We start from the raw sequence: 51,583 nt of genomic DNA on the forward strand, positions 1-51,583 counted from the left end.
CGACGAACCAGGGGCCGTCCTCGTCGTCGCCGTTGACGACCCTGATGTGCCCGCCGGTCGGCGGGAACGTGAAGTCGTCGACCGTGCTCGCCTGGGGGTGGACGATTTCGAGATGGGAAACAACCACTATGAACTCACTCCTTGTGTGTGATCCACCGCGTTAAGTGATGTCAGCAGGAGCGGTGTGCCGGACCGCTGTGAACGGGTGCAGAGTCGATAAGGGACTCTGGCGAGTGGTAGGTAGGAGAGTGCTCCGCGCGGGGCCCGGACCGGGACCCACGGGGGTCTTAGATCGCGCGGAACGGGCAGTGCGCGTTGACCGAGCAGGACCGGCAGGTCGTACCCGACGGGTTCGGCGGGAAGTTGCCGGCCTTGATGTTCGCGTCGAGCTTGGCGAACTGGTTCCCCAGGTAGTCAGGGGTGCACTGTTCCCCGCTCCGCCCGGCGAGGTGGCGGATGCGTCCCGGCTTGCCCTTCTTGCCGACCCAGTAGTCCCCGAGGTCGATCGCGGTGCCGTACACCTCGTTGGTCACGACGGCGTACACGCAGAGCTGATGCGAGCCCGCGGGCGGGTTCGAGATCTTGTTGTCGCGCACGATGATGCCGTGCTTGGGGTGCGAGAGAATCATGTCGACGATCGCGACAACGCGGACGCCGCCGAGGTCGACCTCAAGACGGTGCTCGATCGCGGGTTCGCCTTCGGGCGTGGTCCACGGCTGCTGATCGGGGTTGAGCCCGTAGTAGTCGATGTAGTAACCGACCTGGGCGAGGCCGAGGGCGAGCCGACGCGGGATGTCGTCCTCGGCTTTGATGCCACCGGACCAGGCCCAGTAGTCGAGGTTCGGGACGCGCTCCAGCTCGGCGTTAATCTCTGCCTTGTAGACCTCGGTGAACTTCTCCTCGACCGCCGTGCGGCTGGCGGTGCGCCCTGAGCGCTCCCAGAATTCAGCCGCGGCATGGAGGGCGGTGCCGTGGGGCCGCCAGGCGTCGGGGCGCTCCTCGATGTCATCGCGCATCCGGGTCAGGTAGTAGGCGTACGGGCAGCGCTCGTAGGCAGACAACTGACTGTAGGAGCGGTGCTCTCCGGTCGTCCTCGTTGGGGCAGTGAGGGTCTTGGGCGGGGGATCGATCATCGTCATGGTGCGTACTCCAGTGAGGACACGTCAGTCGAATCGCTGCGGCTGCGCACCGTGGCAGTAATCCCCGCAAGCAGTCGTCGCCAGATGGGTAGCTAGGCGACTCCGACAAGTGAACAGCTATTTGAGCACGAGCGTCCACCGCTCGCATCGCCGTTACGGTCGCACGGGCATGGTTACCGTGAACATGACTCGGATATGCAACCTTGTAAACGTGTAGGTGAGGCGGGCGCTACCAGCGGGGCTAATGAGCAATTTGGACAGTCTCGGAAGCATGTGAACGTCTTTCGTGATGATGATCACACATCACGCCTCGTTGAGAACATGACTACCAAGAGCCACACAAGACTCGTTATGTCACAGTCGCATGACCCTCACTCGGCGTGGGCATTTTGCGCACAATGCTGCGTACTCATACCTTCCCACCTGGAAACTCAAAACGTGCGTTTTGAGTTTCGATGGCAGGCAACCGCTGTCGTCGTCATCACTGGAACCCACCATGCAATCACAGAGTGTCGTACACTTCTGTCGGGTAGCTGACAGTTTGAAGACCGACTATGCCGTTACCGACCCAAGGACAACCGCATGACGATCCCCTACACCCTCCCTGTCGATGACGAACTCGTTCACGCGATCGACAAGCACGCGAGCAAGATCGACGTTCGGAACACCCTCCGCGCCGATCAGAACCGGGCCGCGCTCGCAGCGGCCGTTGACCTCTGCGCCCGGCACAGCCAGCAACCAAGCGGCGAAGACGCCGAGATCGCGGTTGAGTTCCGCGGCACCGCCGCCACGGCCCGCTCATGGCTGTGTGAGTACGCCGCGCGCGCCACCGGGGCTCGACTGCTCAAACTGGAGGCGGACCCGCTCCTCGCCCCGGTCCACGCCTCCGTCCCGGTCATGATCACCGGGCCCCGGCGAGCCGTTCACGCCTGCCACGTCCTCGCGGATTTGCTCGACAGGATCGCCTGGCAGGCCATTGCGACCACCCCGACCAGTAGGGAAGCGCTCTGGGCGGTCAACGAGCTGTATGCGAACCTGCTTCCCTTCGATCCTCCTCCCGTCCAGCTCGGCATGGACGAAGCGCGGTAGGAACGAAGAAGCCCCAGCCGAAGCCGGGGATCATCAGGACAGCCAGCGCGTCACTCCTCCTCGGTCTCCCAGGTCGGCAGATCGAACTCGCCGTCCCGGACGCCTTCCACGAACGCCTTCCACTCGTCCGGCGTGTAGATCAGGATGTCGCCCTCGGGGTCCGCCGCCATCCGAAGCGCCACAAGCCCATTAGAGGCGTAGCCGACCTCCAGGGCTGCCGGAGTGCCGTCCTCGTGCGTCGTGCGCTCCCAGCGCGCCGTGGCAGTGTCGAACTCGCCCTTGAGTGGGTGCTCTCGCTTTGTCATGGACACGAGCCTAGGCCGGGCAGTTCGCGCGGACCTCAAGATGCGTTGTTCCCCCTGCGGACCCGCCAGGGCACGAGTATGAGCACCGACGCCACCAGTCCACCGCAGACAGCCACCATCACCGCTACCGCCCACGCGGTGGGCATGAGCTGGTTGAGAACGGCCCAGGCGGCGAACAGGCCGAGTACGTTCACGCAGAGAGTCAGGGCGGACCAGAAGGTCTCGAATCGCTTCATACGCCGAAGCTAGGCCCGGCCGGGGTCGCCGAGGGTGAGGCTCGCCGTCATGATGACAGGGTCAGGTCCATTTCCCAAGGCCCGCAAGGTGTCGCTAGCCTGGGGATTGTGGGGCCGCGGGCTCTTCTGCTACAGTTGCATTCTTCATTGTGTCGCTTGTCGTTCTTGATCCACATCCAAGTAGGCAAGTGACACATCCTGACGTTAGGATGGATGTAATGCCTCGTAAAACTACCCAGGCATCTCCGGTGAGCACTCGTCTCGCCGATCACGCCGCACTCATTGGCGGCTTCGATTCCCTCGAAATCCTCTCCGACCTGGGCGGATTGAGTGTCGAGGAAACTCAGGACATCACCGCCATCTACGCCCGTCGCTCTCCGACCCGCAAGGACCGCGACGAGGTCTCGATCGACAACCAACTCACGAACGGCCTCGAATGGTGCGTCCAGCACGGCCGGACTCGGGTTGTGCTCTACATCGACCAGGACCGGTCCGCCTCGAACCCCGCCAAGCCACGCGAGGCGTTCAAGCGTCTCATGGCCGACATCGAAGAAGGAAAGCTCAAGGAGGTCGTCTGTCGCTCTGACGAGCGCTTCCTGCGCTCCCCGATCGAGCGGGAGCTGTCCATCAACCTCCTTGTGGGCGCTGAAATGCCTGTCTGCTACACGCACGACGCATACAACGACCTGACCACCTCGGGCGGTCGGATGCAGGCGCGCATCAAGGCCGCGGTCAACCGCCAAGAGGTCGAGCGGCTCGCCGAGCGGCGCAACCTTTCCGAGCTGGAGCGGGTCAAGCGCGGCATGGCCGCCACGACCCCGGCCCCGTTCGGCCTCGCGCACACCAAAGACCGCTCCACCTACGTCCACGTCACCGAAGAGGCGAAGGTCATCAACGAGGCCGTGGACTACCTGATCGACATCGAAGGCTCGACGCTCGCCGAAGTCGCCCGCCGCTGGAACGGTGCTGGGATCACCAACCGCCAGGGCCGCCCGTGGCGCTGGCGCGCGGTCAAGGACGCGCTCCTGAACCCGGCGATGGTCGGCCGAAGGGCCTACCAGCGCCACACCTACCTCTACGACACCAAGACGAAGCCGGTCGAGTCGTGGAAGGCCGAGACCACGCCGGGGAACTGGGAACCGGTGATCGACCCCGGCCGGTACGAGACGCTCAAGTTGATGCTGACGGCGACGCGGCAGGCGGTTGGCAACGCCGCCCGTCACCTCGGAGCGGGTGTTTACGAGTGCGGTGTGGGTGCGGAGCACAAGCCGCTGCGTTCGCGCGTGGGCACGCAGAAGGGCGAGAAGATCCGCTACTACGGGTGCCACGGCGACAGGTGCGAAAAGGTTCACACGCACGTCAAAGCCGATGTGGTGGACGAGTACGTTGTCGCACAATTGAAGGTGTACCTGCGGGACCCCGCCCAGTTCGACGCGTTCAACGCCGCGAACGCGGACCAGACCGCGAAGGCCGTAGCCGAACCAGCCCATGCCGCCGCCGCCCGCCAGCGCGGCGTCCTCGAAGCACGCCGGGCTGAACTGGCCGAAGCCTACGCTGTAGGCAAGATCAGCCTGTCCATCCTGGTCGATGCCGAAGAGCGCATCACCAAGGAACTGGCCGACATCGCCACCACCGACCTCCCCGTCTCCAGCATCGAACGAGAAGAGATCCCCTGGACCGTGATCGAAGAACAATGGGATGACCTGGAGATCAGCGCTAAAAAGAAGGCCCTCAAGCGCGTCTTCCCCACCATCCGCGTGTTCCCAGCCCTCGCGCAGTCGCAGGGACGCGGGAAGTTCTACACGCCCCCGGTCGAGCACTGGGTGCACCTCTACGACCACATGGGCCGCCTGCTCCCCATCCTGGACGGCGACGAGGACTTGAACGAGACGCGCCTGGCACAGATCACGCACGCCGCCAAATGCGGTGTGGAGATCCCCGGCGCTGCCGCGATGCTCGCGGGCCTCCAGGCCGACACAGACACTCCTGAGGCGCTGGCCGTGGCATGATGACTGTTCCGCTCGCCCTTGGGGTTTGAGCACACGAAAGCCCCCGCCGCATTTGGGGATCTGCGGCGGGGGCTTTGTGGTGCCCGGGGTCAGGCAGTGGCGGGCTCAGTGACCACGCTGGCGGTGCCGGTCGGGCCGACACCGGAGGTCGCCACGGAGGTGAGGACCGAGGCGAGGGTGGCGAGGCCGACGATGGAGGCGGTTGCGGCCCAGTCGATATCGGTCAGGCCCAGGCCCGCGGTGGCGGTGACGAGGGCGAGGCCGGTCTGGGCGGCGGTGCGGACGGCGCGCTCGGCGGCGTCGCGCCAGAACTCGGGGGTAAACAAGGGGTGTGTCCTCCTTGGAGGGTTGAGGGCTACTTGGGGGTTAGAGGCGCTGGAGCAGCCGCCCGGAGAGGCAGGTGGCGCGGGAGGTGCCGTAGGCGGTCATGCCCGTGGTCGAGGACTGCCAGAAGCAGCGGATCGCGGTTGTTCCGGCGGTCATGGCGACGTACGCCGAGCAGGCGAGGAACGTGGTCATGCCGCCGCCGACACGGACCATCTGGTCTCCGGCGACGCGGGTGCCTTGCGACGAGGCGTCGCCGACGTAGAGGGTGGCGGATGCTGGGTTCGAGGAGGCGGGGCTGTGCGACAGGGAGAGCTGGTACTTCCATTCCCAGATGCCCGTGTAGGGGACGGTGATGTAGGTGGCGGGCAGAGTGACGGAGAAGTTGGACAGGCTGGTGAGGAGGTTGTTCCAGGTCACGAACCCGGAGGTGTTGAGGACCGTGTTGGAGCCGAGGTAGAGGTGGATCATCGGCGCGTCGGTGACCCAGTCGGCGTGGTTGGAGAGGGTGTTCATCTTGGCAGCGCTCACGCGCTCGCCCGCGCTGAATGTGGGCTTGGTGGGGATGGCGGAGACCATGAGGGGTGGGTTCTCCTCTTACTTGGTGAGGATGGTGTTGAGCCCGAGCTGCTCGTCCGCGTGGTCGAGAATCCAGTCCCCGGCCTCGGGTGCGCCGGTAGCGGTGTAGCGGACGGCGGCAAGGTACATGTTCGCGGCCATGAGGGTGCCGGTTGCGCCGATGACCAGGGAGGCGGTGTCGGTGGCGGCGCGGACCTGGTTGCCGGAGTAGTCGCGGGCGTGGACGATGCACGGCGGGTACTGGACGATGGTGGGCAGGGTGAGCGTCGCGGCGTACCAGGGCTCGACGCAGACGAAGGAGTAGCGGGCGAGGACAAAGCCGTAGGCGCTCGCGACGTTGGCTTGAAGGCTGAGGGCCCCGACGCCGGTCCCGTTGGTGTATTCGGCGGCGGTGCGGTGGACGATGATGCCGGGCGTGTAGGTGTCCCAGCCGGTGACCTCAGCGTCGTGGGCGTCCTCGATCGCGGCGGCCCAGTCTTCGGCGGCGTCGGCGATCTGCTCGAAGTCGGCTACGAAGTCGCGTTTCCAGGACGCGGGGCGGGGGATGGTCCGGTCACTCACCTGACGTCTCCTCGGTGGGGATCTCATCGAGGGCGGTGAGCATCTCGGTTTCGGCGGCGCTCGTGGCACCGGAGACGGGCTCGAACTCGGCCGAGATCAACAGCGCGTCGCCCGCGGCGAACGGCGCGTTGGGGACGGCGATGCCGTTGATCTGCGTGTCGAACGTGGTGGGGGCTGCCGAGATCGGGGTGAGGGCCCCTGCGGCGGACTGGTGGAAGGCGGTGGCGATGGTGAACCCGTTCCACGTCAATCCGCCCGGTGGGCACAGCCGGAGGCGGGCGTACCCGGTCCCGGTCGGGAGGGCCTCGGTGAAAGTCACCTGGGCGCTGATATGGGCGAGGAGGTGATGGGACCGCCAGCGGCACAGTGAGTCGGTGGCGGTGGTGATGCCGGTCGTGGTGTCGTCGTCCCACAGCAGCAGGGGCGGGATGTCGGTCCAGGGTTCGGCGGGGAGGCCGAGGGCTTCGACGGCGACGAGCGCGGTTTCCACATCCGCCGCGAGGTTGGTCATGTCGGTGTGCGGTGCGAAGAGGTCGCTTCGGGTGGGGTGGCGGATCTGGAAGCGCGGCGTGCTCGCGACCATCAGGCGGCCCACCCGTCTACGACGGCGCGGCGGCCGGTGAACCGGACCAGGGCCACGGTGTTCGATCCGATCGCGGGAATGTGCGCGGGGACGGTGGCGGTGATGGTCTCGCCTTCGGGGGCGGTCAGGTCGACGTACCCGCCGGAGGGGGAGGCGGCGATCGGGAAGCGGTAGGTGAACTCCCGCAGGGGCCGCGGCTGGGGCCGTGACCGGCGCGGGAGCGGGGCGGGGCGTCTACGCGCCATATTCGGGCACCTCGTACTGTTCGGGGTCGATCGATTCGAGTTCCAGGGCCATGTCCCCCAGGCCGAGCGGGAGGGACACGGCGTTGATGACGTACCGGGGCGGCTTGCTCGAAGCACCGGGGAGGGAGACGACGTTCCCGGCCTCGATCCACCAGTACGGCGGGGCCGATACGGTCAGGCGCTTGGCGGGGCTGGTGTAGTCCGGGAGCATCTCGTCGATGGCGGCCTCCGCCTGGGCTCGCGTGTCGAGCAGGTCGGAGCTGTAGAAGACGGGCTTCGCGCCGAACCTCGCGCCATAGGGCGTGTTCCCGAAGGTGACGGGCCGCCAGGAGTACCAGAAGTTCTCCGCGCTCTCCCCGGGCTGGATGACCAGGGCGTTGTACTGGTCCTCGCGGGCGAACTTGACCGCGTCGACCCGGAACGCCGCGGGGTCGGACAGGACGTAATCGGCGCGGGTCCGGTTGGCGGCCTTGCGGTAGTAGACGGCCGGGTCGCACCGGATCGTGAGGACGCCGTTCTTGTCGAACCACGTTTGGGTCTTGATGCGGTCGTTGAGCAGCTCGAACAGCTCAATGCGCTCGCGGTCCTCGGTGATCGGCACCCGGATCGAGGAGGCCGGGATCGGACCCCATGTGGTGTCGGTGGCGATGGTCGCGTGGAGGGTGCCGGCCGGGGTGATGCCGAGGATGCCGAGGAGGCGGCGGATCGCCTCGAAGTACGTCCAGCCCTTGCGCATCGTGTAGGGGTACTTGTAGCGGTCGTCCACGGCAAGCGTGAGTTCGTCGGCGAGCTGGGCGGCGACGGCGGGGGCGCCGGGGCTCCACTCGGTGGTGATCGCCCTGAACCGGCCGAGCGGCACCGTGTGGACGGTGCCGCCTTGGCGGACGGTGACTTGGAGGTCGGCGGTCCATCCTGAGTCGAGCCCGGCGGCGAGGGCCTTCGGGGTGAGGGTCTGGAAGAGCACGTCCGCGGTGCGGACGACGGCGGCGGGCCGGGTGAGGGTGAGGGTCCCCGAGACCGGGACGCCGGCGGTGACGACGGTCCCGAGGTTGCGGATGGTCGCCGAGCACTCCAGGTCGAGCTGCGTCCCGCGAATCCAGGAGGTGAGGTCAGGAGTAGCCAACGGGCACTCCGCTCTCGCCCTCGGGCAGGGGCGGGCCGCCGTGGGAGACGGCGGCCATCTGCGCGTGGGTGTAGGTGCCCACGTCCGCGTCGGCTTCCATCTCGGCATAGGAGGCCCAACCGCCGCCCAGGACGGTCTGGTAGGTCGCGGTGACCTCGGCGAACACGCGGGTCGTCGCGTGAACCGGGGACATCGACCACGTCCACTCGAACATGCCTTGATCGGGTGGGCCGATGGCGGTGCGACCGACGTTCTCCAGGAGATACCAGGGGGCGACCATGAGGGGCTCGTCGACCACACCGGGCCACTGGATACACAAGGGGTTGTCCCTGATCAGATCCCTGATCCTGCCTGCCTCCTCGAATGTCCAGGTGTAGAACGAGAACTCCACCGCGCCGGGGCGGCGGACTCCGGCCTGCCCGTAACCGAGACCCTGTGTGGCCGAGGAGAGGCCGTAGAAGACGTTGACCTCGGCGTTGAAGCTGAATTGGGGCGCGGACTTGAGCAGTAGCCCGATCGGCTTGCCAGCGAACTGCTTGGACTTGACCCAGACGTACTGGCCGTGGCCGTGGACGGCGGGTTTGGAGCGGACGACGTTCGTTCCGGCGGTGGCCCGGTAGTAGACCGGGACGCCCAGGGGCGGGGTGAAATCGATGATCGTGGCCCCGGCCTCGTCCACGGTGTAGTCCCCGAGCCTGGACATCACGGAGGTGTGCGGGCCGTATGCGGAGAGGTCGGCGAACGAGACCAGTTCGACCTGCGGCGTGTCGGGGTAGGGATTGACGAGGTGGACGACGTTCGCGCGCCGACTGGGGTCGGTGGCGACGGTGATCTCCAGGGACATCTAGCGGGCTCCAGCGGCGGCGAAGGCGGCGTCCCGCTCGTCGAGGACGCGAATCTCGGTGCGGACCAGGTCGGTGAGTTCGGTGTCGCCCAGGTAGACGCGGACGCCGATGTTCGGCACGGAGACGGACGTGTCCATCTCGAACGTGGCGAGCGAATCGGCCGCGCCCGCGAGGGTGGCGGCGTCGAACGTCGAGGCCGACGCGGCAGTGTCCGCAATGGAGTAGGAGGCGGCGAGCGGACTCAGGGCCGAGGACACGGCGGAGGCGTCCGCCTCCAGCCCGACCGACCCGGTAAGATCGGAGGCGGAGAACGGGTTGATGTCGATGTTGGACACCTGATCCGAGACCCACGAGGAGACCGAGCCCCAAGCGGCGGACAGGCCGTCGATGACCCAGTCGACCAGTTCGCGGCCTATGTCCTTAAAGGCCGATCCGGCGTCTTTCCAGGCGTCGAGCAGCTCGGGGACCAGCTCCATGAAGGCGTCGACCGCCTCGGGCAGCGCATCGATGAGCGCCGATGCGATCTCGGGGATCATCGTGACGACATTTCGGACAATTTGTGGGATAGCGCCCAAAATTGCCACGATGAGCTGCGGGACGAGCAGCAGGAAGCCGATGATGATCTGCGGCAGCATTGGAACAAGTGTGCTAATAATCTGAGGGATCATCGAGACCACTGATTCCACAATGGACGGTATGGCGGCGATCGTCGACTCGATGAGCATTGGCACACTCGTTAGGAAAGCGCTTACCAACGTTGGGATCGCCTCAAGGATCGAAATCACCAAAACCGGAAATAGCGACACGAAACCGGACACGATAACGGGAATCGCATTCACGATCGCGGTCAGCAGCGGCGGGACGAGCTGGACGACGGCGGCGACGAGACTCGTTGCGGCCGTGCCGATTCCGGCGACGATCTGGGGGAAGACGCCCATGAAGGCATCGACGAGCAGGGGGACGTTCGTGGCGAGGTAGCTCGCGAGCTGGCCGACGAGCCCGACCGCCAGGGACAGCAGGGTCGGGGCGGCCTGGACGGCTGCCTGACCCAGGATCGACAGGCTGTCCACAATGGCCGCGAGAATGAGCGGGCCGCCCTCCTGGAGGCTGGCGACCAGCTCGGGGAGGATCTGGGCGAGGGTGGCGACCGCTTCGCGGATGATGCCCGGGAGCTGGGTCGCGAGCGCCTCGGCCAGGATCGGGAGGTTCTGGATCGCCGTGACGACCTGCGCGCCGGCGTCGGCGACGGCCGGGCCGATCGCGACCCCGGAGACCAGCAGCGCCCCGGCCGCGAGAGCGGCGCCCATGAGACCGCCGCGCAGGGCGTTGAGCCCGGAGCGGGCGATGCCGCCCGCGTTGCGGCCCAGGGTGGTCAGGGCGTCGGTGGCGATGCCGCGCACGAAGGTGCCGAACCGCGCGAGACCGCGGCTCGTGGCGGTGAGGGCGTTGAGGAGCTGATTCGAGAGGCCGTCCGCGGCGCGGCCGGCGGCGCGGTAGAGGCCCATCATGGCCTGAGCGGGCCCGTCCTGGACCATCCAGCGCAGGCCCCGCCCGGTGGCGAGGGCGGCGTTCTGGAGGCCCTTGAGGGTCTGGGACCCGAGGGCGGCGAATTCGGCGCGGGTCCTCGGAAGGGCCTTCCACGTCGCGGTCAGCCCGGTGCGCACGGCGGCGAGGCCGTTCTTGGCGGCCCGGACGCACGCCTGGTCGAAGCGGTAGACCGCGTCCCACCCGGCGGCGATGAGGTCGGGGATGCGGTCGAAGGCCCGCCACAGGACCCCGTCGACCTGGAGGGCGAGGAGCTTGGTCCGCTGGTAGGCGTTCCAGGTGGCCTGGGCGAACTGGCCGAGGGTGCGGACGGGGTGGAGGACCTTGTCGCCGAAGGACGCGACGGCCAGGGCGGCGGTGTCGAGCGCTTGCGCGACGCGCCCGACCGGTTGCGGCGTGGTCCGCCAGGAGTCGACGAAGTAGGTGAACGCGGACTTGAAGCCGCCGCCGAGGGTCTTGGCGCCCTCGACGACGCGGCCGTTGAACCGGCCGACAGCGGCGGCACCCTCGCCGAGGTGGTCGAACAGGCGGCCCGCGATGAGCAGCAGGGGCCCGATCACGGCCGCGAGCGCGACGAACCCGGCGATCAGGGCGGCCGTCCCGCCGTCCACGGTCGCCAGCCAGCCCGTGAAGGCGGCGAATCCGGCGATGACGGGGGTCAGGAACTCCTCGACGAACCCGGATTCGATCAATGTCGCGACCGCATTATTGAGGTCTTTGAATGCGGCTACGAGGGCGTCGTTCTGGTTGGCGATCGGGCCGCCGACGAGCATCGACAATTGGTTCTGGAGAATGGCGAGCTGGCCCGACAATGTCGCGACGCCCGCACTCGCCTTGCCCGCGAACTCAGGATTCTCGTTCAAATACTGGTAGACCTTGGGCATGACGTCTTCGGCGAGTGCTTCGCCGCGAGCGGTCATGTCGCGCAGTTCCTCAGTGGTGATACCGAGGGCGCGGGAGAACAGGCCCCAGGAGTCAACGCCCCATTCGGAGACCTGCAACATTTCTTCCGCCTGGACCTTGCCCTTTTGGCTGATCTGGACGAATGCCCGCATCACGCCGTTGACGGCCTCTTGTCCCAGGTGGTACTTGCCGGTGACGTTGTAGAGGCCCTCCATCGCGTAGCGGATCTCATCGACGTTGCCGCCGAAAGCGGGCCATAGCTTGATGGCGGCCTGGAGCATGGTCGGGAAATCGGTCGCCCACGCATTCGACTTCGCATACAGCTCATCGACAAAGGCGGTCGAGGCCGACGCCTCCATGCCGAACTGGTGGAAGATGTTCCGCGCAGTGGAGACGGACTTCGCCATTTCCCAGCCGTCCGCGACGATGCTGGCGACAGCGAGCGACACGGGCGCGAACGCGATGGTCGCCTCCCCGCCAAGGGAAGTCAGGCGGTCGCCGATCCGGTCGAAGGACGCGGCGAGGCCGCGGTTGATGTTCCGCTCGATGTCGCGGGCGACCATCGCCGTGAGGCTCTGGGCACGCTTGAGCATCGAACTGTCCAGAAGGGTCAGTTCGACGTAGCCGGTCGCGAACTTCGCGCCTCCGGTAGCCATTAGCCGATGGACCTCACATGGGTGCCGTAGTGGGAGAACAGCGCCCGGAACCCGCGTCGCTTGCGCCCTGTGGCCTCATGGCCGGGGCGGGGGACGGGGTCGGGCTTGGTGACGGGGTTCTTCTTCGCGCCGTGCGCGGTGAGCAGGGCCCCGATGAGGTAATTGGTCTGCCGCGCCGTGTCAAGTGAGGCGGCGGCGAGGTGGGTGGGGGCGTCCCAGTCGTCGACCCGGCCGCCGATCGCTCGGAGGGACCGGGACTGGGCGGGCAGGCGCACGAGGAGCCCGGCGAACCTCGCCCACGTCAGGCGGCGGGTGCCGAGGTGGGCGAGGTCGAGGCCGTAGTGGTGGAGGAAATCCGCGTCGAGGTCGGGGGTGTGTGCTCGCACTATTCGCGCGAGCGCGATCATTCCCCCGGCGTCACGCCCTGGTCGACGGCGGCGCGGTTGATCGCCCGCCACACGTCCATCGCCCGGCCGCCGGCGGCGCGGAACCGCTCGTAGTCGGCCCCCAGCAGGGCGCGCGCCATCGCGACAATGACCTTGGGCGCGATCCGGTCGACGTTGTCGGGCATGACCTCGAAAACCTCGTCCGGCCATTCGTCCGCGGCCGGGATATAGAAGACCTCGCCGTTCTCAGCGCGGATCTGGACGCCGGGCGCGGCCTCGGCGCGCAGCTCGGCCATGCCGTAGGTCGGCAGCGCCGGAGGGACCGGCGCCGGAGTCGGAGGGGCGACAGGGGCGGGGCGGGTGAACATCGACGGCGCGGCCGGGGCGGTGTCGGGGTACATGAAGAGGTGCTCCTTGACTGGTGCTTACGGGGTTTCGGGCGGAGTCGTGCCGACCACGACGGGGTCATTGGTGATGAGGGTGAGGAGGTCGTGGCTGGAGCCGAGGGCGGCGATGGTCACGCCCCACGTCACGGCCGAGGCCGAGGTGAACGCCGGGGACTCCAGCTCAGTCACCTGCGAGCTGGGCATGATGAGGCGGTAGATCTTCGGCGTGGTGCCGTCCGCGAGGGTGCCGTCCTGAAACTCCAGGACCGTGATCATCTTCTTGCGAGCCACATTGGACTGGACGCCGATGCGGCCGATGCCCGCTGCGGGGGTGGACATGATGGAGCCGTAGAACAGCTCCAGGGCCGCCCGGTTGGTCTCCAGGGCCGCGAGGGTGAACGCCGCCGTCCGCGAGGTGATGAGGGTGCGGACGATGCCCTTCTGCCAGGACAGGATGTCCTCGGTCTCGTCGGCGAACTCGTGCTCCACCGCGTCCTCGCTGAGCAGCCCGAGCTGATTGAACTGGGCGGTGGTGATGGAGTCGATCGCGGTCGCAGGCTCTTCGAGCTGCGCCTTCACGGTCGGGTAGATGAGGCCAAGGTCGTCTTCGAGGTAAAAGACCTGGCCCGTGGACGCCACGCGTACGGCGGCGTTGTCGAACTCGTATGCCATTGGGAGGGGTCCTCTGAGGGGGTGAGGAGTGGGGAGGGGGAAGCCGCGTCAGGCGTCGAGGGCGCGCATGTAGACCGCGACAGTGGAGATCCACCGTGGACAGTCGGTGGGTGCTTCGGGGAAGAACTGGGGGCCGGACTCGACAAAGGTGCGGACAATGCGCGGCAATGGAATGTCGCCCTTGGCGCGCGGTGTCGTGTCCAGTCGCCCGGCGACCAGGAGCGCGCCAATGGCCTCCTGGAGCCGCGCCTGAGCGTCGAAGCGGCTGGCGGCCCAGGATTCGAGCGACAGGCGCGCGTAGTCGATGGCGGGCGGCCTGTAGTTCCCGCCGTAGCGGCGGGCCACGATCCACGGCTGTGCGGGTGTGCCCGTGGGGAAGTCGGTGGAGCCCTGGAAGTTCGCCAGGTGGCGGGAGAGGTAGTCGAGCACCGACAGCTCGGCGTCCCCGAAGCGCGGCGCGGCGGCACTCACGGCAGCGCCGAGGCCCAGAACGCGGAGGCCATCGTGTGGTGGTCCGGGGTCGGGCCGGTCAGGGAGTACCGGGTGCCCCACTCGATGTGGGCGGCGGCCGGGTCGGTGGAGCCGACGTAGCCCACGGCGTAGCCGCGGCGGTCCTTGCCCGCGTGGGTGAAGAACGACCGCTTGTAGGCGCCCGTCTTGCCCACGGGAGCGAACGCCTCGCAGTTGCCGCGGATGCGGGTGGTGTGGTGTTCGAGCATGTCGTACACCTGCGGGGACGACATGAACTCGCGGATCTGGTCGCGGTGCATGACGACGCGCGCCATCAGAAGCCCTCCGTCTGGGTGAGGCGGACAGTGAGGTGGTGAACCGCGTGATGGCCGAGCCGGGGAAGGACCTCTTCCACGTCGAAGGAGCGGCCCGCGAAGTCGATGCGGTCGTGGCTGGAGACCTCGGCGTCCGGGGGGAGGATCGCCCACCAGGTCTGGACGGGGAGGTCGTCCCGGTACCGCTCGATCTCGCGGCCGGCGGTCATCCACACCCGCGCCCGGTACGTGACCGGCTCGCCCGGAGTGCGGATCGTGTTGCCGTACACGTCTTCCTGCGCAATGCCGGGGTGGACGGTGATCTCGTGGCAGAGGACGGCTCGGGTGGTCTTCACCGGTAGTCGCTCCAACCCGGGTACGAGTACGGCGACCAGGCGGCCTGGTCGTCGGACGTGATGCCCGAGACGACGCGGACCGAGGTGATCGCGCCGCGCCCCGAGATCCGACGCAGGAGCTTGCGTTCGGACTCGGAGAAATCGAGGCCCGTCATCTGCGAGCGGTCCAGCCGATAGCTGTAGTCGCCGATGACCTCGGAGGCGATGGCGAGCGGGTTGGACCACCAGCGGGCGGCCACTCCGAGAGCGACCATCCGCAGGAGCGGCCAGCGGGGCTCGTCGACCTCCTCGGGTTCGGCGGCCCAGTCCATTTCCAGGAGCATGAGCGCCGAGACCTCGTCGAGGAGCACCGCCGCCCTCGCCGTCTCCTCAGGGGTGAAGGCGACGGCGAGGCGGCCTGAGAGTTCGGTCGGGGTCGCGAACGCCATCGTTACGGGGCGGCCGGGGTGTCGAAGTCGATCGTCGCCCGCACGCCGCGGTACTGGCGCAGGCGCGTCTCGTCGGCGGCGGTCTGCTCGGCGGCCGTGGCGTAGTCGACGATGTTCCCGATACCGAAGTAGCAGTTCATGAGCGAGCGGTCCATCGCCCACGCGTAGTCGTAGTCCCGGATGAGCCGCAGGCTGAGCCCGTGCGCGCCGAGGGAAGCGGCGTAGGTGACGCCTTCGGGGGTGGCCGGGGCCATCGAGACCAGGCGCAGCGCCGAAGGGTGCCACGCGTAGATCTCGTTCTCGCCGATCGAGGAGGAGGTGGCGACGTTGAACCCGTAGATCCGGCCCACCTGCGCGCTGCGCAGGGCGGCGTTGTCGCCCGCCCAGTCCGCGCGGATCAGGTTGGGGTCCTGGAGCATCAGGCTTTCGACGGCAGAGCCGACGAGGAGGTGCCGCCCGGCGCCGTCCACGTTGCGGTCGTTGAGGACCTTGCGCATGATCAGGACGACGCCACGGACCTTCGCGGTGGCGGTGGCGAGGTCGTCGCCGCCGATGGCGACGGTGCCGGTCGCGCCAGCGCCCTCGGGGTAGTCGTAGACCTGGAACAGGGCCCGCATGGCTGCGGCCACGATGGACTCGTACTTTTCCGCGATGGCGCGGGTCTGCGGGTCGAGGACCTGAGCGGCGTAGGAGCGGATGTCCAGCCGGAGCATCTCGTCCGTGAGCTTGAACGCGGAGTAGAGGTCCTTGTCGAGCTTGACGGGGATGGTGTACTCGTTGACGCGGCTGTCGATGTAGCCGACCGCCGAGCCCGAGGAATTGACCGTGCCCGCGGGGTAGGCGGTGCGGTCCTTGCGCATCGGGAGGGGCTCCTGCCCCACGATCCAGCTCGGGCGGCGGACGTTGACGACATCGCCCATCGCGCCGATGAACTCGGCTTCGGAGTGGCGCTCGAACATGGCCGGCAGGATCAGCCGGGCCTGGAGGAGGGAGAGGGCGACGGCCGCGAACTTCGATGCCTGGACGAGTACGCCAGGGTCGCGGTAGCCGGGGTAAGAGACAGGCATGGGTTACGTAGGTCCTTCGAGGGGGGAAGGGCAGAGGGGAAGAGCCGGGCTCGCCTGGGGCCGGGCTAGTAGAGGGAGGCGTCCCGCACCTGGCGGGCGATCTCGGCGGGGTCCCAGTCGGCCTCGGCCGCGGGGGCGGTGCCGCCGGACTGGAGCGCGGCGACGGGCGCGGAGCGCAGGGACGCGGCACGCTGGTCGGTCGCGAGGCGCGAGAGTTTCTCGGCGGCGGCGCGCATGGCGGCCTCGTCGCCGTTGAGGAAGTCGGACAGCTCGGGGTCGATCCCGAACTCGGTCATGACCTTCGAGCGGGTCAGCTCGGTCCGGGTGGTCGAGAGTTCGGTCTTGGACGCCTCCAGGGCGTCCAGCGCGCGCTGAAGCTCGGACTTGGACTCGTCTTCGAGGGACTTCGCCTTGGTGCGGTACGAGGCCGACTCCTTGCGGAGGTTCTTGATCTCGGACTGTGCCCAGTCCGGGAGGCCGGTCAGGTCGGCCGCGGGGGCGGCAGGCGGCGGTGCGGGGACCGGGGCCGGGGCGGCGGGTGCCTCGGGGACGGTGTCGGGGGTGGTCTGGGGTTCGTCGCCCACGGGCTATCTCCTGGATAGAGGGGAGGGGACGGCCGCCGCCGGGGCGGCCGGAAGGGAGAGAAGAGAAAAGAGGAGGGGGGTCAGTCCTCGGATTTCGCGGCGGCGTAGTCCGCGCGGCGCATCGCGTTGAGGTCGCCGCCGGACGCCTTCCACTCGGCGAGGTACTCGGCCTCGCGGTCGCGCTGAAGCGGCGTGCCCTGGTAGATGACCCTGGCGAGGCACTTGCAGTGCTTGTGCGACTTGAAGGAAGCGGTCCGCTCGGTGTAGAACACGGGGCCTCTGGAGATCTGCATCCGGCACCACGGGCAGGGGCGCTTGGAGATCGAGAACCGTGCCCAGCGCGCCGTGCGTCCGGCGTTGTACTCGGCCTGGAGGTGCTCGAAGGTGCGCTCTCTGGCGAGGTCGGCCAGGATCTTCTGGATCGTCCCGAGGGACTCGACAAGTGCGAGTTCAACGGCACGTTCGAGCGTCCACCCGGCCTGAAGGCCGGTCTTGATCGTCACCGGGCCGGACATCAGGAGGTGTTCGAGGAGTTCGTCGATGCTCATGCCGACCGTCCGGGCGAGGTCCGCGAGGTCCTCGACGCCCGCGAGGTCGCGGAGCTGCGCGAGGTACTGATCGGCGGCGGCGATCATCGCGCCTGAGTGCTCGCCGATGACGAGCTGTGCGGCGGTCGCGTAGGAGGGAAAGGAGGCGTCGAGGTCGCGAGTGTCGAGCAGGGGCCACACGTCGATGAGGTCGAGCTGCGCGGCGGCGCCCTCGCGTTCGATTCGGCGGGCGAACTCGGTTTCGAGGTCCTCGACGGCCGTGGTCACTTCGCCGCCTTCGCGGCGGGCTTGCCGCGGCTCGGGGTGCCGTACCCGTCCTTCGAGGTCGTCGCCGTGCCGGGGACGTTGACGCCGCCCTTGGCGTTGTCGATGCCCTTGGCCTCGGCCTGCGTCTTCTCGACGCCGGCGCGCTGCGCCTGGCCTTGGAGCATCCCGAGCATGTTGCCGAAGGAGTCGGCCTCCGCGCTCATCTTCTTCCAGGCGGCCACGTCGGAGGAGTTGACGCCGGGGATGCGTTCCCAGAGCGCCTCCGGGGGGACCTGGAGCATCTGGGAGAGCTTCCCGAGTGCGTCGACTGTGGACGCGAGGCTTCTGGCTTCGGTGTCGCGCCAAACGATGCGGTTGAGGTGGGCGTCCTCGGGGATCGCGCGGCCGGTTGAGGCGGCGGTCGCCAGGCGCATGACCTGGGCCCACGCCTCGCCGTAGACGGTCCGCTTTTCCGAGCACTTGCGTTGCAGCCCAGCCTCAGCGGCGGCGAGCGCCTCGGCGCTGATGTTGACGATCTCGCCGAGGAGGTACACCGGGGGCACTTGGCTGATGGCGGCGAGGTGCTTGATGGTCTCGGCGACGGCCAGGAGGATCTTGCCGATGTCTGATTCGCTGAACTCGCCGAACTTCGCGTCCGGCGTCTCGGTCACCCACACCCGGTTGACTGCCGAGTTGAAGCTGTCGACGGGCTCGCCGGTCTCGGGGTCGCGCGGGATCACGAGGCCGGAGGCCCACCGCTGCCTGAATGACGCGAACTGTGCGATGAGCGAGGCCGTCAGGGTGAGCGAGTTGAGGCGGTCCTGTGTGGGGATCAGGGCCTCGATGTCGCCGCGGGGGCCGATGTTCGGGGAGGTCGTGAGTTGGTTGCGGAACCTGACGATCGGGCACACGCCGAGCCCGTGCCGGCGGGACTCCTTGAGGGTGAAGGAGTCGAGGTCCGGGGAGTCGGTGAAGTTTTCGCCGAGGTACACGTGCTCGTACTCGTCATCTAGGAGCGTTGCGCGGCAGCGCTTCTCGCCGGTCGAGTAATCGAGGTCGACGTGGAGGGCGAACTGCGGCCACTCGTCGTGGATGGGGTCCTCGTACAGGGCCGACATCGACAACGGCGAGAAGGGCCGGATCTGCGGGACCTTCTTCTTGCCGGGCAGGACCCGGACATAGGACAAGCCGTACGTGAGCGTGTCGCGGTGTACGGAGTGCTGCCAGGCGTCGAGCGAGTTCGCCGACCACCACTCCCACGAGGTGTCGTCGTCCGGGGAGTCGGGCTTGCGGTAGCCCTCGACGTAGAGCTGTTGCGCGACGGCATCCACGATGAGCGGCAAGAAGTTCAAGACCGCGGTCTTGACGAGGCTCGCGTATTCGCGGTGGGCGTGCTTGGGCATGTAGGGCGGGTCCTGGAGGCCCGTGGCGTACCGCTCCAGCCAGGCGTAATGCTGCCGCTCGTCGTTAAATCGGACGAGCGAGCGGTGGAGCACGTTTCTGAGGTCGCCCGATGCGGGCATGAGCCCTCCAAGGGGGCGGGTGAGGGGTGGTCTAGTTGAGGCCGACCAGGACGCCGGTCCGCTTGCGCCACTTGGTGAGCACGCCCTTTTCGAGGGCGAGGTGCTTGGCGTGGAGGGCGATGAGCATGGCCGCGGCGGCGTCGATTTTCTGCGTCGACTGGCGCGATTCCTTGCCGATGCCGATGCCGTAGGCGTTGGGGCGGCGCCTGGCGTTCTTGAGGTGGCGGATCAGCGCGGGGTGGCGCGAGAGGCGCATGGTGCCGGTCTGGAACGAGGAGACGGTGGCCTCGGCCTGGACCGTGAACTCAGCGAGGCGGCGGGAGGAGCGCATGTCGAAGTTGAAGACGCCCTTCGCGCCGAGGGAGGCGAAGACCTTGTCCCGGTGCTGGTTGGCCCAGATCTCGACGTAGGGCTCCCAATAGGACATGTCGCACCCGAAGGCCGCGACGCGGAAGCGGTTGAACGCGCGGTCCACGGCGGCGGTGACTTCGGCCTTGGGCACCTGCCAGTCCTCCTGGCCGGGCATGTCGGGCTTCTCCCACACGCCGAGGAGTTCGACAAGGCCGTTCTCTACGTCGACCGCGACGAGCGCGGTCGCATCCTGGCTCTTGCTGCCGTCGAAGCCCAAGGCGACGATCCGGCCGTCTTCGATCTGCTCGTCGACCACCGCGCCGTCGACCTCGTGAGGCTCGACCCACGAGTCACCGTGCGCCACAACCTGGTTGAGGTAGAAGCGGCGGGCTTCGTCGACCGTGACCGTGAGGTCGTAGATCTCGGCCACGATGCGGTCGATGTCCAACCACGTCGCGTCCCCGCGGCAGTCGGCCAGCGCGGCGCGAAGCTCGTCCTCGTCGGCGAGGTCGCGGACGGGAAAGCTCGACTCGATCGAGTCGAAGAGGATGCCCGTGGTTCTGGCTCTGCCCTCGTGCTGGGCTTGGAAGGCGGTGAAGTCGCGTTCGGCGACGGAGTCCATGCCGGGCATGTGGGCGTTGGTGGTGACCAGCATCCGGCCCATGCCGCCCCGGGACTTGCCGAGGTTGCGCTTACAGACGCGGTCGAGCTTGTGCCCGCCGTCGGAGGAGGTCCACAGGTGGGTCTCGTCGCCGATGACCAGGGTCGGGCGGGAGCCTTCGAGGGTCTTCGCCTCGCTGGTGACCGGGAGGAGTTTCCGGGTTTTGGTGGGCCCGGCGAGGATGCGGGTCTGGCCGCAGTCGACGGGCATCCCGTCGATCTCGGTGCGGGCGCCGATCATGGCCCTGCACATGTCGAACGTGTTGGCCGTCTGATCGAACGACACGGCGGCGAGCTGAATCCACGCCGCATCGGAGCGGGCGACGATCCAAGTGCGGGACTGGCGATCCCACTTCGGCCGACAGGGGCCGAGCAGCTCAATCAATGAGACGGCCGCGGCGAGCGGTCCCTTCCCCCAGCCCTTCATGCGCTGCAAGACCGCGCGTCGCCACACCCAGCGGTGCTGTTTGGCGGGGTCGGTGGCGTACCACCAGAGGAGAAACCGGATCTGTTCGCCCGTGAATCTCCACGGCATATCGGGGTCGTCGGGGTTGCGGAGGTGCTTATGCGCCCATCGGATGGCGGCCAGACCGACGAATTCGGAGTAGCCCTGGTCCTTGGGGCGCTGGGCAGGGAGGTTCCCCACCTGTACGACGGACACGGGGGCTCCGAAAGGGGGTTAGGCGAAGGCGGCGTCTACGGCCCCGTCGTCGTCCTCTTCGGCCTTCTCGCCCTCGATCACTGGGGCGTACTTGATGCCGACCTTCGAGCGGTCGACGTGGCTGAACAGCAAGGAGTCTTCGAGGGGCTTGATCGTCCTGGCGAGCTTGATGAGCAGCTCGGGCTCGCTCGTGCCGTAATAGGCGTCCTTGAGGGGGATCAAGTCGCGGATGCGCTGGATGTCGGTGACCTGGTAAAGGGCCGCCTGCGGGCTCGACATGACCGAGATGAGCCACTGGCGCGTCTTGGCCTTCAACCTGCCGAGGTCGCCGAAGTCCCAGTCTGAGCGGGCGTGCGGGATCGTGGCGAGTTCGACGGCCGCTTGCTCGGCGAGGCTCTGGTGGCGGCCGAGCTTGCCGTCCTGTGGCTTGGGGTGGGTCATCGGGTCACGAGGGCGATGATCGCGACGACGAGTGAGCCGGTCGCCAGGAGTGTTGCGGCCGTGGGGATCGCCCACAGCCGCCGCTCGACCTGGCGAAGCCGGTCCTCGTGGTCGACGAGCGCCTCCTGCGTGGAGGCGTCCGAGTCGGAGATCCGGCCCAGTTCGCCGCCGATGCGGCCGAGGTCGCCTCGGATGGACACGACCTCGTCATAGATTTCGCGAGCGCCGATGGTCACGGTTCCGAGGTCCTCAGCCATCAGCTAGCCCTTGACGAGGCGGGACCAGGTCTTCGGGCCCACGATGCCGTCGACCAGGAGGGACTTGGCCTTCTGGAAGAGCTTCACCGCGGCGGTGGAGCCGGGACCGAAGATCCCGTCAATGCCGCCGGCGGACTTGAGGCGGGCGGCGGGGGCACCGCCGTAGGCGAGGATGAGACCCTGGGCGCGGCGGACGCCGGAGCCGCGCGAGTCCTGCTTGACGGTGGAGAGGTCGGCCACGAGCTGATCAGTCCAATTCGGAGTCGAGGGGGTGGTGGGCCGCGACGGCTTCGACGGGGTCTCGTCGAGGTCGGCGATGCCCCAGGGGCTCTGGTCGTCGTAGGGGCCGGTGGACCGCCCGTCCGGGCCGACGCCCACGGAGACGTGGACGTGGGTGGTGTGGGGGTTCGAGCCGTTGTAGCGCCGCCAGCCTTCGGAGGCGCGGGCCTTCGACCAGATCTTGCGGTCGTGGATGACGTACTTGACGGCGCGCGTGGGGTTCGCGGCCAGGTAGCGCGCGAAGATGTCGAGGTCGAGTCCGGCGTTGCCGAGGACATCGATCGCGCAGACGACGCCAGCGCCGTTGGGGTTGTGGTCGGAGTAGCCGTTCTGGTGGTCCTCGTCGCCGATAGACCACACGGTGGTCCCGGGGTGGGCGCGCTGAATCTCTGCGTTGAGGACCTGGAGCGACCTGGCGAGACGCCAAGAGGCCAAGGGGATCTCCAAGGGGTGAGGGGAGAGCCCCCGGCGCGGGTGAAAGGAGCGAAAGCCCCGCGCCGGGGGTTGCCCGGATTTCGCCTGCTCACTGGCAGGCAGTCACGCCTCAGAACCGGGCGGGCGCTAGCCGCGTGCGCTGAGCCGGTGCCCCGAGGGGAGGAGGGCACCGGGCGCGGCAGGATGGGCGGCGGTGTCGAGACGCCGCCCAGGTCAGGGGCAAGGGGTCCGGACTAGACCGGACCCCTTTTGGGACTCAGGAGAACTGGGCGAGGAGCTTCGGGGGCGCGACCTTGAGCAGGCCCCGCAACGCGGAGGCGGCTTGCTGCGGGACGACGCCGTTGCCGAGGATGCGGAGTTCGGCGGTGCGGGCGAGGCCCCGGCCGGTCACGTGGCCGGGCTCGTAGCCCATGAGCCACTCGACGAAACGTGGGGACAAGCGGGGGCCGTTCTTGCCGGGCTCGGTCGGGGCGGGAGGCTGGCGGCCGATCACTTCAGACCAGCGCACAACAGCGGGTCCGTACTTACCCCAATCCGTACCGCCCAGCTCGGGAGCGTCAAGTCCCCGGCCGAGCCGCGCTGATTGGGTGAGCCCTTCGTGCCGTCCGTCGCCCGCGGGGTCGGGATCAGCACCGCCGACAGCGGCGGCCGGAATCCCTTCCCCGGCCGGCGTCCGGCCGTTCCGGTGTCGGAGGCCCGGGGCGTCGGCAGGAGTGGGAGCGAGCAGACCTCGGCCTGAAGCGACTTCCCGTGCTTCCCGGCGAGCTGGCTCGGGGTCGGTTTGTACTGCCGGTCCTCGTTCGCCGAGGCGCGCGGCGTCGGTAGGAGCGTCACCACTCCGGCCAGGAGCGTCGAGGTTCTCGTGGTCTTGCGGCCGTGGGTCGCGTCCGGCGTCGGCAGCAGCGCTATCGCCGTCCGCAGATCCGGGCCGCCCGTCCCGTGGCGACCGGGCCCATTCGCATCGGTAGTCATCGGGGTCGGAAGGCCAGGCGAGCGCGAACCAGCGGTTTCTTTGATGAGCTGCACCAACGTCTGAAGCTCGAAGGCAAGTCCACGCCAGGTCATACCCGCTTTCGGCCAGCGAATCGGCGACGGCGTCGAATCCTCGTCGGAGGATCGCGGAGACGTTCTCCAGGAGGACGAAGCTCGGTCGAAGGAGGCGAATGCCTTCCACGATGTGCGGCCAGATCCAGCGGTCATCCTCGGTGCCTTTCCTCTTGCCCGCGTTGCTGATCGGCTGGCACGGAAAGCCAGCCGTGATCATGTCGACCCCCTCGACCTCGTTCCAGTCGAGGGAGGTCAGGTCGCCGTGGTTGGGCGGTTCGGGCCAGTGGGCGGCGAGGACTGAGGCCGCGGCTTTGTCGGTCTCGGCGTGCCAGGTGATGCGCCCGCCGAGGACTTCGCGGACCGCGAGGTCGAGGGCTCCCGATCCGGAGCACAGGGAGCCGATCCGGAGCGGCCGAGGTGGGGAGGGGGTGGGGTGAATGTCCATGTCAGGGAAAGGGGTGCGGAGTAGCTCCGCACCCCTTCGAGGGGCGGCCCGGCCGCCGCGCCCGTGGGGGCGTTGGCGGGGCGGCCGGGCGGCGGGGGTGCCCCGATGGTGCTGCGGCGGCCCGAACACGAGGGTGTGTGTTCGGAGCCGGGCCGCGTAGGTCAGGCGCCGCAGTCGGCGCCAAGGACTTCGGTCGAGTCCTCGTGGGAGCCATCGGGGTCGAAGTTGAGGGGGCGTGACCACCACTCGGTGGAGGAGATGCCGGCGGGGGCTGCGGCCGGGCGCAGGGCCAGGCGGGTCCACTCGTGGTCCTCGACCCAGCCGGGCACGAGGCCGCCGATCGTGTAATCGGCTTCGACCACGTCCACGTAGAGCGCACCGAACTTCAGGGTGCGGGCCAGCTCGGTCACGCCCGCCATGAGGTCCTCGGCGACGCCGGGCGTGCCCAGGGCGAGGACCGCGACGATCTCGGCCGCCCGGTAGGTGGGCCGCTGCCCGAGGTCGCCCAGGAGGGCCATGCCGTGGATGACATCGTGGTCGTCGATCGCGGCCAGCGCGGCGACGAGCGTCCGGCCTTCCAGGCGCGGGGCGAGGAACTCGCCGACGCCGCCGAGGTCGTCGACCGGCACGGGAACGTACTCGATCGCGCGCGAAGCTGTAGCAGTGACGGTCATCGATGCGTGCCCCTCTGGAGTGAGCCCCGGTGCGAAGAAGACGAACCGCGAAGCGGTTCGGATTCGAGCGCCGGGGCGAACATGACCCCGGAGCGAAGCGGAGGGGTCATGAAACGACGGAGACAGACCAGAAGCACCGGAGTCAAGATCTCCTCCGGCGCTGAGCGCCGGAGCCGGAAGTTCGCTTCGGCCAGAAGATCCCGACCGCGTTGCGGTCGCCGCGCGCGCACGCGCGTTACGGACCTAAGGAGAACAACGGACCTTGAACGGAGAGAGTGAAACTCTTCGGCTGACCCTTGAGGGTCAGCCAGAGGAGAACCTGTTCAGGTGGTTCTCTGTCTCTCCGATTGGAGTCTTGTTCAGTTACTTTCAGTCACCAGCCCTCAAGGGCTGGTTCTGAAGAGAAGATTCAGAAGAGAGCGAGATTGTCGCTCGCCAGGGCTCGCTCTGAGACCCCTACCCCCTTTATCCCCCTTCCCCGTTCTTCATAAGGGATGGTGTGCGGCGGAGGCCGTTTTGGAGGCCGCCGGAGGAAAGTGAGACCGGCTTCACTCCCGGTAGGCTGCAATGCATGAGCTTCGACGAGCCTGAGCTGCCGGAGTGGATCGCGTGGATTCACCGGACCGAGCCGCCGGAATTCGATCCGGCGGGGTGCCTGCGGTGCGGCGGCGTCGGATACGTGGAGCGGCTCGACGACGGCGGCGACCGCTGGCTAGCACCGGACGGAGTACGTTCGCTGGTGCCGTTCATGGTCTGCCCCGATTGCCAGGACCGACGCCGCGAGCCGGACGAGCCCTGGATCATCGGCGACGGCCTACGCTAGCGGCACCGAGGACTCCATCCTCCGGCCGACAGCTCTAAGGGGTACACACAAAGCGTGTACCCCTTAGCCTGATCAGCGAAAATACGAAGGGTACGCAGGGGCGCGTACTCTTTGGTGCACCAGCGGCAGGCAGTACAGATTCGAGATGTAAAGGCCCCCAACTGTGGCTGGGGCCTTCTTGGGCCGCGCGCGAAGCGCCTGCGGCTTTGGCAATCCAGGGACCAAGGGGGAGAGTCCATCTACCTGTTGTAGACCACAGTCGAGGCGGGGACGAGACAAATCAGTCCTGCCTGTGGTTACGGCCTAGGTGCAGAATTCTCCCGTTCCGCCTCTACCTCAACGTCCTGCCCTTCCGGTTCCGGCGGTGTCGCCGATCCGCCGCCCCGGAACAGCAGCGCGCGAGCGACATCGGCCAAGGCGTAGAGGATCGCGGGGCGTTGCTCGGTTGGTGCTCCGCGCAGGGAAACGAGCGCGATGAGAAGGCAGACGGCGGAGGGTATTGCAACCGCGACGGCGATCCAGGGCCCGAAGTTCGGGAGGTTCATTCCCCGATTGTCGCTGGTTACACAGTGCAATCGCAGGTGAGGATGGATGGGCCGGTGCACGTGCATCTGCCCAGTGTTGACGCGTGTCGTACTCTCGAATCGCAAATGGCAGCGGCGGTCAAAGGTGGCTCTGCCAGGCCACTTACCGCAGATCTCGCGCCCGCGCGCGAGGAGAGACCAAATTACCTGGTCAATCGTTCCAAAAGCGCCAATTACGCTCCGTAGGCAACACCAGGCGGAGAATCTTCAGCTTTGCCGCTGCGGAAGAGGTTTGGAGCGTGTCGGGGTTGTCCCCCTGGTCCCGAATGCCCGATTCTGAAATCTATGAAGCTTTGATCACGAATGTCCGTTGTGACAAGACATGTTTAGAGTGATGATTGATTCATGAATTACGAATGAGTTCATGAGTGGTGCGATTGATCTTGTTTCTTATTTATGATTGATTATCTTGATTGAACGCATTAGATATATAATGAATGAATTATTATCTAATATGAATTAGATAATGATTAGTATGATCATATATGTGTATGCACTATTAGTGCGCTTATGCACTAGGGCCCTTGCATGGCGACCCCTTGCAGCGCACCCCCTTACGTCCCCCCTTGCGAGTAAGCCGGCGCGGCGCCGCCGGCGCGCGACCTGGCGGACACTCCCCCGTCGCGCGGCTACGCCGCTCCCCTGGTGACCCGCTGGCGCGTCCGTAGCGCGTTGCCTAAAGAGAGGCATGGGCGCGACCTAATGCCGCTCCCGTAGTGCGTGAGCCGCGCCCGTGGATACCTGCCACACATCAACCGTTCAGTGGATACCTGCCTAACCGTTCGGGCAAAACCATGCCCTCCGCGTTGCATACATACCTAGGTATGTGTTGCACTTGACGGGCGAAGCTCCCAGCCTCGCGAGCTGTGCGTGAACGTCCGGACCCCGGTCGGGTGCGTGTGGCCTGTTGTTTGAGAACTGAACAGGGTGATTGACCAGCGAATACGCCGTTTCCTACCGTGCGAGTCGCACACGAGTCACACAGTTTCGGCTGTGCGTGTGCGTGCTCTCTCGGTTTAGGACAGAGAAGGGAAACCCTCATGGCTATGTCTCGTAAGCACTTCCGTTCGATCGCTGCGATCCTCGCAGGTACCGACTTGACAGAAGAGCAGCGCAAGGAATTGATTCAGGAATTCGGACGATTCTGCAAGTCGGAGAACTCGAATTTCAATTGGTCGACCTTTGAGGATGCGTGCCAGCCTGCGAAGTGACCCTATCGGGTGAGTGAGACACGGGGCGATTCCGTCCCGTGTCTTTTCTTTCTCGGATTAGGAACACGAGAGGGACAGCAGAATGCCGTATCAAATGCGAGAGTATTCGGTCACGTTCAGTGGATTCACGTTCAAATGGTGGCCGTATATCGGTCGTGGCAGGTATATCAACGTCTTTCATGGGTCAAATATGCGACCCGTGGCAGCAATTACCGTTTGGGATTTCGAGCGTGACCGGACCACGGTCACGTCATATGACGAATTCCTGAAACCGTGCATCGATTATGTGAGAGATGCCTAGTCGGTTATTGGCTCACGTCTTGCACGTGAGCCGCTATCCGGATTAGGAACAGAGAGGACATGAAATGTCCGAAGACAAGGAAGATCGCGCGCATTGGGAATCGATCGCTTTCAGCGATGAGTATTCCGAGGCAGAGCGGAAGGCCGCGCGACGGAAGGTGAATCGCTTCATCTATCAGAGCATGACCTATTTCGATGCTGTGCGGATGATTCGCGAAGATGCGCGCGAATGGTGGGACACCGAGTATTACGGGAAACTCACGATGTGGAGTCTAGTTAGCGACATCACTAATACGGTCGCGCTGGACTACGGCGTGACCGGTGCGGTTTCCCTAGATCATCAAGGGAATGCATTGAGTGACGCGTATCAGATCGTGCTGAGGCACTATCACGAGTTGCGAGGGTGGTATATCCACCCGGACTTTCTGGACTAACTCCTAGCTAGTGAGTCGTCTACAGGCCACGATCCCTAGGTCTGTAGACGCGCTCACGAGACTAGGAGAGGAGAACCCGAGTGTTCTATGAAGTCGTCATGATCCATTCGGACGGATTCCGTAGCTTGATAGCCGAATACCAAACGACGCGACGCGCTTTCGAACGAGTCGACAAGCTGAACAAAGCGCGTACGGCTGTTGAGAAAACGATTATGTCCAATGGCGCACCTCTCATTGAGTACATGGTGCGATCCAACTAACGCAGCAAAGGAGCATGAAAGCAATGGGCAACAGATTGCCTATCGAGATAGAGTGGATTGAAATCCACCCTAACGCTGAAATCGAGTTCCGACGTGGTGCCCCGTGGTGCGAGTCCGGTCGGATCGATGGAATTAAGTTCAACGCCCGGTATTGGGTGGTCGCGTTCGATGAACCTCGACACTTTCAACTCATAGGGGAAGCGTCGCAGCGGGTTCGTAAGGGTTGGGCGAATTTCGGTTCGCGTAACGAGAGAATGAATGAAATGTTCGCTGACTTGGCGGAAGCCTCGAAAGAGACGCTGTTCTTTGTCAGCCGAAATCAGCGAATCAGCGATATTCAGAGCGAATACGACTGGCGTACGCCGTGGTTCGTTCGCGGTTGAGCCTAACCGTTTGCATGATCCGTGAACCCAAGGGTTCATGGGTTGTGTCCTCGGATTAGGAACACGAGAAAAGAGGATGCATGGAACCCTTCGAAACGTGCGACTGCCATAACCCGCAGAGAGCACACGGGTACATGTTCACCATTTACGGATTCAATTACGGCGAGTCCGTTCTAGATGGCACTGAAACGGATTACTTCGATTCGTACCGGTGCAAGGAGCATGGCGATATCCAACCGCCGGAAACCATCACGATCAACGATCAGGAATGGTACCTGATCGAATGGTCATATACCCCTATCAAGCGAGTGGAGGCGTACGCATGACCGATATCTTGGATATCGAGGATGAGGTCACGTTCTCAGAGGAGTACGAAGAGCCGCTTAGCGCGTCTACGGCGCGCGAAATTGCAGCGGCCTACCAGTCACCCGGGGCCGTTGGTTCCGACCTCGCAGCGTTCGCTTCAACGGGTGCGCTGAACCCTGGCGTACTCGACGATATCGAGCAGACGCGCTCATGGTTCCGCAGGGTGGGAGAGAACCCGTACCGCGCGGACTTGGACGCGCTGGAATCGTGGGCGAAAGACAACCGCCCGGTACCGAATTGCGCGATCACGTCGGACGGGTACACGATCGATGAGGGCGGGACCTGTTACGCCTTGCTTGACGGACCCCAGCGCGTGACTGTCGAGTACGTGAACGAAGCGCAGTACGCAGAGTACGGGAACGCGCGCGACTACCCGTCATGGTTTGAAGTCGTGATCACGATCGAAAACCTTTACGACGAAGGCGGGTCATGGACTGGCGGAATCGACGCGCGCGAGCTTTACAACGATCGCGCGAACCTCCCCTAGCCGCTAGGGCGGTTATTGGCTCACCCGATGCACTCGGGTGAGCCTTTATCCGTTCTAGGGACGGACAGAGAGGAGAGGACATGTCGGAGGAAAAGCGCTTCACGCTGTTCAGCGAATGCGGGAATCGGAGAACGTCACTTGTGCTTGAGACTGATTTCCCGAGTGTCGAACTCGCGAGAGCGGGTGCGATTGAACGGGTTGCGATTCACAATCCGTGGCTGAATGAAGGGGAGCTAGCGAACGCGGTTGAGCCGCTGCAATCGCTTGGTCTCGAAAAGTCAATCAAGGTGAACGGCTTCACGTACTCGATTAGGCCGATTAGAGCCTAGTCGGTTATTGGCTCACAGTCGAGAGGCTGTGAACCGATATCCGGGATAGGACTATTCCGCAGCCTGCTAAAATATGGTAGGCGTGACACGAGAGGATCGAACGTGGCAGACTACGAAATCGGGAAATACGAGAAGTCCCGATTCAAAGACAAGAACGTCCCCATCCGCTTGCGGGTCGGACACATCGAGTTCATGCGCGACTATTACGCCAAGACTGAGGCGGAATTGCACTCGCGCATTCAGGCAGATCTGAGCAACAATCCTGAGTTGGAGATCATCACTCCGCAGGACATGAACGCCAACCGGATGCCGCAGAGTCCCTCACCCCGACTGCACGTGATGGACAGCGGAGCGCTTGGGGTCAATACCGATCCCAACCTTAAGCACGTGATGCGGGTGGATGTGGAGCGCGTGTGCGTTCCGATCGAATCCCCCGAAACCGTTCAGGTCAAGCTCAAGGTGGGAGTCCTCACGATCCTCCGTGAATACTCTGTGACCACGGTTGAGGAGCTGTCCCGTTCGGTCGCGAGCGACTTGGACGCGATCCCGAATCTGGAGTTCGACTCCGTGTACACGCTCTCGATTCACATGGACGTGATCGAGGATGGCGGGAACGGGTCGGTGTGCGTTTACCGATCGCTTCCGATGCCTGATGAGGAGTCGCGCAAGATCACGGACCACATGGACCGGATGCTAGCGATGCATGACGCGCTCCGATACCGCGCGCTCGCGTCCGTGCCGCTGTCCAAGCCGTACGGGCATGGCAAGCGGTACGCGCACACGCACCAACTCAAGTCGACAGAGAAGTTCGTTCCGGTCGGGTGACCTCACCCGGTCACGCTCACGAGAAAACCCGCACCGGGTGACCGGTGCGGGTTTTTTCATGCCCTGCGGAACCCGCTGTGAGCCTCGCAGGGACGCGAACGGACCCAACCGCGAACCCTGGTCAGCCTCTCGGGATACGAGCGGCCTAGCACTCGCTAGGCCGCTTTCCTGTTGCCCCCCAATCGGATGCGACCGAATCGGAAGGCATCGTTTAAGCGGCCTAGCGTCGATTCTGAGAGCCTCACAGTGGACTCAGGTAGTCAGAAGGTAGTCAGGTAGTCCGCATTCGAGAGAGCGACACTGAGGCTGTCGCGTACCGCGAGGGAGCGGCGCCGCCGGCCAGGTCAACGAAATCCCAGGTCAGAATCCGACATTTGGTCAATATGTCTATGAAACGGATATCGGACATATGGCGCAGAGGTGCCATATGGGGCATATGCACAATATGGTATGAAGGTGATCTATGGTGCATATGCCGCATAAAGGATCTGCCCTCGATGGCCGGGCCTTCCGCGTACGCGACCCTGGCAGCTTCTCTAGGGGCGCGGGCACCTGGCAGGTTCCAGGGTAGCGGGCGGCGAGGTCCGGCCGCTTCTCAGGCGTCCGTCTCGACCCGCGGCACGCGGAGCGCTACGCCGGTCGCCGCCTCGATATTGGCGGCCCAGTCATCCAGGTACGCCTGGCGGCCAGCCTCGCAGCTAGCGCCTTCACACTCGAAGATCGCCCACGTGAGGCGGCCCCCGGCCTGAACGAAATCGTCGTCGGCTCCGCACCGCCACAGCTTCGCCGCCTCGGCGATCTCGGGTTTGAACACGGCCGCCGCATCGAGCAGCCGCTGAGTTTCCAGGTGGGCGATGACGCGGTCTGTCAAGGGCGGCGAGAACACCGGCGTGATGGTCAGGGCGATCGGGTCGAGGTCCATCGACACGTAATGCCAGTGCGGGTGCTCCATGCGCTCATCCTAGTGCGGAGTCGGGGACTACCCCTCCCCTCGATACCCCACCCCGGACCCTCCCCCCGGCACACCCCCCTACCCCGGGCACCCCACCCCGGCCGCCACGCCCTACCCGATCAGCCCGGGGTGGCGCGGCGCCGGCCGCGCCCGCGGCGGCCTCGCCCCCGCCGTCTCTTGCCCGTTCTTCTTGTGGTGATGGAACCCGCAGAGGGCTTGCAAGTTCGACAGGTCGTGGTTGTCGCCGGGCTCGATGTGGTCCACATCGGTCGCCGGGACCTCGCACGGCTCCCCGGTGTCGGCCCGGAGCCATTGGCACCGCCGCCGGTCCCGCTCCATGACGAGACGGCACCGCAGCGGCCAGTCCGCCGGGAGCCGTTCGCCGCGCCCGCTCGGGCGCTCTGACCAGCCTGAATATAAAGAAGCACACCCCTCATGTTGCACACATACCTAGGTATGTGTAACATTCGAGCTACCGGATTAGGAACCGAGAGAAAGGACAGACATGTCTGTAATGCGAGTTTCCAAGGGCTGCATCGATATCCTCCTCACCGCTGCAATGTGGAAGGACTGGCGCCACGACCTCCAGAGCACGGGGCCGCTGGCCTGGGAGAGCAAGAACGAGGACGGCACGGTCGCGCGCCATGTCTTCGACGACTGGGAGCCCGAGCCGGTCGGGAAGATGCTCGACCAGGCGAACCATGCCGTCTACGCAGGCCGGTACGGCACGGCCGAGGTCAGAGGCGAAGGGCCCTACCGCTTCACGCGCGTCAAGAGCTGCAACCCGGCCACCACCGACAAGGCGCTGATCCCCACCCTCGTGGCCTCAGTCGACAAGGAGATCAAGTTCTACGCGTATCAGACCAACGAGGGCCGCGGGTGGGAGGAATCCGAACCGTACGCCTTCTGCCAGGCGCTCCGCCAGCACGTCCTGTCGTTCCTGTGGGAAGGCGTCGACTCCATCCCGTGGGGCGGCGACACCGCCTACTACGACCGATTCGCCAGGTCAGGGCCGCGCTCCTAGCCCGAGGTCGGCGCACCGCTCGCGCGGTGCGCCCTCCTCCGGATTAGGAACCGAAGAGAGAAGGAGCACAAGCCGATGGGTTCGCCCGCACAAACCACGCTCAACTTCCCCGGCGCTTCGAGCGCGCACTTCTACCTCCACTGGGGATCGCCGCACTACCAGATCCCCAACATGGCCGCCTACGTGTTCGAGACCTGGTCCAACGGCCTGGACTGGAGCCTCGACGGTTACCGCTCCTACGTCGAGGCACTGAAGATCCAGGACCTCCCGACCGAGGAAGGCCCCGCCCGCAAGGACGCTCACAAGTGGGGTGTCGAGCACAGCTACAACTACACCTTCACCGAGGACGGCCAGGTCTCGTTCACCTACGCCCACCGCCCGATCGGCGGCGACGGCTACGCGCCGGTCGACAGCGGCGCCAGCCGCTTCGACCTGTACCAGGCGGCGCTGAAATGGCGTCGGGAACTGCGCGCCAACGTCTACAAGCGGCTCCTGCGCCACGGCCTCCGCTCAGGCATCGAGGACTACGACCTCGACCTGATCGAGTGCGAGTACCGCACCGCCAGCGAGACCCGCCCTGGCGTCGCCGAGTCGACTTCGGCTCAAGCGTTCCACCGCGGCCACGAGTGCTTCACCTCCGGATGCGCCCAGCCGCTCACCCTCGACCCCGCCGCACAGTCTTAGCAGAAAGAGCACCCTCGAATGATCAGCCAAGAAGACCGCGACCGCTACGCGCAGAAGGCCCTCGACCGCCTCAGCGTCCACGTCCACAACCAGCACCACGTCAACCTCGCCGGCGTCGTCATCCCCGACGAGTTCACGATCCAGCTCGCCACCTTCGACATCGTCCCGGGCTCCGGAGAGATCAAGGCGCAGCGCGCGCTCGCGCAGCTCTGCCTCCTGGCCGACGCCCGCCAGTACTGCATCGAAGGCGGCGTGAACGCCCTGTTCCCCGACCACGAAGAGCGGTACGAGCGCATCTACACCGCGTTCGGCTTCACCGGGACCGGCGACGGGCTCGCCAAGCGCGTCTACCGGAGGGAGCCCGACCCGAGCGGCACCCACGAGCACCGCACCCGGCGCGTCCGCGCCGCCGAGGTCAAGTCCGGCGACATCGTCCGCCAGGTCGTCATCGACCGCCACGGGGCGGTCCAGTGGCACACGGTCAAGCGGACCTCCCACCACCCGTACGGTGTCGCGCACATTGAGTTCGAGTCGACGAACGGGTTCTACTGGACGCTGCCCGCGCAGCGGGCCGTGATGATCGAGGACCTGAACGGCTAGAAACCGAACGAGGGGCCCGCTCCGGCGGGTCCCTCCCGACCGCGAAAGGAGGCGACCATGACCGCGACCCCCACCATGACCGAAGTTCCCGTTCTCCAGCTCAGGTACCCTGAGTCCGAACTTGGACAGGGAGGGGGCGCGTCAGTGGTGGAACAGAAGCCGCGAATCACCGCCGAGGAACTCGCCGCCCTCGACGCAGGCAGGATCACCCAAGCTGACCTCGCACGCAGCAAGGGCGTCAGCCGCGCCACGATCAGCCGATGGACGCGCAAGACCCCCGGTGCTCCCGTCCCCTACCGGACCCAGCTCGCGCCATTCTGGCCCTGGAAGGTCACCACCAGCCACCAGCGGGCAGCCGCCTACATGCGCGCTTTCGATCACCTCCGCGTCCGAATCTCCGGCGCTGAACTTGACGACGAGCGCACTTCCAAGCTCATCGCCTGGTACAGGGCGATCCGGGCCAACGGCGAAGTCCTCGCCTACGATCCGGACGCCCCGCCCACAGCGTGGAGGGTCAAGCACGGAGGATTCGAGTACCTCGAACGCGAACCCGCGGACAAGGACCTCCTGATCCGTGTTCCCGACCCCGAATGGTGGACCGAGGAGCGCCGGGCGGCCTGGAAGCTCCCGAAGGACCTCCCCGAGGGATAGCACTGGGGCGAGCCGAGGGTTAGGCTCGCGGGATATCGCCCTCCGGGGCGCTGGCGCCGCCACGAGCGGCGAGGGTTGCAACGAAACGCGCCCGCGATCTAGCGGGCTCAGTTTTCATGCCCTGCAACCGTAAAGGGAAAGCACTCATGGTCGACGAACAGGACCAGGACCGCATCATCCGCCTCGACGAGGATCGCACGGACAGGCCCTATGTCCTTGGCCGCATCATCGCCCTCATCGAGGAGACCATCCGGGCCGGAACCGGCGAGCGGGCCCGCGACGCCTACAAGGAGACCCATTGGCCGGACGCGGTCGCCGGCCGCGCCCGCCGCGCGATCGTCCAGGGCGAACAGAAAGCCTCCCTCGCCATGAAGGCGCTGCGGCACCGAGCGCCGAAGCGCGCCGCCTACCTCGAACGGACGAAGAGCGCACTGTTCGGCCTGATCGACGAGGTCCCCGAGCACCTCGGCCAGCACGACAGCTTGATCCTGAATCTCGGCTACCAGCACCAATCCGCCGACCTGCGCGGCCTGACATCCAAGGTGGTCAAGGACCCCGACACGCAGGATTGAAGCCACGTACGCGGAGAGCAAACGGGAAACCCCCGGCCATGAGGCCGGGGGTTCTGTCGTTTCTACAGGTCGTCGAGGCTCGTGATGTTGAGCGTGCCGTTCACTTGAGTGACCTTCTTCGGGGCACCGCCGTAGTAGTTGTTTTGGAAGACCGGGCTACCGCCAGTCGCGGGCGGCGAAGCCTGCTCGTCCTCCTCGATCACCTCGGCCTCGACGAACGGGGGTTCCTCGTCGACCTGGAGGCCGAGCTTCTTCCGGTATGCCTGGACGACGGATTCGACCGAGCCGTCTTCCCGGGGTTCGATGTCCATGTGGGGTCCTCCGGATCAAGTTGTGTCGGGTATCCGACACTTTACCGTCGCGAAGCTGGTCATGGGGGTTCGAGGGGAACGCAAAAACGCGCCCCCCTAGGGTGGGGAGCGCGCCTCGAAGGTGCGGGGCGGCTAGGCGATCTCGCCGGACTTGATGCCGGTAAGCAGGGATCCAAAGGCATTGGTGGACAGAGGGAAACGGGGAGATTCCATGCCAAGCTTGGAGTCCCGAACCTCGAAGCCGTCACCAGTGGCGCGGGCCTCGACGCAGTCACTGCCATTGCCGTTGTTGGCGCTTCGGCTGCTCTTGCGCCATCCCTCTCCAGCCTGGAGCGCTCGCGTGCTCTCTGTGTTGTGGCTGGTCATCTCGTCACGTCCTTCAACTTAGCCTTAAGGAGATCGATGCTCTGAACTTCATTCAGAGCTTCATCGTTCCAGAGGGACTCAAATCCCTCTGCTATCCAGTCTATGTCAGGCGATTCTGCGTAGACCGTTCCGGCAGGGCTGTCCGTAGCAACCACGGTCGGCCAGTCGTTGCGCATCTCAAACAGGGTGAACCCCGTCTCGACACTCAAACCGATGTGCTTCCAGACACCGCGGGGAAGCGCCCTCAGTTCGACTTGCGGAAGCCCAGCGGTGTCGATCAAGTGGCTGATCTGACCAGACATCACGGTATTCCCACCGACATGGTGGTCGAGAACCGTCTCCAGGAACAGAACTCGCACGATCGGTCCGCCGGGGTCTTGGATTAGCGATCCTCGAATCTGGCGAGTCTCAAGCCATCGATTCGCCTGCTCGGCGTCCTCTTCATCGGTCCGAACCTCGAACAGAGTACGTGCATAATCGGGAGTCTGGATCAGACCGGGCACCACAACAGTGCTCAGGATGAGCATCCGTTGAGCGTTCTCTTCCAGCCAGATGAAGTTAGCCAAGCCGCTGCCGATTCCGTGCCCATCTGCCCACCCTCGCTGGGTGACCTCTTGCGCAAGTTTGAGCAGATTTGCGCGAGTCTTCAGGTCCCTGACTCGGTAGAGGTCGAGGAGACCTGGAAGCTCATCGATCGAGATTGGGAACTCGCCTCGCTCGAACCGGGACACGACCGCGCGCTGCTTACCCAAGAACTGTGCGACTGCCTGGACCTCGACATCCGCGGCTTTCCGAAGCTCTTGCAGCTCCTTGCCGAGCCATCGAGCCCTGATGGTTGGCTGCTTGCCTACGTCCTCCACGAGTGCCCCCTCCGGTAGGTGGTCAGGATACCCAGGCCAATCGGCATGCCTGTGGGGTGGAGCTTACCCCAGTTGCTACACGAGGCGAAATCTCCGAATGCTGCATGGTCATGCTACGTTGCGTTCTAGATCTTGATGTGCCATCATCAACACGTGGCGTTCGGCACAGTATGACGCGTTCGCCGCATGTGACATAACCCTGGTCGGGCGCTGCTCGAACGGCCGGAACCCTGATGGACTCGGCGACGAGGAAGTTTGGTGGGGTTCCAGCTCGACCGGCCCGCCCACTTCGGGGCTTCTCGAAGAGGTGGGGGTGGGCGGGCCACTCCATAACTGAAGACCACGACGTTTCATCCACGCCGCACACAAGACGGCGGCCCACGTCAGGCTAGGTTCCCTGCAAAAGTCCCTTGTCCTGGCGTGGGCCGCTCAAGCGGCACATGAAGAGAAACGGTCCTTCTCTCATGACCTTCGCCCTATCCTACGACCCGACGCTGTGGCACGCAAAAGCCACGATCGCCAAGCACCAACCCATCCCGATCCTCTTCGGGCTCCTCTATCAGTGCGAGGCGTTCGACTGCCGCGAGATCACCCGCCGCAAGGGCTGCACGACTCGACGGAAGAACCTGGAGACCTACAACAAGAGGGCTGAACCTGCCGAGAAGCGCCGCTCCGTCGATGCCGGGTACCTGTTCAGCAATACAGAGGCCCTCAACATCCTTCCGCCCAAACCCAAGAAACCCGCTCCGGCTCCGGTGCCGGCCATCCCTGCGCAGCGGCCCCCGGCCCCGATCGAGCAACGGCGGCCAAAAGGCCGTCGCTTCCGCCGAAAGCCCACCCCGCGGCATCGGTACCGCGACACCCGGCACGACTACCCGATCGAGCCGGTTAAGGGAGCGGTCGCATGAGCACCGAGACCGACACCGAATCCCCGGCGAAGATCGTCCCCGTCGCGGGCGGGATGGAAGACCGGTTGCGCCTGCGCTACACCGCATTCCCTGGCGACGACAGGGTCACCCTCGAAGATGCCGACGCCGGAAATGCGCTCGTCGCCACCGTCAACGGCCTCATCGAAGCCGACTACCCGCGCATCCTCTTCGAGCCCGAATACTTCAACCGGCTCAACTACTACCGCCGGGAGATCCGGGACACCGCGCAGCGCCACTACCAGCACTCCATGCGTGGGAGGTCGGTCCGATGAGCCAGATCGGAGCGGTCATCCCGCCGTCGACCAAGCGGGTGAGGATCGGCGAAGGCGAACGCGAGCGGGAAGTGGTCCTCAAGGTATTCCCCGGCGACGGCCTCGTGACGGTCTCGACCGTCGAGGAGAAGCCCCAGTTCGTCGGGACCGTCTCTGCGCTGAACCTGCGCAGGCCACAGTTCCGCGTCGAGGCTGAGTTCATCGTCGCATTCAACCGGGACGACCGCCGCGAGATCCGCGAGGCGGCTGACACGGCATACCAAGCCGCGCAGGCAGCGGCGAAGTCGTCGGCTCCCTCCGCCCCCGCGTCTCCGCCGACGATCCCCCCGGGACCTGGCACGAAGTACGTCACGGTCGACCGACTCAAGCTCGCGTTCACCCCCGACATCGAGCACCGGGCCGTCACGCTCCACACCGGAATCGGCTCCCCCCGCTACATCGGCCAGGCCCGGAACATCGGCGAGGTCGACGACGCCGAAACCGACCTGTGGTTGAAAGACCTCTGGCACGCCCGCTTCAGTGGCCCTGACCTCTCGCAGGACATCAAGGAGGCCGCCCGCAACGTCTGGCTGGCGGCCCGTGACGCGCAAGCAGTGAGAGGGGCACCGCATGGGTGAGACAGCGACCGCAGAGGCCGGACCGGTACGGGAGGCGGCGGGGCTGAAGATCGGCGAGTTCCACCTGTGCGCCGCCGCCGGGCCCGACTGGACTTACCGGGTGTATCTCCACGGCGGCAATCAGGCCCGGGTGGACAGGGTCTTTCCCGATCCTCACCGCGGTGTTGCCGAGGCGACGGACCTCGACCAGTACGACCAGGGCGGGGCGCACTTCGACTTCCCGTCTGACTGGGCCGGGAACGGCAATGCCGTCCTCGCCGAGGCCGCGATCGTTGACGCTTACAAGCGTGCGATCGAGGTCCCTGTGCGCTCCTCGATTCGCTTCGGCGATCTCGTCCTCGTCATGACCGCCACTCCCAGTACGGGGGTCGTTCGTGTCGAAGAGGAGCCCGGCGACGCGGAGCCACGGTGGGCGGCCACCTTGACCGCACCGCACAAGGACTACATGCAAGTCCAGGTCTCCTGGAGCGCTCCCGACTACGGAGACACGTTCGGGACCGACCCGGAGTCCGAGCCGGGCAGGTCCAACCGGCTCCGACTCGCCCGCGCGGGCTCAGCACTGTGGCGCTCGGCCGTCCGGGGCCGCCTTGCCCTGCCACGGCAGGCCCGAACCGACGACATCAACGAGCGGAGCGCCCTGCGCAATGGCTGACCCAGGAGCGCCGCTCGGCGAGTTCGAGCGCGAGGACTTCGTCTTCACCGTCTACCCGGACGGCGAGGTCCACCGCGTCGAGGCCCGCCGAGGCAACTTTCCAATGGGCCTGATCTGCCACGTCTACCACTACGCGTACTCGGAGTGGTACTCGAACTGGTCGCGGGACTCCTGGAAACCCTGGATCGACCAGCAGGCCCGCCAGGTCATCGCCAAGGCCGAGCAGGCGGAGAACGACCGCGCGGAATCCGTTGCGGCACAACTAGACCACATATCGGAGTAGCACCCGCGACGCGATCACCGCGCCGTCAGTTCGGCGGCCGGAAGGTCATCGCGAACCCGCTACCCCATCTTCACCGACTCGGGTGCGGCGGCGCCTCCCGATCCGGCGGGCTCGATCCCATCGGTCCGCCAGTGCTGCCGCACCCGTCCCACCATCAAGACGAGACGGAGCAATCTCCTCAATGGACGAAAAGTCCGAACCACTCAACCGCACCACCTTCGTCACCGCGACCGTGCTTTACCTGGCGTTCGCCATCATCTTCACCTTCGGCGCCGTCTTCATGATCATGGCGCTGTACGAGCTGGTCAGCCTCCAGCCCGCCTCCAGTTGGTCCGCCTTCTGCGCCCTGATCGGGCTTGCCTTCCAGCTCGCCGGGGTTGTCGGGCTCGTGATGGTCACCAACTCGCTGGCCCCCTACACCGGACTCCTGCCGATGGTCATGCCGAAGTGGAAGCGGAGCCATGCCGAACAGCACTAACGCCACCATGAAATCACTGGGCATCCTCCACGCCTTCGGGTACGACCTGCGCATCACCTACCACGAGTATGAGGGCGGCGCCAAGCGCTTCAAGGTGGTCGCCCTCGGCCTGTCTCAGGCGGACGCGCCCCTCGGCGAAGTCGGCCTCAGCTCTTGCGGCACGCTTTACCCCGCGCTCAACGCCGCCGCCAAGCACCTCGGATTCGGCCTGTCTATGACTGGCGGCGGTGTGCTCATGCGGTTCCTCGTGGAGATCTCGGCTGCCCTCGACAACGGCGAGGGGCTCGACGGCGAATGGGACTTCACCCACGACCCGGCCTCGCCGCTCGCGCGCGAGCTGGAGACGGCGGGGGTGAGCGCGTGAAAGGCATGATCCGCGCGTTCATCATCAGCCTCGCCGCCGGCGTCCTCGCGCTCCTATACTCCCGCACCGAGGACACGGCTGTCGGCGACATGATCGGTGCTCTGGCCTCGAAAGTCGGTCTCGCCGTCACCTACGGCGTCGCGCTCTACATGGTCGGTTACCTCGCCTACATCAAATGGGGAGGCAAGGAGACCGTCAAGGCGCACAACGAGCGGTCCGCGAAGCGGAAGCGAGACTGGGTGTTCGGGGGCGGCGCTGCGTTCGTCGTGCTCGCGTTCGGAGCGCACTATGCGCCGATCTAGCAACCGAGCCCTCGGACGGCGGTCATGAACGACAGTGAAGCAAGTGCGGCGGAGCCTAATTCGTTGCGCGACTACGACCGGGCCCGGATAGTCCACGCCTTCGAGGGCGACACGTTCGCGCTCGTGTTCGAGCCGACCGGCCGCACCGCCAACGAGTTCGTCATCGCGATGCTCGTCTACGACGGCGCGCGCCCGCGGCTCCGCGACCTGGCCGACTTCACCGTCTACCAGGACGGGAAGCTGCTCGGCTACAAGCGACTCGCCGACCTATACGGCTTCCGCGACGAGAAGATTCGGAAGTGGATCGAAGGCGAGCGGGAGACGCTCGCCGGGCTCGTCAAGTCCGCGTCTGAGTCGCCATAGGCCGGGGAGGACCTCCGTCCTCCCCTCGGGGCCGCCGCGCACGACCTTCCGCACACGACGCTCGCGCGGCGGCCCCACCACCACACCCCACCACGATCACGAAGGAAGCCGATGTCACCCACCCAGCACGATCACACCACCGGGGCCGACGAGGCGACCCAGCTTGTCCGCAAGGCCCCGCGATTCCAGCGGACGCAGATTGCTCTCATCGTCGGCTCCGCTCTGGCACTGGCGGCCCTGCGCAGCACGACCGGGCGCACGGTGCTCCTGCTCGGAGCCGCAGGGTTGACCGGCTGCGTGTCCTGGGGCCTCCTCGCCCGCTGACGCCGGTCCGCCGCCGCTTGGCGTCGGCCCCAGATCAAATAGAACGGCGGGCGGCCTATGCCGCCCGCCGTTTCGCGTCGCTTCGCTCTACGCCCCGGTGCGGGGCCGGGGCGGGTCTACCAGTTCGATCCCGATCGCCAGCACGCCGGCCGCCTCGCGGTCGGGCGGGTAGATCTGGCGGATGTTGGCGAGCTGGCTCTCACGGGTCGCGGTGGGGTTCACCGATTCGACGGACTCGTGGTCGAACATGTCGTCAAAATCGGCGTAGCGGTGAACGTAGGTCACTCGGGTCAGGACCTCGTCGCCCTGGCACTTGAAGCGGATGAGCTTGCCCGCCTTGAGGTTGCGCCGGGACGCATCGTTGACGCGGATCTCGGTGGTCTTCTCGCCGGAGGCGATGAGGTCGAAATACCGCTTGTAGATGCCCATCTCGTGAGCGCGGAACCGGTTGGCCTCTTCGGCAGGTCGGGCGTGCATGAGCCTGCTGAGTTCGCGGACGGTGTAGGAGCGGAAGAAGTGCTTGGGGTCGGCGAGCATGACCCCGACGAGCCACAGGAGCGCGTCAACGTAGCCGTCCACGTCGCCGGGGACGGTGGTGGTGTCGAGCATCCACGGCTCGACATCGGCCGGGAGCGCGGTCTTGCCGCGCTCGCGCAAGAGCGATTTCGAGAGCTTCGCGCCGGTCGCTGCGAGGACTTGCGGGGTGAAGATTCGCAGGGGGATCTGGGTGATGGGGGTGCCCATCGCCCCGAGCGCGCCGTCTACAAGCTGGGCGCCGAAGGTCCAGTCACCGCCTTTGATCATGACCGGCAGCACGGTCCGGTCTCGGCTGATCAGTCGCTCTTTCACGAGGTTGCGGTACAGGGTCGCGAGGTCGAGGTACGGCGTGTCGTCCTCGGGGTCGATGTGGACCTCATAGGGGCCGTGGTCCATGCACACGGCGGTGAAGACCGCGCCGTCCTCGTCCAGTCCCGCGAGGCGGGTGCGGTCGCCGCGCTTCTCGGCCCACCCGCATTCGGGGCACGGGACGCGGACGTGGACGTTCCCGTGCGAGGGCGCCAGCCACAGGCGGATGTCGTCGAGGTGTTCGAGGCTGCGGAGGAATTCAGCGCGGAACCCGGGTGTGGCCTGTTGGTCGGTGTAGGTCTCGACCGTGTAGTCCACATCGGTCGCATCGGCGAGCGAGTCGAAGAACGCCCGGTAATAGCGGTCGATCAGCTCGTCGACCCCGGCCTTGCCGAGCGCGTGGAAGTACGTGCGCTGGTAGGCGTGATGGGTCTCGGGGTCAAGCTCGACCTCATGTGGGGCGTTGTCCAGTGCCCCGAATCGGACGGCGGTCTCGATGCCGAACTCTTTACGGGCGTGCTTGGCGAGCGTGAACGCGGCGGCCTGGACGAGGTTGGTGCCCAGGTGCGGTGCCCCGTTGATCTGGGTGCCGACCACAAACTCGATGCGGCGCGGCCGGTCGGCGTGGACTCTGGGGCTCAGGAGGTCGATCGAGCGCACCAGGGCGTTCGCGAGAACGGAGTTCGGGGATACCAGGAGATCAGCCACGGGGGTCACCTCTCGTCACGGGTGGGCTTGGGGAGTCGCAGGTTGGCGCAGATGAAGTCAAGCCGGTCCGCGGCGGTCCCGGGCGAGACGAAGACCGGTTCGTATCCGGCGTTGTAGTAGCCCTGCACGATCAGCTCGTGGACGCGGCGTAGCTCGCGCTCCTTGGCCCACACAATGTCGTCGGGGTCCTCGAAGCGGTCGAGCGGGTCGAGGACGAATACCGTGTCATACCGGTACCGCTCGGTGGCCGCGTCCAGCTCGGGGGCAGGGGGAAGGCCGAAAAAGCCTTCCCAGCCGTAGCCGTCGGGGATGCCGCGGTTGTAGAAGCGGATGCCGTTGGTGTGGTTCTCGAACTCGTCGATGAAGGCGGCGAGGACTTCGAGCGAGTAGTCTCGGCGGTCCTCTTTGAGCAGGTGTCGGCCGAGCCTGTCGCGGTGCTTGCGGTAGATCGCCCGGCCCGGCTCCTCCTCCATGCAGGGGAGACCGGCCTTGCGGATGGCCTCGATCAGGTCGTCTTTCCCCGTGGAGGGGCCGCCGGTGATCACGTACCGCTTCGGCGGCTCCTCGGCGGCGTTGGCGATGGCTTGTGCGAGTGCGTCTGTCATTGGTCGGTGCTTTCTGGGATCGGATCGGTCGGGGCGGCGTCCAGGTAGGGACGTACCCAGGTCTGGTCAAGGTCGAGGGCAACCGCTACGGCGGTCCGGAAGGCGTCGGCGTCCCCGGCGGCTTCGGCGGCGGCGCGGATCTTCACGGCCTCTTCGGGAGTGAGCATGGGGCACCAGCCCGCCAGGAACATGAGGTCGTCGGGACTGGCCTCGCCGGGATAGATGTCGGCGAAGTCAACGGCGACATTGCGGGCAAGGCCCCACCGCCACGCCGCGCTCACCAAGGCATCGGCGATCTCCGCGGGGGCCTCGTCGAGGCTGATGAGTCGTTCGACGAGGAGCAGGTCCGCGCGGAGTGCGTAGACGGCCGCCCAGACGCGTGTCAATGCCTCCTCGTGGGCGGTGACCTCCCAGGCGAATGGGTCGGTGGTGATCGGCTGCCGCGCAGTGGCGGCGGCCAGGCGCGGGGCGATGAGCTTGGTGAGGCGGAACCGGTCGGCATCGGCGAGGAGTTCGGCCGTGAGCTGTTCGACCATCGCCGGTTCGATGCGCTTGCGGAAGTGGTCAGCCTCGTAGACGACGGCCTCGGCCGCGAGCGCGCGGCGCTTCATGAGGTTGAGCCCAGCGCCATCGTTGAGGCCGAAGAGGATGCGAACGCCCGGTGCCAATCGCTGATCGGGGTAGCGCGCGACGAGTGAGCGAAGAAGTCCGTCGAGAGCCTCGGCGCGGCTGGCTGGATCGGTGGGGTCGACGGCGCGGCCAACGACGCCGCGGAGTTCGAGTAGCGCTGCCGGCGGTGTGCCAGCGGTGAGGGGAAGGCCGTGGCGGAGCACGGCACGGAGCCCCGCCTTCACATCCTCCGCGAGTGGGCTTTTTGTGGTCATTCCCATATTCAACCACGGATGCCCAGCAAATGCCCAGACTTTCTCGGCGTGTCTCCGTGAAACGAGAGAGCCCCGCGCGTGCGCACGCGGGGCTCGACCTACGTGCGGATCGGGGTCCCCAATCTCCATGCTTCAGTCACTCGTCGCGCTCCTGCCGCTCGGCTCGGCGGCGCTTCATGTACGCCTGCTCGACCTCCCACACCTCCGCCTCGGTGTACTCCTTATCCGGGTCCAGGCCCATCTCGGCCATCCGCTCGCGGTCGAGCCGCTCGCGACCCGCGAGCTTCTCCCGCTCGATCTTGGACATGGACCCCAGGATGTTGACCATCAAATCCCGGCGCTCGTCGGACATGTCCTGTCCGATCCGGCCTGTTGCGATCAACCCGGCGTGCACGACAGCCGGGTCCGCCAGGACCGCATGGAAGTCGTCCCGGTAGGAAATGGTGATCTGCTCGCCCTTGGCGGCCCGTTTCACCAGCTCGCCAAGGATCTTCCGCGCCTCGGTCGCCGGATACTGAGTGGGCTTACTTGATTCGCTCATATCCTGACTGTACACTACAGTGCAGTCGCGTACACTGATGTACACTTCAGTTCAATGCGTTCCCCTCCAGCGAAAGGCGCACCCCATGACCTCCTACAACGCCTCCCGCACCGACCAGGACGGCAACCGTGTCTGCTCGGGCGGTTCCGTCATCGGTGAGGCCAAGGCCGTCAAGGACGGCAGCCACGACGTGTGGATCACCCTCGTCCACAGCCACGAAGGCGACCGCGAATGGTTCGACTTCGCGATGAACTCGAAGGTCCACCGCGAGGACGGCACGGTCCGCCAGGTCCTCAACTGGAACGAGAACTTCACCAGGGAGGAAGCGCGTGAGGCCCTCGCGACCTTCACCACCTTCGTCGACCAGCTCGCCGTCGATGTCGGCTCCTGGGACCTTCTCACCATGCCGCCTAAGACGACCACATAGCAAGGCGGCCCCGGTCTGGTGCGCTAACACCTCGCCGGGGCCTTCGCACCCATCCCCAACCCGGATTAGGAAAAACGAGAAAGGAACATCGGATGCACCCCCAGGCTACCCAGCTCCAGTCCAACCGCGCCATGCGCGTCCTCGTGTGGATCTGCCTCGGATCGGCCATCGCCCTGTGCGCGACCGGCGAGTACCACATGGCCGTCGAAGTCGGCTACGACTGGCGCCTCGCGGTCTTCTACCCCGTCGCCCTCGACGCCTACGCCATCGCCGCATTCAAGGTCCACCGCCAGCTCGACACGGCCGTAGCGATCGGCCTTATGATCGTCTGCAACTCCCTGTCGCACCTCCTGAGCGCCGGCCAGATCCCCGAGTCGAACGAGCTTACGATCGCAGTCTCGGCCGTCCCGCCCCTCATTCTGTGGCGCGTCCACGAGCTGGACGCCTTCCTGACGAAGACCATGCTCAAGGCCCTGTTCAACCCGCCCGTCCCGGCCGAGGCGACCCCGGCCGGGGTCCCCGCGCCTGCGGTCGCGCCTCCGGTTCCCGTTCCCGTGGTCGAGCCCGTCGCGGTACCGGCTCCGGTCGCTCCGGTCGTGCCGGACTCCCCGGCGGGCCTCGACGGGCTCGCCGCGCCGGTCGAGGAGCCCGTCCGGTTCCCTTACGGCGTCGCCCCGACCGGCATCCACCAGGAGGATGTCTGGGATGTCGTGGTGCCCCTCCACCGCAATCACCCCCGTCTCTCCGCACCCGAGCTGAAAGAGCGATTCAATCTCGTGCCGAGCATTCGCACGATCCAGCGGGTTGTGAAGGCGGCCAAGGGCCGAGACAATGTCCTCATAGCTGTGTAGTGATTGGATACCCCTCATGCCCCGCCGTCGCAGGAACCCCGTCGCGGTCACCTTCAACCGAGTCCGAGGACGCGCGAAAGCGCGCCTCGTTCGGCAGATCGCCGATCCGGGCGCGCGGCGGGTCGTGACGACGGCCCGGAAGTCGCGCAGGGTGAAGCGGAAGCTGAAGCGGATCTTCTGAACCTCTTGTACTGCAACGAGAAGCGGCCCCACCCTGGGAGGGTGGGGCCGCGCGGCCGTCGTCAGGCTATCGGGTGCATCGGACGATGAACCGCCAGGCGATCCGCCGGGCCTCGCGGCGCGAGTACCCGGTGTTCCTCGCGGCGGTGTAAACGCCGTGCGAGGAGCGGACAACCGCCGACCAGACGGCTGCGGCGATCTCGATCTTGGCGTCCATCATCGCGTCCTCCAGGCCCTCCTGGAGCCCGGAGAGGAGGCGGCGGGCTTCGTCGTCGTCGAACGTGCTGGCATTCGTCACAGGATCACCACCGCAGCGAGGTGTTGTAGGTGTAGGCGCTGTAGGGGCTCCGCTTGAGCGCGTCGGTGTAGAGCTTCATCAGCTCGTCGACCACGTCCGGCTTGCGGGGGGCGACCGTGATCGAGGTGATGGTGTCCAGCGGCAGGCGCATCGCGCGGCTGGACTCGCCGAGGGTGAGGATCGTTCCCTCAACCTTGTAGACCTCGGGGTCCTCGACGGTGAGGACTGGACCCTTCTTGAGAGCGACGGTGACGGTGGTCCGGCGGGTGCTGGTCTTGTTGCTCATCAGATGGTGCTCCATTCGTGTTCGTCGGCGAGGGCTTTGAATCGGATCGGGTTGGAGTTCATGGAGGTGACGACGACACCCTCAGCGACGGCGCCCGGAGCGCCGACGTAGGAGCCGTCCTTGTCGAGGTGGTCGAGGGCCCATGCGACGCGCTTCGTCAGCTCGTGGCCGGCGGCGGTCGCGACGCGCGGCACGACCCCGACATTCGGCGGGAGACCGTAGGGAAGGGCGTTGCGCCATTTCTCGTCGAAGAGAGCGAAACAGCGGTTCGACATGCCGTAGCCGCGCTGGATGCCCCGGCCGAACCACTCCCCGTAGTGGCGGCCCACACCCAGGACGGTGAGGGCTTCGGCGTTCTCGCGGACCCACCCGGCGAACCCGAAGTTGTCGCGGTCGCCGGGGGCGATCCAGCGGGTCCGTGAGGCGGCGCGGACGGCGAAGCACGCCCCATGAGTGAACGCGACGGTGACGCCGTAGTGCTCGGGGAAGTCGAGGTCCGCAGCGGAGACCCCGTCACGGTCGCCCAGGCGGGAGATCGCGACGCACGCGTTGGTGCCGTCCAGCTTTTCTGTGATGACGAACGGGGTCGTCAGCCTCGGGGTTTTGGGCCATTTGCGGTGCTCGTCGCGGACCGCGAGCAGCGGCGCGGCCTCGGGCCGCTCCAAGGTGGGTGTCTGCATGGTGGTGGGGCTCCTTTCGAGGGTGGGGATCTAGAAGGGGGGCGCGTCCTCGTACGAGGCGGACTGGGCCCGGCGCTGGTTGCCGCCCTTGTCGGGCCATTCCGGCGGGCACTGTGAGCCCCGCGGGCCGGGGCAGAACCACCCCGAGTACGGCTTGCCGGAGTTCGAGGAGATGCCGGACTTCCAGGTCATCTCGCCGTGGTCGCAGAACCGGCGCTCACCGCCGGGAGCGCTCTGGGGGCCGGGAGTGCCGTGGCCTGAGCGCTGGCCGGCGGGTGCGGCGGGCCGGGAGTTCTGGGCCTGGTTCTGGCCGCCGAGTCCCCGCCAGTAGGCCGAGATCGTCGAGGCCCGCTGGAGGAGTCCTTGGATCGCGGCCTTGTCGTCGAGGTGGGCGATGATGTCGGCGGCCGACCCGGACTCGAAGGTCAGCCACGGCGGGCCGTCTTCCTTAAGGGTCAGGCGCACGATCGCCGAAGGCATTGCGGGCGTGGGAGGTTGGGGTGCCGGGGCAGATACGGGGGTGCCCTGCCCCGGCGGCATCGACTGTACCGGTGCGGTCTGGACCGGTGTGGCCCACGGATCGTCGCTCACGTGGTGATCCTCCTAACAGGCACGTATGTGCTCTGTGGACATACGAATTGGTGAAGAGTGGACAGACATGTCTGAATGAAGTACCTGTTCAGGGGCGGGTGATGGCCCCGCGCAGGCGGGTCTTCTCCTCGGCGAGGTTGTTGAGGAGGTAGGTCAGGGCGCGGACGGCGCGGGCGACCTGGTCGGCGGTGGGCGCCGGGGTGGCCTGGGCGGCGAGGACGGGCCCGAACTTGCGGGTGAGGGCCTGGCGGTGGCGTTCGGCGACGAGGTCGAGGGCTTCGGCCAGGTCGGCGGCCTCGGCGAAGCCGACCGTGTAGGAGCCGGACGGGTCGCGGCGCTCCTCGACGGCGCCGGGGATGAGGCCGATGCCCTCCTCCAGGAGGGCGCGAACACGGAACACGGTGTAGAAGTCGGTGCCGTGGCAGCGCCGGCGGGACTCGGCGGCGGCGTGCGCCGCTCGGTACGCCTTGCGCCGCAGGGTCGACTTGAGTCCCGTGGCCGTGTACTTGTCGAGGAGACCGCGGGTGTCGGCTCGGTTGCGGGCCAGGTCGACCATGAGGTCCTGGGCGAGGTCGTCGACCTCGATCAAGCCGCGCGGCCAGGTCGCGAGTTCGTTGCGGGCGACGGTGGTCGCGAGGCGCAGGAGCCGGGCCCATTCCTCGATGCTGACCTCGGCGGCGGTCTCGGTGCGGGTGGTGGTGTCAGTCATCGGGGTTCTCGTCTTCGTCGTCGGGAAGTGGACAACACATGCACTCGTCCCAGCCGCCCGGATGCGGCCCGTGCCCGTATGCCTCGGTCCACCAGGCTTCCCAGTACGCTTCGTCGGAGCCGCCGGCGAGCCAGATTTCCGATGCGGTCCTAGACACCTGCGGGTACCGCCTTGGGGCCCTTGAGGAGCGCGTTCGCGCGCCCGGCCAAGTGCGCGTCGTTGAGGTCCAAGCCGTGCGGGCAGTGCTGGACGACCGCGGCGGGGATCTGGGAGGCAAGCTCATTCGCCCACTTCACGGACTGCCCGTCGTCGTCCATCTGCGCGATGATGCGGACCTTTTTGTATCCGGCGAACGCGCCGGCCATGTACGGCTTCCACGCCTTCACACCGGGCACGCCCACGGCGTGGAGGCCGTAGGCGAGGGCGGTCATCGTGTCCCACTCGCCCTCGCAGATGCACACCTCGTCGACCGGCGCGAGCAGGTCTCTCGTGTTGTAGAGGCGGTTCCCGTGGCCGGGCAGGGAGAGCATCTTCTCGTGGTCGGTGTGCTTGCAGGAGGGGACCATGCACGCGAACCTGATGGTCGCGACGTTCGGCCCGGAGTAGCCGTAGCGGAGGTAGGGAATCGCCATGCGGCCCCGGAACCGCTCATGGCCGGGGAAAGGCTCGCCGACGTACCCCAGACCCAGGCGCTTGATCAGGGCCGGATCGGTGATCCCCCGCCTTCTCGCCAAATAGTCGGCGAGCGGAGAGTCCTGTGCCTGCTCGGCGTAGCTCCTGGCTGATTCCAGGAGCGAAAGTCTCTGCTCGTTCGAGAGCGTCACGGTAGTTGACTCCTTCCTGGTCTCTGATGAGGGAGATGAGGTCGCCCGAGATCCCGCAGGAGTGGCACATGAACGCGCCCTTCCCGGGGTGGACTGAGGCAGAGGGGTTGTGGTCCTCATGGGACGGATCGGGGCACTTGCAGGGATTCCACCGCTCGGCGACCGTGCGCGGGGCCTCCCAGCCCGGGTAGTAGTGACGGAGTGCGGCGTAGATCGCGGGCTCGGTCATGACCGAGCGGCGGCCAACTCGCGTTCGGCCTCGGTCAGGTCGCGTCCGCGCGGGGCCAGGACCATGACGCCGGACTGCGACAGCCCGTACAGGGCGAGCAGGCGACGAGCGAACGCCTCTTCCACCGTCCACAGGTTCCGCTCGTGCGGGGCGTAGGAGTCGCCCCGCCGGTAGCGATGCACCACGATCCAGTCGGCCCGCCCGGCGTTGCGGGCCTGGGCGCTGGCGGCGTCCGCCACGTTGAGCAGGGAAATCGCCTTGGTGTTCTTGGCCTGGATGACCAGGTCAAGGAGCGGCGAGTCGATGTCGCCCCGGTCGGCGGGGCCGTACAGGGTGCCGTTGCGCGCCGCTTCGGGGTCGATGGTGCGGATCAGGTCCTTGACGTGGACCTCGAAGGCGTAGCCCTTATCTTTGCTGGCTCGCCCATTGGGGGGCCGAGAATTTCGGGTCACTGATTGCCATCCTGGAGAGATCGGCCTCCAGCTCGACGGTGAGGCCACCCGAGGCGTCTGACCTGCCGTTACGGTTCTTAACGACGCTGACGCCCAGGAGCTTCTCGCCTGCTTTGTGGAGGGTGAGGATGAGAGCCGGGACTCTGGAGATCTGCCCTTTGACCCCCGAGAGGGGGATGGGCTTGGAGGAGTCGTTGTGCGCGGCCGTGGTGTGGTGGAGTCCGAGCACGTGCGCGCCCGTCTCGCGGGCCATCGAATGGAGGTAGTCCATGATGGACTCAAGTCCGGAGAACGGGTCCTCCGCGTTCGCTTGCGTGGTGCCCCGGATGTTGGTGACGTTGTCGACCACGATCAAATGCGGGGCCTCGCCGTAGATCTCAACGTAACAAGCGACGGCGGCCTCAACGTCGTCCATAGTGGGCGAAGGCGTGAAGTCGAACCTGAAGAACAGGTTCTGACCTAGGGTTTCACCGACTTCGGCGGGCCATGTTTGTGAGCGAACCCACTCGCGGGACTCGTCGAGTGACGCTCCAGTGAGGATGGAGATGGTCCGCGAGGTCTGGACATGGGAGTCGGAGTCGGCCGACAGGTACAGGACCGAGACGCCGGACTTGAGTGCGACGGTGAGGCCGAGCGCGCTTTTCCCGGTGCCGGCCGGGGCCGCGTACAGCGAGAGCTGGCCCCGCTGGTGCCGCGCTCCCCACCGCTCCAGGGAGCGGAAAACGGTGGGGAGCGCAGCGCCCGAATCGGCCCCGGCACGATGCGCCTGGAGCAGGGAGAACACTCAGTACCACTGGCCCTTGCGGCGCTTGTGCTCGTCGTTGACGACGTAGACGCGGGTCAGAAACTCCCGCTGGTGGCCGGGGCGCACACGCGCCACGCCCCAGTCGTAGCGGTAGAGCTTGTCCCCCCTCTTGTAAGTCGTCTCGGCGAACAGGATGTCCCGCCACTCCTCAGTGATCGCCACGCGCCCCCACGCGCGCCGCTCGAACACGCCCAGGTCGGCGAGCGCATCGAGGACCTCCTTGGGGGCCACGTCGAGGTCCGCATTGTCCACAAGGGCCTCGCGCATGTCCCACACCCGCACGCCCCCGTGTCGGAACTCCGAGCCGATCGCGACCACCGCTTGGTCGCCGAGGAACGCATTCGCCGACTCCAGGGCCATGACCTCTTCTTCGAGCCCGGTCATGGAGCGCCGCAGGCGCACGATCTCGGCGGCGTGCTCTTGTAGTTCGTAGCGGCCGGTACGGGCGATCGATGGTAGGACCTCATGGCAAACCCAGCGGCGGAACTCCGCGGCTAGCCGCGTCTTCGATCGGATGATGGCGTGGTACAGGCCGGGCTCGTTGACGACGCGAACGAGCTGGTCACCGCCAGGGGTGCGGAGTACACGCACCCCCTTTTCGTCGTCGGCCAGGAATCGGGTCAGGTCGTTGGCACGGCTGTATCCCAGGGCCGCGGCCATGTCGGCGGCGACGAACCAGGGGCCGTCCTCGTCGTCGCCGTTGACGACC

The 51,583-nt window shown here is 66.3% G+C and carries 73 protein-coding genes and 2 pseudogenes; 25 read left to right on the top strand and 50 right to left on the bottom strand.

The features are described from left to right. Window positions 1–287 precede the first annotated feature (287 nt). Entirely contained in the window at window positions 288–1,139 is an 852-nt protein-coding gene (locus tag FAB82_RS17165; RefSeq protein WP_136535767.1) for a PD-(D/E)XK nuclease family protein, read from the bottom strand. A 582-nt stretch (window positions 1,140–1,721) separates the two neighbouring features. On the opposite strand from FAB82_RS17165, the gene FAB82_RS17170 reads away from it, so the two are divergent. Next, window positions 1,722–2,228: a hypothetical protein gene (locus FAB82_RS17170; RefSeq protein ID WP_136535768.1), complete on the top strand. Its 507-nt coding sequence runs from the start codon at window positions 1,722–1,724 to the stop codon at window positions 2,226–2,228. A gap of 50 nt (window positions 2,229–2,278) precedes the next feature. Here the strand turns inward: FAB82_RS17170 and FAB82_RS17175 are convergent, their stop codons facing one another. Further along, window positions 2,279–2,533, bottom strand: coding sequence for a DUF397 domain-containing protein (locus FAB82_RS17175; protein WP_136535769.1), 255 nt, complete (start codon window positions 2,531–2,533; stop codon window positions 2,279–2,281). Between the two features lie 35 nt (window positions 2,534–2,568). After that, complete coding sequence (locus FAB82_RS17180; RefSeq protein ID WP_136535770.1) at window positions 2,569–2,769, bottom strand: hypothetical protein; 201 nt, start codon at window positions 2,767–2,769, stop codon at window positions 2,569–2,571. A 248-nt stretch (window positions 2,770–3,017) separates the two neighbouring features. Here FAB82_RS17180 and FAB82_RS17185 point away from each other — a divergent pair, with 248 nt between their 5' ends. After that, entirely contained in the window at window positions 3,018–4,778 is a 1,761-nt protein-coding gene (locus FAB82_RS17185) for a recombinase family protein (RefSeq protein WP_168801652.1), read from the top strand. 89 nt (window positions 4,779–4,867) lie between these two features. Here FAB82_RS17185 and FAB82_RS17190 read toward each other — a convergent pair whose 3' ends face one another. The 27 genes and pseudogenes from FAB82_RS17190 to FAB82_RS17310 all read right to left on the bottom strand — a co-directional run bounded on the left by FAB82_RS17190 (window position 4,868) and on the right by FAB82_RS17310 (window position 24,352). Then, complete coding sequence (locus FAB82_RS17190) at window positions 4,868–5,104, bottom strand: holin (protein WP_136535772.1); 237 nt, start codon at window positions 5,102–5,104, stop codon at window positions 4,868–4,870. A gap of 40 nt (window positions 5,105–5,144) precedes the next feature. Further along, the gene (locus FAB82_RS17195) at window positions 5,145–5,681 is read right to left on the bottom strand and encodes a hypothetical protein (RefSeq protein WP_136535773.1); all 537 of its coding nucleotides are present in this window, start codon (window positions 5,679–5,681) and stop codon (window positions 5,145–5,147) included. An 18-nt stretch (window positions 5,682–5,699) separates the two neighbouring features. After that, complete coding sequence (locus tag FAB82_RS17200) at window positions 5,700–6,242, bottom strand: hypothetical protein (protein ID WP_136535774.1); 543 nt, start codon at window positions 6,240–6,242, stop codon at window positions 5,700–5,702. After that, window positions 6,235–6,825 (bottom strand): hypothetical protein, encoded by a 591-nt coding sequence (locus tag FAB82_RS17205; protein WP_136535775.1) that lies wholly within the window; start codon window positions 6,823–6,825, stop codon window positions 6,235–6,237. The genes FAB82_RS17200 and FAB82_RS17205 overlap by 8 nt, the downstream gene beginning before the upstream one ends. Further along, entirely contained in the window at window positions 6,825–7,070 is a 246-nt protein-coding gene (locus FAB82_RS17210) for a hypothetical protein (RefSeq protein WP_136535776.1), read from the bottom strand. The genes FAB82_RS17205 and FAB82_RS17210 overlap by 1 nt, the downstream gene beginning before the upstream one ends. After that, entirely contained in the window at window positions 7,060–8,193 is a 1,134-nt protein-coding gene (locus FAB82_RS17215) for a hypothetical protein (RefSeq protein ID WP_136535777.1), read from the bottom strand. The genes FAB82_RS17210 and FAB82_RS17215 overlap by 11 nt, the downstream gene beginning before the upstream one ends. Then, window positions 8,180–9,037, bottom strand: a complete 858-nt coding sequence (locus FAB82_RS17220; protein WP_136535778.1) for a hypothetical protein — start codon at window positions 9,035–9,037, stop codon at window positions 8,180–8,182. The genes FAB82_RS17215 and FAB82_RS17220 overlap by 14 nt, the downstream gene beginning before the upstream one ends. Next, on the bottom strand, window positions 9,038–12,142 hold the full coding sequence (locus tag FAB82_RS17225; RefSeq protein WP_136535779.1) for a tape measure protein: 3,105 nt from the start codon (window positions 12,140–12,142) through the stop codon (window positions 9,038–9,040). Next, window positions 12,142–12,528 carry a hypothetical protein gene (locus FAB82_RS17230; RefSeq protein WP_136535780.1) on the bottom strand — a complete coding sequence of 129 codons (387 nt, stop codon included), beginning with the start codon at window positions 12,526–12,528 and terminating at the stop codon, window positions 12,142–12,144. The genes FAB82_RS17225 and FAB82_RS17230 overlap by 1 nt, the downstream gene beginning before the upstream one ends. 17 nt (window positions 12,529–12,545) lie before the next feature. Then, on the bottom strand, window positions 12,546–12,929 hold the full coding sequence (locus FAB82_RS27560; protein WP_136535781.1) for a hypothetical protein: 384 nt from the start codon (window positions 12,927–12,929) through the stop codon (window positions 12,546–12,548). 24 nt (window positions 12,930–12,953) lie between these two features. Beyond that, a complete protein-coding gene (locus tag FAB82_RS17240) occupies window positions 12,954–13,586 on the bottom strand; it encodes a phage tail tube protein (RefSeq protein WP_136535782.1) in 633 nt (210 codons plus the stop codon). Window positions 13,587–13,634: 48 nt separating this feature from the next. Continuing rightward, a complete protein-coding gene (locus tag FAB82_RS17245; RefSeq protein WP_136535783.1) occupies window positions 13,635–14,057 on the bottom strand; it encodes a hypothetical protein in 423 nt (140 codons plus the stop codon). Further along, the gene (locus FAB82_RS17250) at window positions 14,054–14,371 is read right to left on the bottom strand and encodes a hypothetical protein (RefSeq protein WP_136535784.1); all 318 of its coding nucleotides are present in this window, start codon (window positions 14,369–14,371) and stop codon (window positions 14,054–14,056) included. The genes FAB82_RS17245 and FAB82_RS17250 overlap by 4 nt, the downstream gene beginning before the upstream one ends. Next, window positions 14,371–14,706: a hypothetical protein gene (locus FAB82_RS17255; protein ID WP_136535785.1), complete on the bottom strand. Its 336-nt coding sequence runs from the start codon at window positions 14,704–14,706 to the stop codon at window positions 14,371–14,373. Before FAB82_RS17255 ends, FAB82_RS17250 begins: the two co-directional genes overlap by 1 nt. Further along, entirely contained in the window at window positions 14,703–15,134 is a 432-nt protein-coding gene (locus FAB82_RS17260; RefSeq protein ID WP_136535786.1) for a hypothetical protein, read from the bottom strand. The genes FAB82_RS17255 and FAB82_RS17260 overlap by 4 nt, the downstream gene beginning before the upstream one ends. A 2-nt stretch (window positions 15,135–15,136) precedes the next feature. Then, on the bottom strand, window positions 15,137–16,201 hold the full coding sequence (locus FAB82_RS17265; protein WP_136535787.1) for a phage major capsid protein: 1,065 nt from the start codon (window positions 16,199–16,201) through the stop codon (window positions 15,137–15,139). A 65-nt stretch (window positions 16,202–16,266) separates the two neighbouring features. Continuing rightward, entirely contained in the window at window positions 16,267–16,785 is a 519-nt protein-coding gene (locus FAB82_RS17270; protein ID WP_136535788.1) for a hypothetical protein, read from the bottom strand. 80 nt (window positions 16,786–16,865) lie between these two features. Next, window positions 16,866–17,600, bottom strand: a complete 735-nt coding sequence (locus FAB82_RS17275) for a VG15 protein (protein ID WP_136535789.1) — start codon at window positions 17,598–17,600, stop codon at window positions 16,866–16,868. Continuing rightward, a complete protein-coding gene (locus FAB82_RS17280) occupies window positions 17,597–19,102 on the bottom strand; it encodes a phage portal protein (RefSeq protein ID WP_136535790.1) in 1,506 nt (501 codons plus the stop codon). Before FAB82_RS17280 ends, FAB82_RS17275 begins: the two co-directional genes overlap by 4 nt. A 31-nt stretch (window positions 19,103–19,133) precedes the next feature. Further along, window positions 19,134–20,774 (bottom strand): terminase, encoded by a 1,641-nt coding sequence (locus FAB82_RS17285; protein WP_136535791.1) that lies wholly within the window; start codon window positions 20,772–20,774, stop codon window positions 19,134–19,136. Between the two features lie 18 nt (window positions 20,775–20,792). Next, a complete protein-coding gene (locus tag FAB82_RS17290; RefSeq protein WP_136535792.1) occupies window positions 20,793–21,215 on the bottom strand; it encodes a phage terminase small subunit in 423 nt (140 codons plus the stop codon). Next, the gene (locus FAB82_RS17295) at window positions 21,212–21,472 is read right to left on the bottom strand and encodes a hypothetical protein (protein WP_136535793.1); all 261 of its coding nucleotides are present in this window, start codon (window positions 21,470–21,472) and stop codon (window positions 21,212–21,214) included. Before FAB82_RS17295 ends, FAB82_RS17290 begins: the two co-directional genes overlap by 4 nt. 3 nt (window positions 21,473–21,475) lie before the next feature. Beyond that, window positions 21,476–22,186, bottom strand: a complete 711-nt coding sequence (locus tag FAB82_RS27565; RefSeq protein WP_211116649.1) for a peptidoglycan-binding domain-containing protein — start codon at window positions 22,184–22,186, stop codon at window positions 21,476–21,478. Window positions 22,187–22,442: 256 nt separating this feature from the next. After that, window positions 22,443–22,694, bottom strand: coding sequence for a hypothetical protein (locus FAB82_RS28080; protein WP_246039690.1), 252 nt, complete (start codon window positions 22,692–22,694; stop codon window positions 22,443–22,445). Further along, window positions 22,676–23,158 (bottom strand): hypothetical protein, encoded by a 483-nt coding sequence (locus tag FAB82_RS28085; RefSeq protein ID WP_246039691.1) that lies wholly within the window; start codon window positions 23,156–23,158, stop codon window positions 22,676–22,678. The genes FAB82_RS28080 and FAB82_RS28085 overlap by 19 nt, the downstream gene beginning before the upstream one ends. Before the next feature lie 25 nt (window positions 23,159–23,183). After that, window positions 23,184–23,678, bottom strand: a pseudogene (locus FAB82_RS28640) (DNA cytosine methyltransferase); the annotation flags it as partial. A 161-nt stretch (window positions 23,679–23,839) separates the two neighbouring features. Further along, window positions 23,840–24,352, bottom strand: coding sequence for a hypothetical protein (locus tag FAB82_RS17310; RefSeq protein WP_136535795.1), 513 nt, complete (start codon window positions 24,350–24,352; stop codon window positions 23,840–23,842). Between the two features lie 571 nt (window positions 24,353–24,923). On the opposite strand from FAB82_RS17310, the gene FAB82_RS17315 reads away from it, so the two are divergent. Continuing rightward, window positions 24,924–25,175: a hypothetical protein gene (locus FAB82_RS17315; RefSeq protein WP_136535796.1), complete on the top strand. Its 252-nt coding sequence runs from the start codon at window positions 24,924–24,926 to the stop codon at window positions 25,173–25,175. A gap of 296 nt (window positions 25,176–25,471) precedes the next feature. Here the strand turns inward: FAB82_RS17315 and FAB82_RS17320 are convergent, their stop codons facing one another. After that, window positions 25,472–25,720, bottom strand: a complete 249-nt coding sequence (locus FAB82_RS17320) for a hypothetical protein (protein WP_136535797.1) — start codon at window positions 25,718–25,720, stop codon at window positions 25,472–25,474. 1,615 nt (window positions 25,721–27,335) lie between these two features. Here FAB82_RS17320 and FAB82_RS17325 point away from each other — a divergent pair. The 5 genes from FAB82_RS17325 to FAB82_RS17345 all read left to right on the top strand — a co-directional run bounded on the left by FAB82_RS17325 (window position 27,336) and on the right by FAB82_RS17345 (window position 30,354). Next, the gene (locus FAB82_RS17325) at window positions 27,336–27,704 is read left to right on the top strand and encodes a hypothetical protein (RefSeq protein WP_136535798.1); all 369 of its coding nucleotides are present in this window, start codon (window positions 27,336–27,338) and stop codon (window positions 27,702–27,704) included. Window positions 27,705–27,987: 283 nt separating this feature from the next. Further along, on the top strand, window positions 27,988–28,347 hold the full coding sequence (locus FAB82_RS17330; protein WP_136535799.1) for a hypothetical protein: 360 nt from the start codon (window positions 27,988–27,990) through the stop codon (window positions 28,345–28,347). A 322-nt stretch (window positions 28,348–28,669) separates the two neighbouring features. Further along, entirely contained in the window at window positions 28,670–29,200 is a 531-nt protein-coding gene (locus FAB82_RS17335) for a hypothetical protein (RefSeq protein ID WP_136535800.1), read from the top strand. Between the two features lie 80 nt (window positions 29,201–29,280). Further along, a complete protein-coding gene (locus FAB82_RS17340) occupies window positions 29,281–29,529 on the top strand; it encodes a hypothetical protein (RefSeq protein ID WP_136535801.1) in 249 nt (82 codons plus the stop codon). A 102-nt stretch (window positions 29,530–29,631) separates the two neighbouring features. Then, on the top strand, window positions 29,632–30,354 hold the full coding sequence (locus FAB82_RS17345) for a hypothetical protein (protein WP_136535802.1): 723 nt from the start codon (window positions 29,632–29,634) through the stop codon (window positions 30,352–30,354). A gap of 595 nt (window positions 30,355–30,949) precedes the next feature. Here FAB82_RS17345 and FAB82_RS17350 read toward each other — a convergent pair. Then, window positions 30,950–31,306 carry a hypothetical protein gene (locus FAB82_RS17350; RefSeq protein WP_136535803.1) on the bottom strand — a complete coding sequence of 119 codons (357 nt, stop codon included), beginning with the start codon at window positions 31,304–31,306 and terminating at the stop codon, window positions 30,950–30,952. 505 nt (window positions 31,307–31,811) lie between these two features. Between FAB82_RS17350 and FAB82_RS17360 the strand changes: the two genes are divergently transcribed. The 5 genes from FAB82_RS17360 (at window position 31,812) to FAB82_RS17380 (ending at window position 34,837) form a co-directional block, all read left to right on the top strand. After that, the gene (locus FAB82_RS17360) at window positions 31,812–32,330 is read left to right on the top strand and encodes a hypothetical protein (RefSeq protein ID WP_136535804.1); all 519 of its coding nucleotides are present in this window, start codon (window positions 31,812–31,814) and stop codon (window positions 32,328–32,330) included. A gap of 75 nt (window positions 32,331–32,405) precedes the next feature. After that, window positions 32,406–33,014, top strand: a complete 609-nt coding sequence (locus tag FAB82_RS17365) for a hypothetical protein (RefSeq protein WP_136535805.1) — start codon at window positions 32,406–32,408, stop codon at window positions 33,012–33,014. Window positions 33,015–33,032: 18 nt separating this feature from the next. After that, a complete protein-coding gene (locus FAB82_RS17370; RefSeq protein ID WP_136535806.1) occupies window positions 33,033–33,614 on the top strand; it encodes a hypothetical protein in 582 nt (193 codons plus the stop codon). A 57-nt stretch (window positions 33,615–33,671) separates the two neighbouring features. Continuing rightward, window positions 33,672–34,265, top strand: a complete 594-nt coding sequence (locus FAB82_RS17375; protein WP_168801653.1) for a hypothetical protein — start codon at window positions 33,672–33,674, stop codon at window positions 34,263–34,265. Window positions 34,266–34,411: 146 nt separating this feature from the next. Continuing rightward, on the top strand, window positions 34,412–34,837 hold the full coding sequence (locus FAB82_RS17380) for a type I-C CRISPR-associated protein Cas8c/Csd1 (RefSeq protein WP_168801654.1): 426 nt from the start codon (window positions 34,412–34,414) through the stop codon (window positions 34,835–34,837). Between the two features lie 62 nt (window positions 34,838–34,899). Here FAB82_RS17380 and FAB82_RS17385 read toward each other — a convergent pair whose 3' ends face one another. The 3 genes from FAB82_RS17385 to FAB82_RS17395 all read right to left on the bottom strand — a co-directional run bounded on the left by FAB82_RS17385 (window position 34,900) and on the right by FAB82_RS17395 (window position 36,374). Further along, the gene (locus tag FAB82_RS17385) at window positions 34,900–35,148 is read right to left on the bottom strand and encodes a hypothetical protein (protein ID WP_136535809.1); all 249 of its coding nucleotides are present in this window, start codon (window positions 35,146–35,148) and stop codon (window positions 34,900–34,902) included. A gap of 132 nt (window positions 35,149–35,280) precedes the next feature. Further along, window positions 35,281–35,514 (bottom strand): DUF397 domain-containing protein, encoded by a 234-nt coding sequence (locus FAB82_RS17390; protein ID WP_136535810.1) that lies wholly within the window; start codon window positions 35,512–35,514, stop codon window positions 35,281–35,283. Continuing rightward, window positions 35,511–36,374 (bottom strand): helix-turn-helix domain-containing protein, encoded by an 864-nt coding sequence (locus FAB82_RS17395; protein WP_136535811.1) that lies wholly within the window; start codon window positions 36,372–36,374, stop codon window positions 35,511–35,513. The genes FAB82_RS17390 and FAB82_RS17395 overlap by 4 nt, the downstream gene beginning before the upstream one ends. A gap of 464 nt (window positions 36,375–36,838) precedes the next feature. Between FAB82_RS17395 and FAB82_RS17400 the strand changes: the two genes are divergently transcribed. From FAB82_RS17400 to FAB82_RS17445, 10 genes are all read left to right on the top strand, one after another. Further along, window positions 36,839–37,282: a hypothetical protein gene (locus FAB82_RS17400; protein ID WP_136535812.1), complete on the top strand. Its 444-nt coding sequence runs from the start codon at window positions 36,839–36,841 to the stop codon at window positions 37,280–37,282. Then, window positions 37,279–37,575, top strand: a complete 297-nt coding sequence (locus FAB82_RS17405) for a hypothetical protein (RefSeq protein ID WP_136535813.1) — start codon at window positions 37,279–37,281, stop codon at window positions 37,573–37,575. Before FAB82_RS17400 ends, FAB82_RS17405 begins: the two co-directional genes overlap by 4 nt. After that, window positions 37,572–38,192 (top strand): hypothetical protein, encoded by a 621-nt coding sequence (locus FAB82_RS17410; protein ID WP_136535814.1) that lies wholly within the window; start codon window positions 37,572–37,574, stop codon window positions 38,190–38,192. The genes FAB82_RS17405 and FAB82_RS17410 overlap by 4 nt, the downstream gene beginning before the upstream one ends. Next, window positions 38,185–38,844 carry a hypothetical protein gene (locus tag FAB82_RS17415; RefSeq protein ID WP_136535815.1) on the top strand — a complete coding sequence of 220 codons (660 nt, stop codon included), beginning with the start codon at window positions 38,185–38,187 and terminating at the stop codon, window positions 38,842–38,844. Before FAB82_RS17410 ends, FAB82_RS17415 begins: the two co-directional genes overlap by 8 nt. Continuing rightward, window positions 38,837–39,127 (top strand): hypothetical protein, encoded by a 291-nt coding sequence (locus tag FAB82_RS17420; RefSeq protein WP_136535816.1) that lies wholly within the window; start codon window positions 38,837–38,839, stop codon window positions 39,125–39,127. Before FAB82_RS17415 ends, FAB82_RS17420 begins: the two co-directional genes overlap by 8 nt. 181 nt (window positions 39,128–39,308) lie before the next feature. Continuing rightward, window positions 39,309–39,605 carry a hypothetical protein gene (locus tag FAB82_RS17425; protein ID WP_136535817.1) on the top strand — a complete coding sequence of 99 codons (297 nt, stop codon included), beginning with the start codon at window positions 39,309–39,311 and terminating at the stop codon, window positions 39,603–39,605. Continuing rightward, on the top strand, window positions 39,589–39,969 hold the full coding sequence (locus tag FAB82_RS17430) for a hypothetical protein (RefSeq protein ID WP_136535818.1): 381 nt from the start codon (window positions 39,589–39,591) through the stop codon (window positions 39,967–39,969). The genes FAB82_RS17425 and FAB82_RS17430 overlap by 17 nt, the downstream gene beginning before the upstream one ends. Then, on the top strand, window positions 39,966–40,271 hold the full coding sequence (locus FAB82_RS17435) for a hypothetical protein (RefSeq protein WP_136535819.1): 306 nt from the start codon (window positions 39,966–39,968) through the stop codon (window positions 40,269–40,271). Before FAB82_RS17430 ends, FAB82_RS17435 begins: the two co-directional genes overlap by 4 nt. 24 nt (window positions 40,272–40,295) lie before the next feature. After that, a complete protein-coding gene (locus FAB82_RS17440) occupies window positions 40,296–40,634 on the top strand; it encodes a hypothetical protein (protein ID WP_136535820.1) in 339 nt (112 codons plus the stop codon). A gap of 111 nt (window positions 40,635–40,745) precedes the next feature. Continuing rightward, the gene (locus FAB82_RS17445; protein ID WP_136535821.1) at window positions 40,746–40,958 is read left to right on the top strand and encodes a hypothetical protein; all 213 of its coding nucleotides are present in this window, start codon (window positions 40,746–40,748) and stop codon (window positions 40,956–40,958) included. Between the two features lie 87 nt (window positions 40,959–41,045). Here the strand turns inward: FAB82_RS17445 and FAB82_RS28090 are convergent, their stop codons facing one another. From FAB82_RS28090 to FAB82_RS17465, 4 genes are all read right to left on the bottom strand, one after another. After that, window positions 41,046–42,512, bottom strand: coding sequence for an ASCH domain-containing protein (locus FAB82_RS28090; protein WP_246039692.1), 1,467 nt, complete (start codon window positions 42,510–42,512; stop codon window positions 41,046–41,048). 5 nt (window positions 42,513–42,517) lie between these two features. Beyond that, window positions 42,518–43,117 carry an AAA family ATPase gene (locus FAB82_RS17455; RefSeq protein WP_136535822.1) on the bottom strand — a complete coding sequence of 200 codons (600 nt, stop codon included), beginning with the start codon at window positions 43,115–43,117 and terminating at the stop codon, window positions 42,518–42,520. Further along, window positions 43,114–44,001: a hypothetical protein gene (locus FAB82_RS17460; RefSeq protein WP_136535823.1), complete on the bottom strand. Its 888-nt coding sequence runs from the start codon at window positions 43,999–44,001 to the stop codon at window positions 43,114–43,116. The genes FAB82_RS17455 and FAB82_RS17460 overlap by 4 nt, the downstream gene beginning before the upstream one ends. Window positions 44,002–44,137: 136 nt before the next feature. Further along, window positions 44,138–44,542 carry a hypothetical protein gene (locus FAB82_RS17465; protein WP_136535824.1) on the bottom strand — a complete coding sequence of 135 codons (405 nt, stop codon included), beginning with the start codon at window positions 44,540–44,542 and terminating at the stop codon, window positions 44,138–44,140. A gap of 85 nt (window positions 44,543–44,627) precedes the next feature. Between FAB82_RS17465 and FAB82_RS17470 the strand changes: the two genes are divergently transcribed. Both FAB82_RS17470 and FAB82_RS17475 read left to right on the top strand, forming a co-directional pair. Further along, entirely contained in the window at window positions 44,628–44,969 is a 342-nt protein-coding gene (locus FAB82_RS17470) for a hypothetical protein (RefSeq protein ID WP_136535825.1), read from the top strand. A gap of 92 nt (window positions 44,970–45,061) precedes the next feature. Then, a complete protein-coding gene (locus tag FAB82_RS17475; protein WP_136535826.1) occupies window positions 45,062–45,820 on the top strand; it encodes a hypothetical protein in 759 nt (252 codons plus the stop codon). Between the two features lie 247 nt (window positions 45,821–46,067). Here FAB82_RS17475 and FAB82_RS17480 read toward each other — a convergent pair whose 3' ends face one another. The 11 genes and pseudogenes from FAB82_RS17480 to FAB82_RS17525 form a co-directional block, all read right to left on the bottom strand. Continuing rightward, entirely contained in the window at window positions 46,068–46,298 is a 231-nt protein-coding gene (locus tag FAB82_RS17480; RefSeq protein WP_136535827.1) for a hypothetical protein, read from the bottom strand. Window positions 46,299–46,302: 4 nt separating this feature from the next. Beyond that, complete coding sequence (locus FAB82_RS17485; RefSeq protein ID WP_136535828.1) at window positions 46,303–46,584, bottom strand: hypothetical protein; 282 nt, start codon at window positions 46,582–46,584, stop codon at window positions 46,303–46,305. Next, entirely contained in the window at window positions 46,584–47,264 is a 681-nt protein-coding gene (locus FAB82_RS17490) for an RNA ligase family protein (RefSeq protein WP_136535829.1), read from the bottom strand. The genes FAB82_RS17485 and FAB82_RS17490 overlap by 1 nt, the downstream gene beginning before the upstream one ends. 30 nt (window positions 47,265–47,294) lie before the next feature. Next, on the bottom strand, window positions 47,295–47,855 hold the full coding sequence (locus FAB82_RS17495; protein WP_484103623.1) for a hypothetical protein: 561 nt from the start codon (window positions 47,853–47,855) through the stop codon (window positions 47,295–47,297). An 88-nt stretch (window positions 47,856–47,943) separates the two neighbouring features. Beyond that, complete coding sequence (locus FAB82_RS17500) at window positions 47,944–48,564, bottom strand: hypothetical protein (RefSeq protein WP_136535831.1); 621 nt, start codon at window positions 48,562–48,564, stop codon at window positions 47,944–47,946. Further along, complete coding sequence (locus tag FAB82_RS27195; RefSeq protein ID WP_168801655.1) at window positions 48,557–48,721, bottom strand: hypothetical protein; 165 nt, start codon at window positions 48,719–48,721, stop codon at window positions 48,557–48,559. The genes FAB82_RS17500 and FAB82_RS27195 overlap by 8 nt, the downstream gene beginning before the upstream one ends. After that, window positions 48,714–49,388, bottom strand: coding sequence for a hypothetical protein (locus FAB82_RS17505; RefSeq protein ID WP_246039693.1), 675 nt, complete (start codon window positions 49,386–49,388; stop codon window positions 48,714–48,716). Before FAB82_RS17505 ends, FAB82_RS27195 begins: the two co-directional genes overlap by 8 nt. A 40-nt stretch (window positions 49,389–49,428) precedes the next feature. After that, a pseudogene (locus FAB82_RS28925) lies at window positions 49,429–49,617 on the bottom strand (CHC2 zinc finger domain-containing protein); the annotation flags it as partial. Continuing rightward, window positions 49,614–50,069 (bottom strand): hypothetical protein, encoded by a 456-nt coding sequence (locus tag FAB82_RS17515; protein ID WP_136535834.1) that lies wholly within the window; start codon window positions 50,067–50,069, stop codon window positions 49,614–49,616. The pseudogene FAB82_RS28925 and the gene FAB82_RS17515, both read right to left, overlap by 4 nt. Next, entirely contained in the window at window positions 50,023–50,853 is an 831-nt protein-coding gene (locus FAB82_RS17520; RefSeq protein ID WP_136535835.1) for an AAA family ATPase, read from the bottom strand. The genes FAB82_RS17515 and FAB82_RS17520 overlap by 47 nt, the downstream gene beginning before the upstream one ends. Then, window positions 50,854–51,583 (bottom strand): BRO-N domain-containing protein (locus tag FAB82_RS17525; protein ID WP_168801656.1); only part of this gene is annotated, 730 nt, incomplete at its 5' end.

The organism is Glycomyces buryatensis, assembly GCF_004912275.1.
Classification (GTDB): Bacteria; Actinomycetota; Actinomycetes; order Mycobacteriales; family Micromonosporaceae; genus Glycomyces; species Glycomyces buryatensis.

What these genes read in the sequence shown, in the direction of transcription:
- FAB82_RS17365 (WP_136535805.1), top strand. Translation starts at nt 32,406, where the DNA reads ATGGGTTCGCCCGCACAAACCACGCTCAACTTCCCCGGCGCTTCGAGC.
- FAB82_RS17330 (WP_136535799.1), top strand. Translation starts at nt 27,988, where the DNA reads ATGGGCAACAGATTGCCTATCGAGATAGAGTGGATTGAAATCCACCCT.
- FAB82_RS17310 (WP_136535795.1), bottom strand. Translation starts at nt 24,352, where the DNA reads ATGACCGTCACTGCTACAGCTTCGCGCGCGATCGAGTACGTTCCCGTG.
- FAB82_RS17415 (WP_136535815.1), top strand. Translation starts at nt 38,185, where the DNA reads ATGGGTGAGACAGCGACCGCAGAGGCCGGACCGGTACGGGAGGCGGCG.
- FAB82_RS17410 (WP_136535814.1), top strand. Translation starts at nt 37,572, where the DNA reads ATGAGCCAGATCGGAGCGGTCATCCCGCCGTCGACCAAGCGGGTGAGG.
- FAB82_RS17370 (WP_136535806.1), top strand. Translation starts at nt 33,033, where the DNA reads ATGATCAGCCAAGAAGACCGCGACCGCTACGCGCAGAAGGCCCTCGAC.
- FAB82_RS17165 (WP_136535767.1), bottom strand. Translation starts at nt 1,139, where the DNA reads ATGACGATGATCGATCCCCCGCCCAAGACCCTCACTGCCCCAACGAGG.
- FAB82_RS17490 (WP_136535829.1), bottom strand. Translation starts at nt 47,264, where the DNA reads ATGCAGACACCCACCTTGGAGCGGCCCGAGGCCGCGCCGCTGCTCGCG.
- FAB82_RS17210 (WP_136535776.1), bottom strand. Translation starts at nt 7,070, where the DNA reads ATGGCGCGTAGACGCCCCGCCCCGCTCCCGCGCCGGTCACGGCCCCAG.
- FAB82_RS17470 (WP_136535825.1), top strand. Translation starts at nt 44,628, where the DNA reads ATGACCTCCTACAACGCCTCCCGCACCGACCAGGACGGCAACCGTGTC.
- FAB82_RS17335 (WP_136535800.1), top strand. Translation starts at nt 28,670, where the DNA reads ATGACCGATATCTTGGATATCGAGGATGAGGTCACGTTCTCAGAGGAG.
- FAB82_RS17475 (WP_136535826.1), top strand. Translation starts at nt 45,062, where the DNA reads ATGCACCCCCAGGCTACCCAGCTCCAGTCCAACCGCGCCATGCGCGTC.
- FAB82_RS17440 (WP_136535820.1), top strand. Translation starts at nt 40,296, where the DNA reads ATGAACGACAGTGAAGCAAGTGCGGCGGAGCCTAATTCGTTGCGCGAC.
- FAB82_RS17340 (WP_136535801.1), top strand. Translation starts at nt 29,281, where the DNA reads ATGTCGGAGGAAAAGCGCTTCACGCTGTTCAGCGAATGCGGGAATCGG.
- FAB82_RS17350 (WP_136535803.1), bottom strand. Translation starts at nt 31,306, where the DNA reads ATGGAGCACCCGCACTGGCATTACGTGTCGATGGACCTCGACCCGATC.
- FAB82_RS17380 (WP_168801654.1), top strand. Translation starts at nt 34,412, where the DNA reads ATGGTCGACGAACAGGACCAGGACCGCATCATCCGCCTCGACGAGGAT.
- FAB82_RS17420 (WP_136535816.1), top strand. Translation starts at nt 38,837, where the DNA reads ATGGCTGACCCAGGAGCGCCGCTCGGCGAGTTCGAGCGCGAGGACTTC.
- FAB82_RS27560 (WP_136535781.1), bottom strand. Translation starts at nt 12,929, where the DNA reads ATGTACCCCGACACCGCCCCGGCCGCGCCGTCGATGTTCACCCGCCCC.
- FAB82_RS17240 (WP_136535782.1), bottom strand. Translation starts at nt 13,586, where the DNA reads ATGGCATACGAGTTCGACAACGCCGCCGTACGCGTGGCGTCCACGGGC.
- FAB82_RS17315 (WP_136535796.1), top strand. Translation starts at nt 24,924, where the DNA reads ATGAGCTTCGACGAGCCTGAGCTGCCGGAGTGGATCGCGTGGATTCAC.
- FAB82_RS17280 (WP_136535790.1), bottom strand. Translation starts at nt 19,102, where the DNA reads ATGCCCGCATCGGGCGACCTCAGAAACGTGCTCCACCGCTCGCTCGTC.
- FAB82_RS17485 (WP_136535828.1), bottom strand. Translation starts at nt 46,584, where the DNA reads ATGAGCAACAAGACCAGCACCCGCCGGACCACCGTCACCGTCGCTCTC.
- FAB82_RS17170 (WP_136535768.1), top strand. Translation starts at nt 1,722, where the DNA reads ATGACGATCCCCTACACCCTCCCTGTCGATGACGAACTCGTTCACGCG.
- FAB82_RS17260 (WP_136535786.1), bottom strand. Translation starts at nt 15,134, where the DNA reads ATGGCGTTCGCGACCCCGACCGAACTCTCAGGCCGCCTCGCCGTCGCC.
- FAB82_RS28085 (WP_246039691.1), bottom strand. Translation starts at nt 23,158, where the DNA reads ATGACTACCGATGCGAATGGGCCCGGTCGCCACGGGACGGGCGGCCCG.
- FAB82_RS17180 (WP_136535770.1), bottom strand. Translation starts at nt 2,769, where the DNA reads ATGAAGCGATTCGAGACCTTCTGGTCCGCCCTGACTCTCTGCGTGAAC.
- FAB82_RS17290 (WP_136535792.1), bottom strand. Translation starts at nt 21,215, where the DNA reads ATGACCCACCCCAAGCCACAGGACGGCAAGCTCGGCCGCCACCAGAGC.
- FAB82_RS17320 (WP_136535797.1), bottom strand. Translation starts at nt 25,720, where the DNA reads ATGAACCTCCCGAACTTCGGGCCCTGGATCGCCGTCGCGGTTGCAATA.
- FAB82_RS17195 (WP_136535773.1), bottom strand. Translation starts at nt 5,681, where the DNA reads ATGGTCTCCGCCATCCCCACCAAGCCCACATTCAGCGCGGGCGAGCGC.
- FAB82_RS17455 (WP_136535822.1), bottom strand. Translation starts at nt 43,117, where the DNA reads ATGACAGACGCACTCGCACAAGCCATCGCCAACGCCGCCGAGGAGCCG.
- FAB82_RS17445 (WP_136535821.1), top strand. Translation starts at nt 40,746, where the DNA reads ATGTCACCCACCCAGCACGATCACACCACCGGGGCCGACGAGGCGACC.
- FAB82_RS17265 (WP_136535787.1), bottom strand. Translation starts at nt 16,201, where the DNA reads ATGCCTGTCTCTTACCCCGGCTACCGCGACCCTGGCGTACTCGTCCAG.
- FAB82_RS17205 (WP_136535775.1), bottom strand. Translation starts at nt 6,825, where the DNA reads ATGGTCGCGAGCACGCCGCGCTTCCAGATCCGCCACCCCACCCGAAGC.
- FAB82_RS17400 (WP_136535812.1), top strand. Translation starts at nt 36,839, where the DNA reads ATGACCTTCGCCCTATCCTACGACCCGACGCTGTGGCACGCAAAAGCC.
- FAB82_RS17425 (WP_136535817.1), top strand. Translation starts at nt 39,309, where the DNA reads ATGGACGAAAAGTCCGAACCACTCAACCGCACCACCTTCGTCACCGCG.
- FAB82_RS17250 (WP_136535784.1), bottom strand. Translation starts at nt 14,371, where the DNA reads ATGGCGCGCGTCGTCATGCACCGCGACCAGATCCGCGAGTTCATGTCG.
- FAB82_RS17500 (WP_136535831.1), bottom strand. Translation starts at nt 48,564, where the DNA reads ATGACTGACACCACCACCCGCACCGAGACCGCCGCCGAGGTCAGCATC.
- FAB82_RS17430 (WP_136535818.1), top strand. Translation starts at nt 39,589, where the DNA reads ATGCCGAACAGCACTAACGCCACCATGAAATCACTGGGCATCCTCCAC.
- FAB82_RS17175 (WP_136535769.1), bottom strand. Translation starts at nt 2,533, where the DNA reads ATGACAAAGCGAGAGCACCCACTCAAGGGCGAGTTCGACACTGCCACG.
- FAB82_RS17225 (WP_136535779.1), bottom strand. Translation starts at nt 12,142, where the DNA reads ATGGCTACCGGAGGCGCGAAGTTCGCGACCGGCTACGTCGAACTGACC.
- FAB82_RS17360 (WP_136535804.1), top strand. Translation starts at nt 31,812, where the DNA reads ATGTCTGTAATGCGAGTTTCCAAGGGCTGCATCGATATCCTCCTCACC.
- FAB82_RS17465 (WP_136535824.1), bottom strand. Translation starts at nt 44,542, where the DNA reads ATGAGCGAATCAAGTAAGCCCACTCAGTATCCGGCGACCGAGGCGCGG.
- FAB82_RS17460 (WP_136535823.1), bottom strand. Translation starts at nt 44,001, where the DNA reads ATGACCACAAAAAGCCCACTCGCGGAGGATGTGAAGGCGGGGCTCCGT.
- FAB82_RS17220 (WP_136535778.1), bottom strand. Translation starts at nt 9,037, where the DNA reads ATGTCCCTGGAGATCACCGTCGCCACCGACCCCAGTCGGCGCGCGAAC.
- FAB82_RS17390 (WP_136535810.1), bottom strand. Translation starts at nt 35,514, where the DNA reads ATGACCAGCCACAACACAGAGAGCACGCGAGCGCTCCAGGCTGGAGAG.
- FAB82_RS17405 (WP_136535813.1), top strand. Translation starts at nt 37,279, where the DNA reads ATGAGCACCGAGACCGACACCGAATCCCCGGCGAAGATCGTCCCCGTC.
- FAB82_RS17325 (WP_136535798.1), top strand. Translation starts at nt 27,336, where the DNA reads ATGTCCGAAGACAAGGAAGATCGCGCGCATTGGGAATCGATCGCTTTC.
- FAB82_RS17385 (WP_136535809.1), bottom strand. Translation starts at nt 35,148, where the DNA reads ATGGACATCGAACCCCGGGAAGACGGCTCGGTCGAATCCGTCGTCCAG.
- FAB82_RS17295 (WP_136535793.1), bottom strand. Translation starts at nt 21,472, where the DNA reads ATGGCTGAGGACCTCGGAACCGTGACCATCGGCGCTCGCGAAATCTAT.
- FAB82_RS17375 (WP_168801653.1), top strand. Translation starts at nt 33,672, where the DNA reads ATGACCGCGACCCCCACCATGACCGAAGTTCCCGTTCTCCAGCTCAGG.